The sequence below is a fragment of the Dyadobacter sp. OTU695 genome, from assembly GCF_038440355.1.
Taxonomy (GTDB): Bacteria; Bacteroidota; Bacteroidia; order Cytophagales; family Spirosomataceae; genus Dyadobacter.
This window is the reverse complement of the sequence record NZ_JASATN010000025.1, coordinates 1-57,671: the sequence shown is the minus strand read 5'-3', so window position 1 is coordinate 57,671 and position 57,671 is coordinate 1. Positions and strand designations below refer to the sequence as shown.

The 57,671-nt window shown below is 49.8% G+C and carries 50 protein-coding genes (1 of these 50 running past the window's edge); 24 read left to right on the top strand and 26 right to left on the bottom strand.

Going from position 1 to position 57,671, the window contains the following annotated elements; all coding sequences use genetic code 11:
• Positions 1–479: the 3' portion of an SDR family NAD(P)-dependent oxidoreductase gene (locus tag AAHB90_RS28750; protein WP_342088737.1), read on the top strand. It extends 271 nt beyond the left edge of the window; 479 of the gene's 750 nt are visible here — the last part of the coding sequence; its start codon lies off the left edge, out of view; it ends in the stop codon at positions 477–479.
• Positions 480–631: 152 nt separating this feature from the next.
• Here AAHB90_RS28750 and AAHB90_RS28745 read toward each other — a convergent pair whose 3' ends face one another.
• On the bottom strand, positions 632–1,474 hold the full coding sequence (locus AAHB90_RS28745; protein WP_342088736.1) for a universal stress protein: 843 nt from the start codon (positions 1,472–1,474) through the stop codon (positions 632–634).
• Positions 1,475–1,692: 218 nt separating this feature from the next.
• On the opposite strand from AAHB90_RS28745, the gene mgtA reads away from it, so the two are divergent.
• The 5 genes from mgtA (at position 1,693) to AAHB90_RS28720 (ending at position 6,566) form a co-directional block, all read left to right on the top strand.
• Complete coding sequence (gene mgtA / locus AAHB90_RS28740) at positions 1,693–4,260, top strand: magnesium-translocating P-type ATPase (RefSeq protein ID WP_342088735.1); 2,568 nt, start codon at positions 1,693–1,695, stop codon at positions 4,258–4,260.
• Between the two features lie 114 nt (positions 4,261–4,374).
• Complete coding sequence (locus AAHB90_RS28735; protein WP_342088734.1) at positions 4,375–5,220, top strand: universal stress protein; 846 nt, start codon at positions 4,375–4,377, stop codon at positions 5,218–5,220.
• Between the two features lie 29 nt (positions 5,221–5,249).
• Positions 5,250–5,486 (top strand): BON domain-containing protein, encoded by a 237-nt coding sequence (locus AAHB90_RS28730; RefSeq protein WP_342088733.1) that lies wholly within the window; start codon positions 5,250–5,252, stop codon positions 5,484–5,486.
• A 4-nt stretch (positions 5,487–5,490) separates the two neighbouring features.
• A complete protein-coding gene (locus AAHB90_RS28725) occupies positions 5,491–6,312 on the top strand; it encodes a universal stress protein (RefSeq protein WP_342088732.1) in 822 nt (273 codons plus the stop codon).
• A gap of 11 nt (positions 6,313–6,323) precedes the next feature.
• Positions 6,324–6,566, top strand: a complete 243-nt coding sequence (locus tag AAHB90_RS28720; RefSeq protein ID WP_342088731.1) for a hypothetical protein — start codon at positions 6,324–6,326, stop codon at positions 6,564–6,566.
• A gap of 34 nt (positions 6,567–6,600) precedes the next feature.
• On the opposite strand, the gene AAHB90_RS28715 is transcribed toward AAHB90_RS28720, so the two are convergent.
• From AAHB90_RS28715 to AAHB90_RS28705, 3 genes are all read right to left on the bottom strand, one after another.
• Positions 6,601–7,095 (bottom strand): hypothetical protein, encoded by a 495-nt coding sequence (locus AAHB90_RS28715; protein WP_342088729.1) that lies wholly within the window; start codon positions 7,093–7,095, stop codon positions 6,601–6,603.
• Positions 7,096–7,174: 79 nt separating this feature from the next.
• Entirely contained in the window at positions 7,175–9,727 is a 2,553-nt protein-coding gene (locus AAHB90_RS28710) for a cation-translocating P-type ATPase (RefSeq protein ID WP_342088728.1), read from the bottom strand.
• Between the two features lie 107 nt (positions 9,728–9,834).
• Positions 9,835–10,680, bottom strand: a complete 846-nt coding sequence (locus AAHB90_RS28705; protein ID WP_342088727.1) for a universal stress protein — start codon at positions 10,678–10,680, stop codon at positions 9,835–9,837.
• Positions 10,681–10,851: 171 nt separating this feature from the next.
• Here AAHB90_RS28705 and AAHB90_RS28700 point away from each other — a divergent pair, with 171 nt between their 5' ends.
• Positions 10,852–11,427, top strand: coding sequence for a DUF4136 domain-containing protein (locus AAHB90_RS28700; RefSeq protein ID WP_342088726.1), 576 nt, complete (start codon positions 10,852–10,854; stop codon positions 11,425–11,427).
• Positions 11,428–11,572: 145 nt separating this feature from the next.
• Here AAHB90_RS28700 and AAHB90_RS28695 read toward each other — a convergent pair whose 3' ends face one another.
• From AAHB90_RS28695 to AAHB90_RS28625, 15 genes are all read right to left on the bottom strand, one after another.
• Complete coding sequence (locus tag AAHB90_RS28695; protein ID WP_342088725.1) at positions 11,573–12,706, bottom strand: efflux RND transporter periplasmic adaptor subunit; 1,134 nt, start codon at positions 12,704–12,706, stop codon at positions 11,573–11,575.
• Positions 12,707–12,713: 7 nt separating this feature from the next.
• Positions 12,714–17,057, bottom strand: coding sequence for a CusA/CzcA family heavy metal efflux RND transporter (locus tag AAHB90_RS28690; RefSeq protein ID WP_342088724.1), 4,344 nt, complete (start codon positions 17,055–17,057; stop codon positions 12,714–12,716).
• Positions 17,058–17,064: 7 nt separating this feature from the next.
• Complete coding sequence (locus AAHB90_RS28685; RefSeq protein ID WP_342088723.1) at positions 17,065–17,634, bottom strand: YceI family protein; 570 nt, start codon at positions 17,632–17,634, stop codon at positions 17,065–17,067.
• On the bottom strand, positions 17,618–18,538 hold the full coding sequence (locus AAHB90_RS28680; RefSeq protein ID WP_342088722.1) for a DUF5777 family beta-barrel protein: 921 nt from the start codon (positions 18,536–18,538) through the stop codon (positions 17,618–17,620). The genes AAHB90_RS28685 and AAHB90_RS28680 overlap by 17 nt, the downstream gene beginning before the upstream one ends.
• Positions 18,539–18,541: 3 nt before the next feature.
• Positions 18,542–18,982, bottom strand: a complete 441-nt coding sequence (locus AAHB90_RS28675; RefSeq protein ID WP_342088721.1) for a Rieske 2Fe-2S domain-containing protein — start codon at positions 18,980–18,982, stop codon at positions 18,542–18,544.
• Between the two features lie 83 nt (positions 18,983–19,065).
• Positions 19,066–20,460 (bottom strand): sensor histidine kinase, encoded by a 1,395-nt coding sequence (locus AAHB90_RS28670; RefSeq protein ID WP_342088720.1) that lies wholly within the window; start codon positions 20,458–20,460, stop codon positions 19,066–19,068.
• The gene (locus AAHB90_RS28665; RefSeq protein ID WP_342088719.1) at positions 20,457–21,137 is read right to left on the bottom strand and encodes a response regulator transcription factor; all 681 of its coding nucleotides are present in this window, start codon (positions 21,135–21,137) and stop codon (positions 20,457–20,459) included. Before AAHB90_RS28665 ends, AAHB90_RS28670 begins: the two co-directional genes overlap by 4 nt.
• A 156-nt stretch (positions 21,138–21,293) precedes the next feature.
• Positions 21,294–21,980 (bottom strand): hypothetical protein, encoded by a 687-nt coding sequence (locus tag AAHB90_RS28660; protein WP_342088718.1) that lies wholly within the window; start codon positions 21,978–21,980, stop codon positions 21,294–21,296.
• Between the two features lie 252 nt (positions 21,981–22,232).
• A complete protein-coding gene (locus AAHB90_RS28655; RefSeq protein ID WP_342088717.1) occupies positions 22,233–23,354 on the bottom strand; it encodes a sensor histidine kinase in 1,122 nt (373 codons plus the stop codon).
• Between the two features lie 274 nt (positions 23,355–23,628).
• Complete coding sequence (locus tag AAHB90_RS28650; protein WP_342088716.1) at positions 23,629–24,438, bottom strand: sulfite exporter TauE/SafE family protein; 810 nt, start codon at positions 24,436–24,438, stop codon at positions 23,629–23,631.
• A gap of 151 nt (positions 24,439–24,589) precedes the next feature.
• Entirely contained in the window at positions 24,590–25,036 is a 447-nt protein-coding gene (locus tag AAHB90_RS28645) for a DUF6691 family protein (RefSeq protein ID WP_342088780.1), read from the bottom strand.
• A gap of 169 nt (positions 25,037–25,205) precedes the next feature.
• On the bottom strand, positions 25,206–25,769 hold the full coding sequence (locus AAHB90_RS28640) for a YeeE/YedE family protein (RefSeq protein ID WP_342088715.1): 564 nt from the start codon (positions 25,767–25,769) through the stop codon (positions 25,206–25,208).
• A gap of 77 nt (positions 25,770–25,846) precedes the next feature.
• On the bottom strand, positions 25,847–27,268 hold the full coding sequence (locus AAHB90_RS28635; protein ID WP_342088714.1) for an MBL fold metallo-hydrolase: 1,422 nt from the start codon (positions 27,266–27,268) through the stop codon (positions 25,847–25,849).
• A gap of 80 nt (positions 27,269–27,348) precedes the next feature.
• The gene (locus AAHB90_RS28630; protein WP_342088713.1) at positions 27,349–28,011 is read right to left on the bottom strand and encodes a Crp/Fnr family transcriptional regulator; all 663 of its coding nucleotides are present in this window, start codon (positions 28,009–28,011) and stop codon (positions 27,349–27,351) included.
• 388 nt (positions 28,012–28,399) lie between these two features.
• Positions 28,400–29,287: a PhzF family phenazine biosynthesis protein gene (locus AAHB90_RS28625; RefSeq protein WP_342088712.1), complete on the bottom strand. Its 888-nt coding sequence runs from the start codon at positions 29,285–29,287 to the stop codon at positions 28,400–28,402.
• Between the two features lie 203 nt (positions 29,288–29,490).
• Between AAHB90_RS28625 and AAHB90_RS28620 the strand changes: the two genes are divergently transcribed.
• Complete coding sequence (locus AAHB90_RS28620; protein ID WP_342088710.1) at positions 29,491–31,230, top strand: serine hydrolase domain-containing protein; 1,740 nt, start codon at positions 29,491–29,493, stop codon at positions 31,228–31,230.
• A 52-nt stretch (positions 31,231–31,282) separates the two neighbouring features.
• Here the strand turns inward: AAHB90_RS28620 and AAHB90_RS28615 are convergent, their stop codons facing one another.
• From AAHB90_RS28615 to AAHB90_RS28600, 4 genes are all read right to left on the bottom strand, one after another.
• Positions 31,283–32,281 carry an alpha/beta hydrolase gene (locus AAHB90_RS28615; protein WP_342088709.1) on the bottom strand — a complete coding sequence of 333 codons (999 nt, stop codon included), beginning with the start codon at positions 32,279–32,281 and terminating at the stop codon, positions 31,283–31,285.
• A 33-nt stretch (positions 32,282–32,314) separates the two neighbouring features.
• Positions 32,315–33,193 (bottom strand): AraC family transcriptional regulator, encoded by an 879-nt coding sequence (locus AAHB90_RS28610; RefSeq protein ID WP_342088708.1) that lies wholly within the window; start codon positions 33,191–33,193, stop codon positions 32,315–32,317.
• 78 nt (positions 33,194–33,271) lie between these two features.
• Positions 33,272–34,030 (bottom strand): SDR family NAD(P)-dependent oxidoreductase, encoded by a 759-nt coding sequence (locus AAHB90_RS28605; RefSeq protein ID WP_342088707.1) that lies wholly within the window; start codon positions 34,028–34,030, stop codon positions 33,272–33,274.
• Between the two features lie 7 nt (positions 34,031–34,037).
• A complete protein-coding gene (locus AAHB90_RS28600; RefSeq protein ID WP_342088706.1) occupies positions 34,038–34,925 on the bottom strand; it encodes a helix-turn-helix domain-containing protein in 888 nt (295 codons plus the stop codon).
• Between the two features lie 240 nt (positions 34,926–35,165).
• On the opposite strand from AAHB90_RS28600, the gene AAHB90_RS28595 reads away from it, so the two are divergent.
• The 15 genes from AAHB90_RS28595 (at position 35,166) to AAHB90_RS28525 (ending at position 54,140) form a co-directional block, all read left to right on the top strand.
• A complete protein-coding gene (locus AAHB90_RS28595) occupies positions 35,166–35,771 on the top strand; it encodes a TetR/AcrR family transcriptional regulator (RefSeq protein ID WP_342088705.1) in 606 nt (201 codons plus the stop codon).
• Between the two features lie 129 nt (positions 35,772–35,900).
• Positions 35,901–37,271, top strand: coding sequence for a TolC family protein (locus AAHB90_RS28590; RefSeq protein WP_342088704.1), 1,371 nt, complete (start codon positions 35,901–35,903; stop codon positions 37,269–37,271).
• A gap of 21 nt (positions 37,272–37,292) precedes the next feature.
• Complete coding sequence (locus tag AAHB90_RS28585) at positions 37,293–38,336, top strand: efflux RND transporter periplasmic adaptor subunit (RefSeq protein WP_342088703.1); 1,044 nt, start codon at positions 37,293–37,295, stop codon at positions 38,334–38,336.
• Positions 38,337–38,346: 10 nt separating this feature from the next.
• Positions 38,347–41,421, top strand: coding sequence for an efflux RND transporter permease subunit (locus tag AAHB90_RS28580; protein ID WP_342088701.1), 3,075 nt, complete (start codon positions 38,347–38,349; stop codon positions 41,419–41,421).
• A 259-nt stretch (positions 41,422–41,680) separates the two neighbouring features.
• Entirely contained in the window at positions 41,681–42,331 is a 651-nt protein-coding gene (locus AAHB90_RS28575) for an ester cyclase (RefSeq protein WP_342088699.1), read from the top strand.
• Between the two features lie 17 nt (positions 42,332–42,348).
• A complete protein-coding gene (locus AAHB90_RS28570) occupies positions 42,349–42,696 on the top strand; it encodes an Atu4866 domain-containing protein (RefSeq protein WP_342088698.1) in 348 nt (115 codons plus the stop codon).
• 17 nt (positions 42,697–42,713) lie between these two features.
• A complete protein-coding gene (locus AAHB90_RS28565; protein ID WP_342088697.1) occupies positions 42,714–43,151 on the top strand; it encodes a hypothetical protein in 438 nt (145 codons plus the stop codon).
• Positions 43,152–43,203: 52 nt separating this feature from the next.
• A complete protein-coding gene (locus AAHB90_RS28560) occupies positions 43,204–44,109 on the top strand; it encodes a helix-turn-helix domain-containing protein (protein ID WP_342088695.1) in 906 nt (301 codons plus the stop codon).
• A gap of 177 nt (positions 44,110–44,286) precedes the next feature.
• Positions 44,287–45,033 carry an SDR family oxidoreductase gene (locus AAHB90_RS28555; protein WP_342088694.1) on the top strand — a complete coding sequence of 249 codons (747 nt, stop codon included), beginning with the start codon at positions 44,287–44,289 and terminating at the stop codon, positions 45,031–45,033.
• Positions 45,034–45,391: 358 nt separating this feature from the next.
• Positions 45,392–46,006, top strand: coding sequence for an RNA polymerase sigma factor (locus AAHB90_RS28550; protein ID WP_342088693.1), 615 nt, complete (start codon positions 45,392–45,394; stop codon positions 46,004–46,006).
• Positions 46,007–46,129: 123 nt separating this feature from the next.
• Entirely contained in the window at positions 46,130–47,239 is a 1,110-nt protein-coding gene (locus AAHB90_RS28545) for a FecR family protein (RefSeq protein ID WP_342088691.1), read from the top strand.
• A gap of 242 nt (positions 47,240–47,481) precedes the next feature.
• Positions 47,482–50,748, top strand: a complete 3,267-nt coding sequence (locus AAHB90_RS28540) for a TonB-dependent receptor (RefSeq protein WP_342088690.1) — start codon at positions 47,482–47,484, stop codon at positions 50,746–50,748.
• A gap of 12 nt (positions 50,749–50,760) precedes the next feature.
• Entirely contained in the window at positions 50,761–52,263 is a 1,503-nt protein-coding gene (locus AAHB90_RS28535; protein ID WP_342088688.1) for a RagB/SusD family nutrient uptake outer membrane protein, read from the top strand.
• A gap of 37 nt (positions 52,264–52,300) precedes the next feature.
• Complete coding sequence (locus tag AAHB90_RS28530; protein WP_342088687.1) at positions 52,301–53,596, top strand: DUF3472 domain-containing protein; 1,296 nt, start codon at positions 52,301–52,303, stop codon at positions 53,594–53,596.
• Between the two features lie 13 nt (positions 53,597–53,609).
• Complete coding sequence (locus AAHB90_RS28525; protein ID WP_342088686.1) at positions 53,610–54,140, top strand: discoidin domain-containing protein; 531 nt, start codon at positions 53,610–53,612, stop codon at positions 54,138–54,140.
• 101 nt (positions 54,141–54,241) lie between these two features.
• Here AAHB90_RS28525 and AAHB90_RS28520 read toward each other — a convergent pair whose 3' ends face one another.
• Positions 54,242–55,186, bottom strand: a complete 945-nt coding sequence (locus AAHB90_RS28520) for an NmrA/HSCARG family protein (RefSeq protein ID WP_342088685.1) — start codon at positions 55,184–55,186, stop codon at positions 54,242–54,244.
• Positions 55,187–55,299: 113 nt separating this feature from the next.
• Here AAHB90_RS28520 and AAHB90_RS28515 point away from each other — a divergent pair, with 113 nt between their 5' ends.
• Positions 55,300–55,689: a winged helix-turn-helix transcriptional regulator gene (locus AAHB90_RS28515; RefSeq protein WP_342088684.1), complete on the top strand. Its 390-nt coding sequence runs from the start codon at positions 55,300–55,302 to the stop codon at positions 55,687–55,689.
• Between the two features lie 88 nt (positions 55,690–55,777).
• Here the strand turns inward: AAHB90_RS28515 and AAHB90_RS28510 are convergent, their stop codons facing one another.
• Together AAHB90_RS28510 and AAHB90_RS28505 are read right to left on the bottom strand one after the other, a co-directional pair.
• The gene (locus AAHB90_RS28510) at positions 55,778–57,019 is read right to left on the bottom strand and encodes a hypothetical protein (RefSeq protein WP_342088683.1); all 1,242 of its coding nucleotides are present in this window, start codon (positions 57,017–57,019) and stop codon (positions 55,778–55,780) included.
• Between the two features lies 1 nt (position 57,020).
• The coding region (locus AAHB90_RS28505) for an RNA polymerase sigma factor (RefSeq protein WP_342088682.1) at positions 57,021–57,671 on the bottom strand (651 nt) is incomplete at its 5' end.

The window sequence follows — 57,671 nt, the reverse complement described above, 5'->3', positions numbered from 1 at the left end:
CGGGAATTGGCGGCGCAATGGCTCCGACCGGCATGTACCCGGTCGAGGCGTGGGACAAAGTGATCGCGGTAAACCTTTCCGGCGCATTCTATGGGGCCCGCTACCAGATCCCGGCCATGCTTAACTCGGGTGGGGGAGTGATCATCAATATGGCTTCGATTCTCGGCAGTGTGGGGTTTGCCAATAGTCCGGCTTATGTAGCCGCTAAACACGGATTAATCGGGCTCACTAAAAACATCGCCCTTGAATACAGTAGTAAAGGAATACGGGCCAATGCGGTCGGTCCGGCATTTATCAAGACCCCGCTGCTGAAAGATCTGGATGAAGAAACAATGAACTGGCTGGTTGGCAGGCATCCGATCGGGCGCATGGGCGAGCCCAAGGAAGTGGCCGAACTGGTCCTTTGGCTAAGCAGCCCGAAAGCCTCATTTATCACGGGTTCATACTATCCGGTCGACGGAGGATATCTGGCTCAATAGAAAGGATGAATCCATGTGTCAGGTTTTTTACATAGGCCTTCGGTGGCGGAGGTGCAGGGCCAGACGCTACTGATAGTGGCCCACGATCAGGAATTCGCCCGCAAGACCGGCCGGATCATTCGTATGCAGGACGGCAGAACCCTTTGAGCGATCTATTGGCTGACTTCTTTTTTCAAATGACAGACCAGTAGCGGTGTATCAGTGACAAGCGACAGCTTGCGGGTAAGGCTCGCGCCATTCAGAAGCAGTTGTAGCAAATTCCTGTCACGCTTACACATGACCAGCATATCAGCATGTGCCTGGTGGCAATATGCTTGAAGGCCATCAATGACGCTATCGGCACTGCGGATAATGATATCTTCTGATGGAATGCCAAAGAATGACTTCATCTCCTGAATATACTGGGTGTCAGACTGAATGTTTAGCTGCTGATCGGAATTGATCTTCAAAAAAGTAATGCGTGCTTTCAGCTGACGTGCGAGCCCGATTGCCTGCGCCAACACCGGCTTTTCATCGAATTCCAGCTGGGTGGCGTACACGATATTTTTGAAATCGGCATCGACCGCCGTTGGTGGAATAACCAGCACGGCACAATCAGCATCTGTGGCAATGGCTGCGCTATTTGAACCAAGTAATTTATCCAGAAAGCCGCCTTGCCCGGTCCTGCCCATCACGATCAGGTCCACCTGATTCTTTTGAGCCTGATGAAGGATCGCCGGCTGCGTTCCGCCGGTTTCCCAAATACCCTCCGCACGGAGCCCCTTGTGCCGTGCGAGCGCGACAGCTTCGGCAAGCTTCTCGCGGTAGGAGTCTTCCAGCTCCTTGTATATCTCCAGCGAGCCGGTATATTCCGGCAATGCGATGTTATCGATATAGGGATGATATACATAAAGGACAAGCAGTCGCGCCCTGGTTTTATCAGCGATTCGAATGGCGAATGAGAGCGCCTTTTCTGCATTCTCCGAGAAATCGATTGGAACGAGAATTTTTCTCATGGGATACACCTTTTGTTTTCAACAGATCTTCGTGGTTTTACATCCCAAATTTCCAGCGCTGCACTGGATAGTTTTATGATTTGCATCATGCCGCAGCGTGACTAATGTTTTGGAATGTAATGGACCGACAGGGCTGGTGACGGTCAGATTTAAAACTGATGCCTATCATGATCGTGCGGAATTTTAATGGCCAATTTTACCGGCAAATTTCACCTGAAATGATCCAAAGTACGTTTAGCAGTATGCGGTTGGCCGATCCTCAACTGGAAATAGGGCTTGGCGAGGCGGCCCTGCCCGAACTATTCGAGCAACTCGCAACCGACGGCGGCGGGCTTGACGGCCGTCAGGCCGCCAGCAGGCTGCAAAGTCTACGAAGAAATGGGCACAGGCCTGCCGGTAGTCTGCGAAAGATATTGGCTATCCTGGTCAATCAGTTCCGAAGCCCGCTCGTATTACTGCTACTGGTTGCAGTGGTTTTGTCGGCATTTTTGGGCGAGGTTTCTGATACATTGATCATCGGATGTATCATTCTGGCAAGCGGGCTGCTGAGTTTCTGGCAAGAGTTCAAGGCGGGTAGGGCAGTTGAAAAACTGCAAAAACTGATCTCGCAAAAAAGCAGGGTGTTTCGCGATAACGCCGAGCTGATTGTCGATGCGGCAGATGTCGTGCCGGGGGATCTTGTCCTGCTTCGGGCAGGCGACATCATTCCCGCAGACTGCCGCATCATCGATAGCAACGAGCTGCATGTGAATGAAAGCAGTCTGACCGGTGAAAGCTTTCCGGCAGAAAAAATGGCGGGACAGCTCACCGGCCAGACAGCGCTTTCAGATAGCTTTAATTGCCTTTGGCAAGGCACCAGCGTGATCAGCGGGACGGGTAGGGCGCTGGTTGTCCGCACGGGGGTGCACACCGTCTTTGGCAAGTTGCGCGAAAGCCTGTCGGAGACATCTGAAACAGCTTTTGAGCACGGAATACGCGGTTTTGGCTATTTCCTTTTGCAGATTACTACTGTGCTGACCTTGGTGATCCTGGCAGTCAACGTTTATTTTGGGAAGCCGCTGATCGACTCTGTGCTTTTCTCGCTAGCGCTGGCAGTGGGAATGGCGCCAGAGCTGCTTCCGGCTATCATGACTGTGTCCATGTCCTCTGCCGCCGCGCGTATGATGCAGCGCAAAGTGATCGTCAAAAAGCTTTCTTCGATCTTTAACCTGGGGGAGGTGACCGTGCTTTGCACCGATAAAACCGGAACAGTCACAGAGGGCATTGTCCGGGTTTGCGACGCGGTGGACGCAGAGGGAAATTCCCGGAAGCAGCTGCATTTGTATGCCTACCTGAATGCCCTTATGCAGCAGGGTTTTGCCAACCCGATAGATCAGGCGCTCATACAGGTGCCTATGAACGTACAAGGGTATATGCGGCTGAACGAAGTTCCGTATGATTTTATCAGAAAACGGCTGACGGTACTTGCCGGCCATCAGGATGGAAACCTGATGATCAGCAAAGGTGCCTTTGAAAATATTCTTGAAGTCTGTTCGAAGGTGCTCGATGGTAAAGGCTGCGGCGTTGATCTGGACCAGGCACGCCGACTACTGCTCTTTCAACGGTATCAGGCCTATTCCGAGCAGGGATACCGTGTATTGGGCATCGCCATCAGACAGACCACGCTTGCCCACATTGCCCGCGGCGATGAAAGCGAAATGTCTTTTGCCGGTTATCTGCTGCTGGAAGACCCTTTGAAAGCTTCCAGCCTTGGCTCGATGCACAGACTGATGGGTCTGGGTGTATCGGTAAAAATTATTACGGGCGATAACCGCTTTGCCGCCATGCATATTGCCCAAAAACTCGGCATTGCATCCGACCGCGTGCTGACGGGCGCAGAGCTCGATGAGCTTTCGCCGGAGGCCTTTCAGCAGCGGGCTTTGGGCATCGCCGTTTATGCCCAGATCGAGCCCCACCAGAAAGTCCGCATTGTTAAAGCGCTCCGCCAGGCGGGGGCAGTAACTGCTTACATTGGTGATGGGATAAACGATGTGGCTGCGATCAATGCGGCCGATGCAGGGATCTCCACCCACAACGCGGTCGATGTGGCCAAGCAAGCTGCCGATTTTGTATTGATGGAAAAAGACCTTTCCGTGCTGGCAGACGGTATTCTGGAAGGCAGAAAGTCTTTTGCGAACTCGATGAAGTATATTTTCATCAGTACCGGCGCCACATTTGGCAATATGTTCAGCGTTGCGGGCGCGTCGTTGCTGCTGCCATTTCTTCCAATGCTCCCCAAACAGATATTGTTAACCAATTTCATTACCGACTTTCCGGCGCTTGCCATTGCTTCTGACGCGGTCGATCCTGGGCAGAGTGCCAGGCCAGGAAAATGGAGCATGGCCCTTATTCGGCGCTTTATGGTCGTTTTTGGACTTCACAGCTCCTTTTTTGACTTTGTGACCTTTTATGTGCTGTATTATAAACTGCACCTGACAGGGGCAGCTTTCCGTACAGGCTGGTTTCTGGAATCGGTTATCACAGAACTTCTCATCCTGCTTATCGTTCGGACGCAAGGGCCATTTCTGAATAGCAAACCCTCAAAAGTTCTGATTTGGCTCACGCTCGGTGCGCTGATTTTTACGCTGCTGCTCCCGATTTCCCCATTGGCCGGCGTGATGGGTCTTGCCTTCATGTCTGGGGAGGAATTGTCTTGGATCGGCGGCATTCTGATTGCTTACATCATCACAGCTGACTTTTTGAAAGTGAGCTTCTTCCGTCGCGGGAAAAAGCGCGCTCGGCAGTGAGCAATATCATGTTTCGTGCTGCGGACTGTCATCGCACTCACACAGGAGAAAGACTAATTTAGAGCAAGCGTATAGCCATCAAGGGCGGCGCTGTCACATCTTAACACCAAGCTTATGAGACGAATACTTGTTCCTTGTGATTTTTCGGCAGCGGCAAAGCATGCATTTGAGTTCGCCGTTGAAATGGCCGCGGCTACGGGCGGTCACGTTCTGGTATTAAGGGTAATGCAGGCGCCGACAATTTTTGGGAACGGCATGCCCGGACAACCTTATACGGCGGTCGATCCGATATCAAGGATCGACGAATGGATGGAATACAGCGAGAAGGAATTTGAGAAAATGAAAAACAAGAGCCTTCGTGGCCCCGCCCGCGCCGAGCTGCTGCTGGAAACCGGCTATGTAAACGATGTGATCGGTGATGTGATTAAAAGGGAGAAAATAGACCTGGTGATGATGGGTACCGACGGCGCCTCGGGTTTGAAGGCGTTTTTTATCGGATCTCATACCGAAAAAATCGTTCGTGCGTCAGCTGTACCCGTGATGGCGGTGCATGGCCCGTTCCATATGGAGCAGGTTAAAAATATCATTTTTCCCACGAACATGGAATTAGACCAGAAGCCATTGGTCAAGCAAATCAAAGAACTTCAGACCTTGTTCGGCGCAGTCATCCATTTGCTATATATCAACGGTTTCCCCTTTAGTCTCGAGTCCGATCAGGAGGCCCAGCAGAAACTGGAAGACTACGCCCTTTTTTATGATTTAAAAAATTACACCGTTCACGTGAGCCGCGGACTGAACATCGAGCAGGGTATTTTGAAATACGCACGCCGCATACCCAATTCAATCATCGCTATGGGCACCCACGGCCATAAAGGCCTGGCCCATATCACCGAAGGTAGTGTCGCCGAGGATGTGGTCAACCACCTCACAGAGCCCGTCTGGACATATGTAATGCAATAAGTTAGTGTAAACCAATAGCCCGATCTGTTATGACAACCTGTATCCCCGATCTTGCTATCGCTGAGCAGATCAGCAGTATTCTTGCGCGTGATGTCCGCATCAACGATCATGCTATTCATGTGAGCATTCATGACGGCTGGGTATTTCTGGATGGTCATGTCGACTTTGAGGCTGACCGGGACCTGGTTCAGTCCCGTGTTGAGAATGTGACTGGCGTTTACCGGATAACCAATAATCTTACTTACCCACGGCAGGCAAATCATTAGTTTTATGACAGATTCGGCCGCGATGTTCAGAATCCTGATTCCCAGTGATTATTCACAGGTTTGCAGGCAAGCGCTTCAAGCTTGCGCCACTTTCGATTGGAGGCGGCCCGTTGAGGTCTTTGTCCTTACCGTCCAGGATCCCATGCAGCCCCAGGTAATCACGCAGAAAGATCGGGACCAACTAGAGAAATGTTTTGCAACTTTTCCGGCTGATGCTAAAATCACCGTGCTTGAAGCGCAAGGACGGTTCGTAAACACGGTCCTGGAAGTGGTTGCCTCAATGCAAATAGACCTGATCGTAGTCGGCACCAGGGGTGCCAGAGGATGGGAAGGCGTATTTGTCGGTTCGCATGCCGAGAAGATCGTGCGGGTTTCGCCAGTCCCTGTGTTTGCCATTGGCCAACGCCCGCGCCTCGACGGATTAAGCACCATTGTCGTACCGGTCGACATTGATCGTAATCCTGATGAATTGCGAGACTGTTTGGCAATACTATCCGGATTTTTTAACGCGCGGTTTCATCTTTTATATGTGAAAACCGACCAGACCCGGGGGCAGCAGGCAACCGTGGATTTGCTTGCTGAATGTAACCGGAAGTTGGGGCTTGCCCATTGTGTAAGCGCTGTTGTAAATGCGGAGGAGGTCGCCAACGGTGTTATCGCATATGCAGGGCAGATCGGCGCCGATATGATTGCAATCCCTACAATGACAAATCCCGACCCCGCCCATATGTTCCGGCCGAGCATCGCCGCGGATGTTGTCAATCACGCCCAAATACCTGTTTTTACTTGTCCGCTCGGGCACAGGCAGCAATTAATACCACATTAAACCTTACTACTATGACTTACCAGGCAGAACAAGAAAAAGTGACATTCGTGCTTCCCCTTTACTTTATTAAGGCGGAAGTGACCTTTACTCGTCAATCGACCGACGAGGGGCTTACCCTGCCGCTTGCGCCGGAAAACGGCCCGAGGGTAAGTATTTCAACCCGCCAATTTGCCAAAGGCTTCTGGCTGGCCCGGCTTACCTGGTCGGTCGGACGCGAACGCTTTTGCAGTGAGGGCTGGTTTGAGATCGCCTGACAGTATTGGTAATGTCCTGAGGGCGGCGCAGTTTTTATTGTAAATTCTGCGCATGGGTTGAAAGGCGCGACCGAGCACCATCGGCCCTGATCACACGGAAAATCGCCCATGCAAGCAGCAAAGGCATCGGGAAGGCTGCATATAGCCCTAGCGGGGCGATAGCGATGCAGAAGATGATTCCCGCCCAGCCGCCTGTTTGAAATACCTGGCCGGTTTGGGTCATGGCAAGAGCGATCAGGAGTTGGCAGGCGGCTATTGTGAGTACCATCGGTGTGATAATAGGAACAAAGGCGCCCAAAATGAACTGTTTGTAGACTGGCATGGCACTGTCCGCAAAGTCCTGGTAGCTCCAGGGTGCATCCAGGGCGATATATGCATTGACGCCCGCAGCAAAAAGAAATATCAGGAAAAGAACGATACGCGCCACCGACGGCCGGGTTTTGCCGATCCAGATCAGGAATATAGCCAGCCCATTGCAGGTCAGATAAAAGGCCCAGGAGGCCATGTCAAGGAATTTGAGCGAATCCATAGCACCGACTTTGAGGTTGTCTGATTATTTTAACTTCCTTAAAATAAGCGCTATGTGGGGTAAAAAAGGTTGACGAGGCTTACCGTGGAATATGATCTGTATCAGGATTTCGATCGCCCGGGTTAATCCGTTTTTTTGAGTCAGGCTGAAACAGTTTGTAAATTTCAAACCATACAACAGATACCACGCCGAAGCCAATGCTCAAAAGTATGCTGTTAGCGTCAGGTATGGAGAGCCGAAATAGCGCCGAGACGGCTGGGATCAGAAATAGCAGGAAAGTGAGCGTAATGGTGGCGGCCGGGACATAGAACATCAGGTTGTTGGGGTCTTTGAAAATCCCTGCAAGGCCTTTTTTAGTGGGACGGTTGGTAATGGTCAGTGCAATGTTAGCTGAAATCATTCCGATAAAGATCATTGCACGGGTGGCTGACTCCTGCTGCCCGCTGTTCAATGCGATCCGGTAGATAAGCAACAGCGCCGCTGCGATGGAAAGTCCTTGCAAAAGGCTCAGCGTCAGTTCGCGCAAGCCAAAAAGTCTGGCCGTGACGGGTCGGGGTTTTTCCTGTAAAAGCCCATTTCGCGCCGGCTCATTCTCATAGACAATCGAGCAGGTCGGCCCCATAATCAGCTCAAAAAATATGATGTGCACCGGATCGAAGATGACCGGGTAGGTCCAGTTGAATGCCAGCGGCAGAAATACAAGCAGAATCAGTGGCGTATGGACCGCAACAATGTACCGGATCGCATTTCGGAGATTGATATAAATGCGCCTTCCGCCTTCGATGGCGCTGACCATACCGGCCAGATCATCGTTGAGCAGGATCAGGCTCGAAGCCTGCCGGGCAATTTCCGTTCCTTTTCGCCCCATCGCGATTCCAATATCGGCCGCTTTCAGGGCAGGCCCGTCGTTGACCCCATCTCCGGTCATCGCAACGATTTCACCCTGCGCTTTTAATGCCCGGATCACGCGGAGTTTGGCTTGGGGAAACATCCGCGCAAATATGGTCGTGGATCCTACTGTTTCTGATAAGCCGTGATCGTCCAGGGCCATGATCTGCTCGCCGGTCATGATGCGCTCGGGGTGTTGGAGCCCGATTTGCCGGGCAATGTAGCTTGTCGTTAATGGATTGTCCCCGGTCAGGATCTTGACTTGCACGCCGGCTTGATAGAAAGCCTGCATAACGTTTTTCATCCCGGCTTTGGCAGGATCGTAAAATGCTACCAGGCCAAGGATTTGAAACGGCAGCCTTTGCTGGCTTTCGGGTAGGTCGGTACCTTGAAAATCGGATTTTCCTACGGCCAATACCCTGAATCCGTTCGAAGCAAAAACATCGATGGCAGTTAACAAACCGGTCTTGTCTTCAACAGAAAGGGCAGCCGCATTGATCAACGCTTCCGGCGCGCCCTTCACGGCGATAATGCGCTGGCCATCCTTGCTCTCCCAGACGTGGGTCATCATGGGTGGCTTACCTTCCAGCGGATATCCCCGTAGCATAGTTAGCCCTGTGTATGCAGGCATATGAGTAGGGGACCAGGTTTCGAACTTGCGGTGCAGCTCGGCCTCCATCGGATCAAACGGCTTTATTTCGCTTGCCAGCGCGGCGTGATAAAGCAACTCTATCGCATCAGCCGGCAAGACGGAAAAGTCGGTGATCAAATGCCGCCCGTTAAGCAAAAAAATCCCTGAAAGCGACATGGTATTTTCCGTCAAAGTACCGGTTTTGTCCGTACAGATAACGGTAGCACTGCCAAGGGCTTCGACAGTTTGCATTCGCTTGACGATAATCCCCTTTTTCATGAGCCGGTAGGCGCCAAGAGCCATGAATGTGGTGAAAGCAACCGGGATTTCTTCCGGAAGAATGCTCATCGCCAGCGTCAGCGCCCCTAAAAAACTTGCCGGCAGGTCCCCCGAGCGGACGAACCGAATGACCCATATAGCCACAAAAATGATTCCACCGACCGTCGCCATATCTCTGACCAGTCGCTTGATCTGAATCTGCAATGCTGACTTTTCAGGGGCTATCGTCTCGATGCTTTTGCCGATTTGCCCAAGCCGGGTAGCGTTGCCAACGGCGGTAATACGGCAGATTGCCTGGCCCGAACTGACCTGCGTGCCTGCAAATATTTGCCCGGAAAGCTCATCGGGTACTTTGTAAACCGGTACCGATTCTCCGGTCAGAATCGACTCATTGACGGTGAAGTCGTCCGTCGAAACTAGGGCGGCGTCCGCCGGCACCATCGTTCCTTCTTCTAATTCCACTATGTCGTTCACCACCAATTCTTCACTTTTCAGAGACGCCCATTCACTGCCGCGCAAGACTCGGTAGGCCGGACTGGTGAAGTTTTCGAGACTGACCAATGCCTTTCGCGTCCTGGTGTCCTGCACGATCGAAATAGCAGCGACCAGTAGGATTGCCACCAACATAATGATCCCTTCGCGCGTGGATCCCATGATAAAATAAATGACTGCCGCACCTACCAGCAGTAATAGCATGGGTTCGGCTGCCGCAGCCTGCAAAACAGACAGCAGCCGGGATGAATGTTGCTTTTTGAGCAGATTCTGCCCATGCTGCTTACGGGAGGCTTCAACTTGCTCCAAGGTAAGCCCGGTGTATTTTGGTTGATCGTTCACGCGTGCGGGCAAGTGGAAATTAAGTAATGCATTCGGGGCAAATGTAAGTGCCGCAGGGTTATCTGCGGCACTTATTGATTTAGCTTAGGTTGGTTATGCATTTGGTTTTAGATATGCTCGGAAAGTCTGCAAGTCCACACAGGTTCATGGGTATGGTTGATGACATTTTCCGCGATGCTTCCCAGCATCAGGTGGGTCAGCCCGGTATAGCCGTGGGTGGCCATCGCGACCATTGAGCCCGGTATGCGGGAAGCGAATCTGAGCACCCCTTTTTCTTCTGAGGCGGCGTGGGTAACATGTACCGTAAAATCTTTGAGATCATAGTATGCCGCCAGCTGTTCGAGCTTGGCTGTCAGCGCTTTATCCGTTTCCTTGCAATCGGGCGTCTTCACATAAAGCAGGTGCAGTTGCGCTTTAAAAAATATTTGTAACGCCCTGATCTGCCATATGAACCGGTGCTGGTCCAGATCGATCGTTGTCGGGAAGATGATATTGCGGATTTGATTGATCTTTTGGCCCTTATGTATTGAAATGACCGGTATGGGCGCCATCCTGACTACCTTTTCGGTATTAGAACCCAGCATCAGCTCCGTAATGCCGCTGCTTCCGTTTGTTCCCATCACGATCAGATCAGCCTGGGTTTCGTGAACGGTTTTGATCACGATCTGATGCAGCAATCCCTGTTCTACGCGAAAACCAGGTTCAAGCTGCGTTTTCAGCTCGCCCCTTACCCGCGCGAAATCCAAAGTTGCCTGCCGGCCCAATTCTGATAGTATTGAGGCCGAGCCGATAGGGTACCCATTCGGGTCCAGGCTCTCCAGATAAGCCGGGGTCATATTCACCACATGAAGGGCTGTTACCTCGCCTTGGGCGGCCTCGGCCAGATCGAGCGCGAACCGGAGTGCGGACACAGAAAGGGCAGAGAAGTCAAAAGGGATAAGGATCTTTTTCATATGCTGCTCGCTTAAAATGATGTGGTTAGCTGAATTGTCTGCAAGTTATTGACAAACAGTACCGTAAAGGATGACCGATAGAGGTATGGTATACTGATTTTGCTCATGTTTGGGCTGGGCCCTGATCTTTAATTTTATGTTCATATCAGTTTTTCTTTTGATGCTATGAGGATGACGCTGGCAATACTTGGAATTTTTTTCATCGGATGCAGTCCGCAAATTCGGGTTTATCACGATGTTGACAGAAGCTTGCCTGTCAGCCAGTACCACACCTTCCGGTGGGCGAAAGCTGACAGCACGGCCTGGAATATGAATCCGGTTTATTTCAACCAGTTAAACGACTGCCGCATCAAGCAGGCTGTTAACGATCTTCTGACCGCAAAGGGCTATTTACTTGGAGCGGACACATCCGATTTGACATTACGCTATGATATACGCATTGATGAACAGTCCATGCTGCTTCCCGACCCATATGGCTATCTGTATGGCGACTATTGGATGACGCCGCGTGATAACCTGTTTCGATACCGGGAGGCGACACTGATCCTCGATGTGTGGCAGGCGCAGGCCAGCAGGCTGATCTGGCGTGGATGGGCGGTGGCGGTCATAGAAGTAGTATTTGATGATGGGAAGAACCCAGATGTTGTCATCCGGTCAGCGGTAGCAAAGATCCTGGATGCGTTTCCTGCTTATCGGGCCCCGGATGACGTGATCACACCGGTGGCAACACAGGGCCAACTTAGATGATCAGGGAGGCAGGAGCGTAAAGTCGTTGAAAATAAAATCACGAGGGCTGACAACAACTGCGCTGTCCTGAGTCAGGCTGGTAAGCGTCTGGGCGGCAACGAATGTGGAAAGGCAAGACAAAAATAGAAAAGCACGCATGAGAGGGTTACTGATCAGATTTGTTTTTGAGAAACATCAGTAATGAATAAGCACCTTTCGTAACGCAGAGCGTTTCTTCCAGACCGGTAGGGCTTAGGATTTCGGTCACGCCGTTTTCACTAGTGCCCGTCTGAACGGCTGTCATCGCAAATCCTTCTTTTCCGGGAATAAAAATGTATTCTTTCCCTTCAAAGGTGACGATGGCGTCGTCGGGCAGAATGGTGGCATTTCGTGAGTCCATTGCAAGTTCCGCGTTCATGAATGTGCCAGGCATCAGATCAGGCTCATATTTCTGAAAATGACAATGAATTTCGGCTGTGCGCTCGGCGGATAGATCTTTGCTGACCAGTATCACCTCGCAGGGAACCTTCCTTTCTGGCCTGGAATTGGTAAATGCGAGCACCTGTTGGCCCTTGTGGATTTTGTCCAGATCCTTTTCAAAAACCTTGAGGGCCAGGTGGATGTCCTGTGGGTTGATCAATTCGAAAAGTACCTCGGCGGGCGTTAGGTACTTGCCGATGTTGACATTGACCCGCGACACATAACCGGAGATGGGGGAGCAAACCTTGACGCTGCGCGAGATCCGGTCCGCGCTTGTCTGGCGCGGGTTGATTCCCACCAGCCGGAGCTTTTCCGCCAGAGCGCTGACCGCCGCCTGTTGGGCCCGGAAATCGGCTTCGGCTTGCTGGAAGTTTTTGTCGCTCACAGACTTAGAGGTGTTAAGGCTCTTTTGTCGCTCGTATTCGGTCTCCAGATATTTAATCCGGGCGCAGCCCACCAAATAATCCTCTTGCAGCTGAATGTACTGCTGGTCTTCCAATACAGCCAGTACCTGCCCTTTCTGCACGGGCATTCCGGGCAACAGATTGGTTGATTTCAGATATCCGCCCAGTGGCGCGCTGACCGAGATCATATTTTGTGGTGGCACATCGATCTTACCGTTAAGGCGTAATACGGAAGAAACCGGCCAAACTTTGGGAAGGGCGGTCACGATGCCCGCGTTGCGAATTTGTTCAGGGGTCAGTTTCGCAACATTTTCTGTCGTTGGCACTTGGGAGGAAGATTCTTCAACCGCCGTTTTCGCTGTGCATGAGCCCAGCATGATGCCCAGGGTAGTGTAAAGCAGAAATTTGATATCCATCGTTTACTTATTGGATAAGGAAATAGTCCAGTTCAATGGCATTTTGGTTCAGATTGGCGATTGTATCGAGGTATTCGCTTTTGACGGAAGTGGCCTGGGCAATCAGCTGGCTCCATTCCAGGTAATTGATCTGACCTTCTTGAAGTTGGCGGGTGGCCGTCAGGGCAACCAACTCGGCATTGGGCACGGCCGAATTCCGATAGTAGCCCACGCGTTCCAGCAGCTGGCGGTAGCTTGTTAATGCTGCCATATACCGGGCCGCAAACTGCCGGTACTGGCTCTGATATTGTTGCCGGGCCGCCTGCCCGGCGATCTTCGCTGCGGCGATACGTGCCTTTTGTGCACCCGCGAAAACAGGAATGCCTATTCCAACCTGCGCAGCCTGGAAGCGAGGCCAGCCATTGTAGACCTTGTTGTCAGCACCGGTTCCGCGCATGCTCATATTATTGTAGGTTAAACTTAATTCCGGGAGAAGCCGCGCTTTCTCTACTGCAACAGCTGCTCCGGCAATGTTTTGTTGCCGGTCGGTCAGCTGCATGTAAGGGTGCGATAATAATTTGGAAGTATCTGCATACCCGGCGGTAGGAAAAATAAGCGGGCCGTCTTGCGGTTCATATGTTTCTGCCCCGTTTATCAGCAGATTGAATGCTATTAGCGCCAGTGTGTGATCAGCTTCCAGCTGCCAGCGCTGTTGCCGGATTTGACCTAGCTGCATTTCAATGCTTGTTTTTTCCAGCACGTTAGCCTCTCCCCGCGACAGGCGCTCGGCAGCGCGCGCGGATACCGTAGTGAATAGGCTATCAAGCGAACCCAGAAGCCGGGCTTTTTGTCTGAGATAAAGCAATCTGTAAAATTGCTGTGTGACATTGCGCCGGAGATCCAGCGCGGTAGCTGACGCGTGCAGCACGCCCGCCTCAAATTCCTGTTCCAGAAGGGAGCGCTGCCGCTGATAAACTACGGGCAGAAACACGGATTGGGATAATGCAAAACGTGTATCGGTGTAAGCACTGTTGATTTGGCCTGCCTCTATGCTGACAACGGTTTGGGGCAGGTTTACGGCCGTTTTTAGAAGCATCTTATGATAATCAGTCCTTAACTTTTCGCTTTTCAGCTGGCTATTGTCTCTAACGGCCAGGTCAATGGCTGTTCCCAAACCGATCTGCTTCTGAGCCCGGGCCTGGCTGGGTGCAAGTAACCAACCCAGAATCAACAGGATTGCTGTCCCGGCTTTGAGGTGAAACCGGTTTTCGAAGACCATATAAAGAACCGGCAAAACAAATAATGTCAACGCCGTGGCGACCAGCAGGCCGCCAATCACAACCGTAGCCAGGGGCCGTTGTACCTCGGCTCCCGCGCCATTGCTGACCGCCATTGGTAAAAAGCCCAGGGAGGCAACAAATGCGGTCATCAGAACCGGGCGGAGCCTATGGCTGGCACCCTCCAGTATGGCCTTTTGAATGTGGCCTTCACCGGCTTTGCGAATGCGGTTGAATTCGGCTACCAGTACAATCCCGTTAAGTACCGCTACGCCGAACAACGCAATGAAGCCTATTCCCGCACTGATACTGAACGGCATTCCGCGCAAAGCAAGCAGGAAGATGCCTCCGATCGCCGATAATGGAATGGCCGAGAAAATCAGCAGCCCGTCGCGCACGGAATTGAATGCAAAATAAAGGAGCACAAAAATCAGCACCAGCGATACGGGAACCGCGATCATCAACCGTCCTTTGGCTGCGTTCAGGTTTTCGAAGGCCCCGCCATAGGCAATATAATAACCGGCCGGTAAGTGCAGGCTTTTGCCGACTTTGGTCTGGAGCTCGTTTACAATGCCTTGTACGTCGCGGCCCGCGACATTGAAGCCAACTACGATGCGTCGCTTGGCGTCCTCCCGCTGGATTTGGTTGGGGCCGGTGACGATGCGGATGTCGGCAAGCTGGGAAAGTGGGACCTGACTGCCGCCCGGAGTAGGCACGAGCAAATCGCGGATCTGGGCCAGGTTTCTTTTTTGAGATGGGCTGAGCCTGACGACCAGGTCGAAGCGCTTTTCTCCCTCGAAAACCATTCCTGCACTTTGCCCGGCCAGCGCTGTGTTTACGATGCGGTTCACCGCCCCGATCGTCAGGCCGAACTGGGCAATGGTGTTGCGGTTGTAGCGGATTACCACCTGCGGCAGGCCCGAGACGGCTTCGATGTATAGGTTCCGCGTCCCTTCGACCTGGTTGACAAGCCTGCCAAGTCGGGCTGCGTACAGTGCCAACGTGTCCAGGTCTTCCCCGAATATTTTACAAACCACATCCTGCCGCGCGCCGGTCATCAGCTCATTGAAACGCATTTGCACCGGATATTGAAACCCAGCCGTCAACCCGGGCACTTCCCGCAATGCCCGGCCCATTTTTTCCGAAAGTTCAGGGAAGCTGCTTGCCGAGCTCCACTGGCTTTTATCTTTCAGGATCACCATCATATCGCTGGCTTCCATCGGCATCGGGTCGGTAGGGACTTCACCACTGCCGATTTTAGTAACCACTTTTTCGACCTCCGGGAAGCGGGTTTTAAGAATATGTGCTGCTTTGGTCGTATTTGCGATAGTGGTCGTAAGGCTGCTGCCTGTGAGCACACGCGTGTCGACGGCAAAATCCCCCTCTTCCAATGCAGGTATAAATTCGCCTCCAAGAGTGGTGAGCGTAAAGATCGCCGCCGCGAAAAGCAGTGACGCTGAAGTCATGACAAGTCTGGGCAAACGCAGCAGCTTTTCAAGCATAACCAGGTAGCCTTCAGAGATGCTGTCCATCATCCTGTCCGACCAGTTGCGCCTTTGGCCGACTTTTTTGCTCAAAAACACTGCGCTCATCATGGGAATATAGGTTATTGAAAGCAGGAATGCCCCTAGCAATGCAAAAGCCACCGTTTGCGCCATCGGTTTAAACATCTTTCCCTCTATTCCCTGCAAGGTGAATATGGGTAGGTATACAATTAAAATAATCATCTGCCCGAATACAGCGCTATTCATCATACGGTCTGCCGAATCCTTGACCTGCTCGTCCATTTGGGCTTGGGTGAGCCGGTCGGTACCTGAGAAATGGCCTCTTTGCGCGATTTGATGCATCACTGCTTCGACAATGATAACGGCGCCGTCGACAATCAGACCAAAATCCAATGCACCAAGGCTCATTAAGTTGCCGCTGACTCCGAAGCTGTTCATCATGATGACGGCAAAAAGCATTGCGAGCGGAATCACCGAGGCGACCAGCAGACCTGCCCTGAGGTTTCCCAGAAATAGCACAAGCACGAAGACAACGATCAAAGCGCCTTCCAACAAGTTTTTTTCAACAGTTCCGATCGCATTGTTGACCATTTTGCTCCGATCCAGAAAGGGCTCGATCACCACCCCTTCGGGAAGCGTCTTCTGGATCTGAGCTACACGCTGCTTCACCGCACGGATTACCTCGCTGCTGTTAGCTCCTTTGAGCATCATTACGACGGCACCTGAGACTTCGCCCTGATCATTGTAACAGATAGCCCCGTAGCGCGTCGCAAAGCCGGGCTTTACTTCTGCAACATCACGGATGAAAACCGGCTGTCCGTCTGCCAGATTTCTCACAGCGATGCTTCCTATATCTTGCAGGCTTTCTACAAGCCCTTCGCTGCGGATATAGAGCACCGAAGAACCCTTTTCAATATAAGCTCCGCCGGTATTGGCATTATTTTCCTGTAAGGCAGCAAATACGTCATTGATGTTCAGGCCCATCGAAAGGAGTTTGGCCGGATCCACCTCAATCGAATACTGTTTGAGTTTGCCACCAAAGCTGCTTACCTCGGCGACCCCCTTCACGCCAAGTAGTTGCCTTCTGACGATCCAGTCCTGAATCGTGCGAAGCTGGGTTTCGTCGTAGCGGTGCTCATAACCCTGCCGGGCGCGCACCACATACTGGTAAATCTCGCCCAGCCCCGTGCTGATTGGGCCTAACTCCGGGCTGCCGATCCCCTGGGGAATCTGCGATTGTATCTTGCCGATGCGCTCGGAGACCTGCTGGCGTGCCCAGTACACATCTACGTCGTCCTCAAAGACGATCGTGACCAGGGAAAGACCGAAACGGGAGAAACTGCGGATTTCTTTCAGACCGGCAATATTGCTGTTGGCCTGCTCGATGGGAAACGTGACGAGCCTTTCAATATCGGTCGCTCCGAAAGAAGGCGCGATGGTGATCACCTGTACCTGGTTGTTGGTAATGTCGGGCACCGCGTCGACCGGCAGGCGGGTGAGCTCGTAGCTGCCGTAGCCAATGAGCACAAGCACCAGCAGCCCTACAATGAGCTTATTGGCAACCGAGAAAGCGATGATCCTGTCGAGCATTGGATATCTATGCGCTTTTTTTCAATGTGAGAACAAACTTGTTTTTGACTGAAATGGACTCGGCGATTTTGGTGATCACCAGGCTAGGGACCTGTATGTTGTGATCAGAGAGCTTTACCTCGAATTCGCAGTTTAGCGTGCATTGCCCATGATCTATGATGAGCTCTCCTTTCAATGTCCGCTTTTGCTTGACGCCGTGCAGATCCAGTATGCCTTCTGCGGTCACTGTGTAAATGCCGTCTTTGTTGTAATCGATATGTTCAGTTAGTTTTCCGGTGAAGCTGGCAGCCGGATACTTTTCTGTCTCCATGTAGTTCTCATTGTAATGCTCTTGCATGAGCTTGTTTGGAAAATGGAATGCCCGATGTTGCATCCGCACGGCGATTTCTCCGTTGGCGCTGTTCAGCAGTACCGCCACCTGCCTATTTACAGCCGAGATATTTTCCAGGGGTGTTTCCGAGAAAAAACTGGTCTGTCCGGCTTTGGTCATGTAGATCTGCCCGTTGGCGCAGATTGCCAGCAATTGACTGGCCATCAGCAGCAATGTCAATCTGAAAAGCTTAGTATCCGTTGCCATTGCTACGTTTTTTGTTTTTATCGAAACTGAACGTTCTTGCCACATTGAATCCATAGAAGATGTCGCCATTTCCCCACTTGCCGGTAGTCTGGCCCAGGAACTGCTTTTCGATCATGCCACGGGAGTTGGTCAGATGAAGCTGGAAAACGTGCCCGCCGGTTTCAATGTCAAAACCTACCGAAAGCGTATTGGTGTATTGCGGGTCGCGTTGCGTAGTGCCGCAGATGGTCCTTGGCGTGTACCAGTACTCGGCATTGAACGAGGTCCTTTTGGTAAGCTTGTAACGGCCGCCAATGCCCAGTGCATAGACATTGTTGGCATCCAGTGGCTTTTCCGCCAGATTGCGGTGCATCACCGTCGGGGTGAGCTGCAAGGACAGGTTCTCATTGAACTTTCGAGCGATCAGCGCCTGGAATGTGTAGGTCTGCCGCTGAGTGATGGTGTAAAACGGAAGGTCGGGCGTGGATGTACTTGCATTGTGTGCGTCGCTTGCAAAAAGGGTAACCGATACGGGCATGTTGCGCAGGCCGCCTGACTGGCGAAGCAAACGATATTTGATGAAAAGGTCGATCGTCTTTTGATAGCTGCTGCGACCCAAACCCACCATCAGGCGGTCGGTAAGGCCGTATTCGAGCGCCAGGCGTATTTGCGATTCGTCAAGGCCAAAAAAGTTGCCGGCCCCGGAATTGATTGCCCCGAACCGGTGTGAGATAATAAAATCCATATTGTTCTTGCCAACGGTTTCGATCGAGTGACCGTTGATAATACGGGTGCCTTTGAAAGTTGCCGAGGCGTATTGTACGGTAGAATCGTCGGCCTGTTCGAGCTCTTTCATCAGGTCGGTCTGGGCAAAGGCTGTAAAAGCCAGCAGGTAAAACAGTAAACTGAATGTTGTTTTGCGCATGGCTCAGGCAGTTATGGTCAGGATCTGGTCGGTGAGGCTGGTCGTGTAGACGGCTATACCTTTTCTGCCTTCGCTATTAAGGCCCTTGCCGGCGTTGTCGTATTTGGCCCCGTGAGCAGTGCAATAGAAATGGTCGGTCTGATAGATCACCTCGTTTCTGCCCTCGTGGCTGCATGTACGGGTTGCGGCTATGTAGGCGCCGGTATTGCTTCGGGCGATGACGACGCCATCTTTAACCACGTACCCGCCATTGGATTTCAGGGCCGCATAAGACGGATCGTTCAAATCCAGGCTCATATTGGTAGGAGCGGGGTTAACACGGTCGTTGGTGCAGGATTGCAGGTGGCTGCCAAAATAGAAGGCGGCAAGCGCGGCCCCGCCGAATCCCAGTTGGCGCAGAAATGCATGACGGCTCAGATTCTCGGCTTTTGCGGTGGAGTTCATAGATATTGCGAAGGATTAACTCTGATTATATGATGTTTAATCAAAGGTATCCCTGCCTTTCTTAAGGCATTCTCAAGAGATTCTTAAGATTCACTTAAGATCGGAAATGAAAGGCTCACCTGTGTGCCTTTCCCAAGCTCGCTATTGATTTTAAAACCGACGCCCAGCATTTCGCACATCCGGTTGACGATGGACAGGCCGAGTCCGCTTCCTTTCACTTCGGGATGGGATAAGGGGGCCGAACGGTAGAATGCATCTCGTATCCGCCCAACGTCTTTTGCATCGATTCCAATCCCCTCATCAGTTACCGTATAATTGGTTCTTTGCCCGGAGGTAGCGATGCTGATAGCAATGCCGGCCGGGCCTGATGAATACTTGACGGCATTAGAAATAATGTTGTCCAGCATGATGTCGGCCATGTACGGATCACTATATACGACATGTGTGCCATCTGTGTTCAAATCGATAGAGAGATTCTTATCGAGGATCTGCTGCTGGTGCCGCACCAGAATGTTACCTGTAAGTTCAGATAGGTCAACGGCTCCCATGGTCATGGCTTTTTGCTGGCTCTCAAAGCGCGCCAGCAACAGCAGCTGGTCAACCAGGTGATTGATGCGGTCCATTTCTTGGATGCAAAACGAGATTTTCTCGACATATTCGTTGGCCGACCGCGGTTTGCGGATCAACACTTCCAGAGTGCCTTTAATGACTGCCAACGGTGTCCTGAGCTCATGGGAAGCGTCAGAAGTGAACCGCTTTTCCCGCTCGATGGCGTGCTCTACGCGGGTCATTAGTTCGTTCAGGGTGGTGACAAGCAAATGCAGCTCATCTCTGACGGCGGGCACCGGAATGCGGCTGCCCATGTTGCCGTTGGATACCTTGCTAGCCGTTTCGATCACCGTTAATACCGGTTGAATGCTCCGGCCGGCCAGATAGCGCGTAAAAATAAAGAGAATTGCCAGTACGGCCGGAAAGGTGATCAAAAGCACCACTTTAAGATTAAGAAGAACCCGTTCCGACTCATCGATAGGCATTGCGACAACGATATAGCCGGACGGCCGGCCATTTTCTTTGATCACCTGCTGTACCTGTTCAATGGCTTGTCCATGCAGAGTAGTTTTGAAAACGGCGTGATCTGCCAATGAGAAATGGAGCTTTAACGAATCGTTTTTCAGGTTGGGTGATTTGTCGATTACCTTACCGGAAAGACTGGTTAATGCAACGAATACCGGATTAATTTCCAGTTCGCTATGCTCGCGCTCGAGCCATTCGGCTTTGTCGGCAAAATAGGGTTGGCCGCCCTGGACGCCCACTTCATAGAAGTGCTTTTCCAGCTCGTAGGTAAGATCTTTTTCCAGACGGTTGAAAACAGTAGCACTGACGATATAATAGATCAACAGGAAAATCACAGCCACCAATAGCGCCGTACCAAGCGTAAAATTAAGGGCGATGCGATTTTGGTAGGAGGCTGCCATCATTGCAATGTTTCTAATTCCTTTGCAATGTAGCCCACGCCACGGACGGTCTGGATGTAGTCTTCCTCCCTTGTTAAGCCCAATTTTTTGCGCAGTGAATTGATATATACATCAATAACTCCCGTGTTGTATTCGAAATGAATATCCCAGACGCTCTCGATGATCCGGGTCCTTCGGCACACTTTTCCTTTATTGCGCAACAAAAATTCCAGCAGGCCAAATTCTTTCTGGGTCAGCTTGATCTGCTGTGATCCCTTGAAGACCTGGTGGGATTGAGTATCGACCACGATGGGTCCCAACCGAAATTCGAGTTGTTCACCCGATTTTGGCCTTAATTGCACTTTAATGCGCTCCAACAGCTCTTCGAAGCTAAATGGTTTTTTAATGTAATCGTTAGCCCCCGCCTGTAAGCCGAACACCGTATCTTGTACGGTGTCACGGGCGGTCAAAAATATGATGGGCGTCTTAACGGCTGCCTTCCGGATGTCACGGCAAACTTCGACTCCGCTTTTTCCTGGTAGCATCCAATCCAGCAAAATGATGTCATATGCCTCAGTGAGCGCCATTTTAAGGCCATTCAGGCCAGTTGTGGCTGTATCAACCGAGTAGGATTCTTCTTCTAGTCCCTGTCGGAGAAAGTTTAAGATGCCGGGCTCGTCTTCGATAATCAGGATTCGCATGATATTTGTCGTGACATTAAAATCACTGCATACGAAGTAAACAAGAAGCGGTGAAATAATTATCCGCCTGACTCTTAAGATATTCTTAAAATCTCACAGGCGGCGTTGATCAGGCTGTGTTAAGCGGGGTGAGTTGCGCGGATGCCACGGAATATATTATTCGACAAAAGCCGGCTCCACTATCAGGTGACCTTCCGCCAGATCCAGAATGTTTTGGTAATTGTGAGGCGCCGCTGCCAGTGTGTTTGCCGCCTGCATGTTGTAGACCAGGTAAGCTACCACACCAGATGGATTGGTGTAAACGGCCTTGCCACCTGGCTGCCCGAAATCCTCCTTTACCCGGTAGGAGGCATCTTTCGCCATCACAAAAGTCTGGCCGACCGGAATTGAGATCAGCGTTGACAGCGGTGGAAAAAGTGGCGGGAACCTGTTGGCCGATATGGCAGCATCCAGATCCGAGACCACTGCGCTGACGTGCGGTATCACATACTGGTCACTACTGGAAACAGAAGGGCTGGATATTCGTTTTATATATAATTTAACCTTATAAGTAACATCGGCATAACCGCTTACCGGGCGGATGTTGACAAAAGCCGCGCTAACCGGTAAGGTGATTTTTCGGTTTTCGGGTGTGGCCGTTGCAATTACCTCTCCCAGGTATCCCCTGGTAAATTCGGCTTTCACGATCTGAAACTCGCAGAGGTAATAGCGTGGCGAGCCGTCCACCCGAGCGCAGCCGGTATCAGGCGGGTCGATCTGATGATCGGTGCAGGACAAGACAGCCGCTGCCAGTATTACCGCGGAGCAAGCTGTCATTAGCAGAAAGGGTTGTAGCTTTTTCATTTTTTCTTCGGGTTAGGATTAACTTTCTACGATGGGTTTGCGCTAGCGTAATTAAAGGCGCTACGGTTCTTGATAATCGGGTTAGGTAATGACTCTGGCAAAGTTACTACGCCGATCAGGCTGATTTTATGACTGGGATTAACCCGCCATATGACCCCGGTCATTCCGGGTAGGGTGCTGCAAGCAGTGACGACTTTCTTGTTGAGGTCTATGAGGCAGACTTGGGGGTTTAACAGCGAGTACCGGCAGACTTTACAGGTCGGTCGGCTTGCTGGGGAATACGATGCTAAAAGTTGAGCCGTCGTTCACACGACTCTCCACATGAATTCGGCCACCGAGAGATTCTATCTGGGTTTTGGTAATAAAAAGGCCCAGGCCCTTCGCGTCAGAATTTCCGTGGAAGGTGTTATTCATTCTAAACAGGCGGTGCCCATCGCGATCTAAATCCATGCCGAGCCCATTGTCTTTGACGCTCAGATACACTTCATCCTGCTCTGCAAATGCGCTTATCTCAATGAGTGGGAGACGGTCGGCACGCCGGTATTTTAATGCGTTGGTTAACAGATTTAACACGATACTTTCAAAGTAGGCCGGGTTAGTAACCAGTCTGAGGTCTGGATCGACAGCCACGCTGACCTGAGCCTTACAAGACCGGATCTGCATAGCAATGCTACTGATCGCATTTTCAACTGTTTTAAGCAAGTCGACCTGCTCTAAGTTTCGTTTTCCAAGGTTTGGGACTGCGACCAGTTCAGTCAGGTTAGCTACCGTATCCGAAAATGCTTTTGAGAGTCCCTGAAGGTATTTGAATATCTCGTCTTTTTCTTCCTGATCACCTGCTAGCTGAAAGAAGTCAAGTAAGGAGGCCAGATTACCGGAGTAGGATCTTAAATTGTGCGTGACGATGTTGGCAAAGTTAACCAGTTGTTCATTCTGAGCATAAATCAGCTCTGTCGATTGCATTAATCTGTATTCAACTTGTTTCTGAACGCTTATGTCAGCAACATGCACAAAAAAACCTCTGGTTTCTCCTTCCACGATGTCTGGAAAATAATTGGCCAGTGAATGCCGAATTGTACCATCAGGGAGCGGGATGTCGCGCTCGAAGGTCTGAGGGCTTCCTGCCAGCACTGCGGTTATATAGGGGAGGTTTTTATCATAGAGCGGTCCAAGCAGTTCGGGTAGAGTGATCTTATCAATCATTTCATCGCTTGTTTTGCCAAACCATTCCAGATAGGAGGAGTTCGCAAACCGGCAGATAAGGTCACTATCCCAGTAGGCAATCATCGCGCTAACTCGATCAGTAACCCTTCGGGCAAGATGCGAAGTGTTGTCCAAATGATGCTCGGCGACTGTCATAGATTCGTTCTGCAAACTTGTTTTTTGATCGTCTCCGGCATATTTGCCGGCGCACTCGCGCAGCTGGATTCATCGCTGACTTTCAAAGCAAGTGGAAAATATCACAGAAAAATATGACAAAAGTCTGTTTTAGGGGTGGCTGAAATCAATTTTGTAAAATAAAACGGAATGTAATTAATGACGACAGTATATATACGTCCTCACTTGGATTTGAGCTTTCCATGTCTTCACATTTGCTATTACGGAACGTCCCGTACGGTAGTGAAGCTAGCACCATCCATGGTACCGGTTACGATTTGAAGAAAATTTCTTTTGAAATGATATAGATACCCATCACAAGCACAAACCAGCCAAAGGACTTTTTGAGCTTTTCACCGGATATGAATCTGGAAAGAAAGGATCCAAGAAAGATGCCTGAAATGGATAGCGACGTAAACTCGATCAGGAAAGTCCAGTCAATGGTTGTATTTGAGAATCCACTCGCAAAACCAATCAGTGAGTTAGCGGCAATGACCAGTAGTGAGGTCCCAACTGCCATCTTCATGGGCAGTTTTGCTAATAATACCAGTGCCGGGATGATCAAAAATCCGCCTCCCGCGCCTACAACACCGGTGAGCATACCCACCGCCCCTCCTTCGAGTGCGATCAGCGGATAGTTGAATTTGGGCCGGCGGCTCACTTCTTGCGGCCCGGATTTGTCTTCTTTGATCATCGAATAAGAGGCAGCCAGCATCACCAGAGCGAAAAAGAGCATGATCGCGACATTTTTTGTTACTTCAAAGCCGCCCAGTATGAACAGCGAATCCGGTACCATCGGAACGAAATATTTTCGTGTCAAAAATACGGCAACAAAGGATGGAATGGCGAACATAAGCGCTGCTTTGTAGTTAACAAGCCCTTTGCGCATAAAGTTGAAGGAGCCTGCCAGTGAAGTCGTACCTACGACAAAAAGGGAATATGCCGTTGAAAGCACAGGATTAATGCCCATCACATATACGAGCACGGGCAATGTAAGTATACTGCCCCCGCCGCCGATTAGCCCCAGGCTTATCCCGATTAATATGGAGGCCGAAAATCCCAAAACTTCTGTGGAGTTCATGTTTTGATGAGATTATTGAATTAATTACCCTGTTGTCGGTTCGAAGAAATCGGCAATAGCGCTTTCGGAGGGCACGGCGAGGTCTGCCAGTTTTAAAGCACACCAATGTAAGATCATGAAGTGCACAGTGACAATCTCATGGTTTTTGATCTCAGTGGGGTAACTGCTGTCGGAAACGTCCGTATACCCAAGTCCCCGCGATGGCGCTCAGCAAGGTCACGGTTACGACCGTAGCTCCCAGGCCAATCTGTGCGAATAAAGGGCCCGGGCAAGCGCCGGTAAGTCCCCAGCCCAATCCAAATATGAGCCCGCCGTAAACTTGTCCCTTGTTGAATTTTTTATCGGAGAAAGTGATTTCCTCTCCATGTATGGTATTGATTTTTAGGGCCTTGATAATCCATACTGAGAGCATGCCTACGAGCACTGCGCTGCCTATAATCCCATACATGTGGAAAGACTGAAGGCGGAACATTTCCTGTATCCTGAACCAACTGATTACTTCGGCTTTAACAAATACAATACCGAACAATACACCTGTAACCAGATATTTTAAGTTGTAATACCATCTATGGTCCTGTTGGCTTTCATTGATGCACATCGCATCAGTCGCGCGGATCTCATGTTCTTTCTCTCTGCTTATTTCAGATGTGAAGTTGCTCATCTATTACAGCATTAGTTTTTTTAAATTCGAAAGCATACTTTCCCCACCACTAATGTCGATGATGGGGTCATTTTTTTTGAGGTGTCTCAATGTGTCATCCATGGTGTTACAAGCTGAGTATAAAGGGTAAAATCCAGTTGGCCATCACAAATCCTCCAATCATAAAAAAGATGGTAGCGACCAGAGAAGGCCATTGTAATGTGGAGAGCCCCATGATGGCGTGCCCGCTCGTGCACCCACCTGCGTAACGTGCCCCAAATCCTACCAGAAACCCTCCGCCGACCATCATGATCAGGCCGGAAACAGTAAGCAGCTTTTCCCAACTCACAATGTCCAGGGGTACCATTGCCGAAAAGTCCGTTATACCGTAGGCCGCCAGTTCTCTTGCCAGGTTTTCATTTACTTTGATGGGAGCAGGGTTGGGCAGAAAGTGGGATGCGACCATCCCTCCCAGAAAAATTCCCAGCACAAATACCAGGTTCCAGGTTTCTTTTTTCCATTCATATTGGAAAAATGGAATTCTGGCCGGCAGGCACGCCGCGCAGGCATGCCGCAATGAAGAAGATATCCCAAACGACTTGTTGCCAAGAATGAGCAGGGCGGGCACGGTGAGCCCGATAAGCGGCCCTGTGATGTACCAGGGCCACGGCTGTTTGATTACTTCCAGCATGTAAGCGCTTATATTTAGATTTTCTGTTTGAGACTCCCCAGGGCTCCGCCGTGGGAGACGTCCACCCCGTCAGGTGTTTATAACATGGTACTCGGGCACACGTAGTTGCTTACCGGAACAAGCCCCGATTCTTTAATGGCTTTAAAGCCTCCCTGAACGTCAATCAGCTTATCGTATCCTCTTGATCTGAGAATGGAATTGAAAATCATCGAACGGTACCCTCCCGCGCAGTGTACCAGGTAGGTTTTATCTTTGCTGATCTCTGCTAGGTGGTCGTTTAAATAATCCAGCGGCATATTTTCGGAGCCGATCACGTGCTCGGAAAAGTGCTCACTTGCCTTGCGCACATCAAGCACCGACAGGGAAGGGTCCTTTTTGAGAAGCCCTGCCATCTCGATGGCCGTTACCGATTCTATGTGGTCTGTTTCCTTCCCGGCCTTTTTCCAGGCCTGAAAACCGCCCTTCAGGTAGCCGATGGTGTAATCATAGCCGACCCTTGCCAGTCTGGTGACGACCTCTTCTTCTCTGCCCTGGTCGGCAATCACCAATATTTTCTGTTTGATATCGGGAATCATGGCGCCAACCCAGGGGGCAAAACTTCCGTCAATCCCGATATTGATCGAATTGGGGATGAACCCGCGGGCAAAAATCCGGGCATCGCGGGTATCAAGCATTACCGCATCGGTTTCATTGGCGGCGGCTTCAAAGGCGTCGGGGTCGAGTGCGGCATTTCCGCGTTCAAGCACTGTATCGATACTTTCGTACCCCTTGATATTCATCATCACGTTTTCGGGGAAGTATGCGGGGGGCGGCATTAATCCATCGGTTACTTCTTTTACAAATTCCTCTTCCGTCATATCCGCGCGTAGCGCATAATTGAACCGCTTCTGATTGCCCAGTGTATCGGTGGTCTCCTTGCTCATATTTTTACCACAGGCACTGCCAGCACCGTGGGCCGGATATACAATGATATCATCGGAAAGTGGCATGATCTTGTTGCGCAGCGAATGGAACAAATGCCGGGCTAATTTATCCTGGGTAAGGTCTGCCACGACCTTTTGCGCCAGATCGGGACGGCCGACATCTCCGATAAATAGTGTATCGCCCGTAAAAATGCCTGTTTGTTTTCCACTTTCATCGGCCAGCAGAAAGCAGGTACTCTCCATCGTATGCCCTGGCGTATGCAGTACTGTGATCGTAGCATTACCTACTTTCAAAACTTCACCGTCTTGTGCAACATGAGCGGGAAATCCCGGCTTGGCAGTGGGTCCAAATACGATTTGGGCTCCTGTTTTTTCGGCCAAATCAATGTGACCAGAGACAAAATCAGCGTGGAAGTGCGTTTCGAGCACGTACTTGATTTTTGCTCCGTCTTTTTCAGCCCGGTTGATATAGGGTTCCACCTCGCGAAGCGGGTCGATAACCACTGCTTCGCCGTTACTCTCAATGTAATAGGCGCCCTGGGCCAGGCAGCCGGTATAGATTTGTTCGATTCGCATAGCCTTCCTTGTTTTTATTCTTCTTAATGAACAATACAAAGTTCGGAAGGGGAGGCGAGCCCGTCAGTGATATTTGTCACTCAGGGAAATTTTCTCAGAACTTTGATCGTGTTTCTGCCTAAGCGGACCATTCCCCTCTGTTCCATCTTTTTTAAAAGCCGTGAGATAACCTCCCTGGATGAATTCAGATCACTGGCTATTTGCTGGTGGGTGATGGGTATTTCATCATTTTGCAGCAGTTTTTGCTGGTTTTTCAGATAAAATTCCAGCCTCTCGTCCATGCTCCTGAAAGCAATGCCGTCGACGACCTGCAAAAGTTCTTCAAACCGTGAGCGGTAAGTTTCCAGCACGAAATAGTACCAGCTTTTGTAGCTTGTCATCAATTCGTCCATCAGCGCTATCGGGATGAGGATAGCCCTTGCGGGCTCCACCGCCCTGGCCGAGATCTGGCTTTGTTCTTTTTTTGTCGCGCAGATCATCGAAAGTGCGCATGCATCGCCAGGGCCCAGCTGGTAAATAAAGAACTCGTTGCCGTCCTGGCCTTCCCGGTATAGCTTCACACCGCCTTCCACAATCAGCATGGTGGATTTGAAATACTGACCTGGCCGCATCAATTGCTCCTCACTCTCAAAGTCCCGCAGGATGCTGTTTTCAGCGAGTTTCCTGATCAGCTCCGGCTCGAATTGACTGAAATAGGTTTCCAGATATTGTCTTATCGCGGCTTGCTCTGTATGCATGTTCATTTTATGACGTGATTGGAAATCACGCAAATTTACAAAATCACTATGGCCGGTCTGTGACCAGAGTCACATTGCGATGAGAGCATTGACACTGCCTTCGAAAGAACTAGCTACACTTTTTTTGGGTCTTCGGCTTTCGGGAAGGTTTTGGAATATCGTTACCCATTTTGTCGTAATCTATTACCATTCTTATGGTTAAGGTGTCATTAACAATTTGACCAGAGCCGTCGTATGAGACATTTTGAGCATTGGCCAAGACGCGAGAAGATTTAATTATGTCAGCCCTGTGGAATTAAGTTTCCGTTTAATGGGGATGGACACCGGTATAAGGAGAGGATATCATGATCGCCTGAAGGGAATACCTGATCGTTTCGGCGGTCATCCCACGGCATCAAATATGGATTTTTCCTTCCATGACAATAACAGCGGATCCGCTTATCCATATGCCCTCATCCCCGGCATTAAAATGTATGACCGACGGTCGCCCCATTTCTGCTCCTTGCAGCAGTCGATAATCGGTTTCAGGCTTTACATAGCCTTTTTGTAAAAGATAACCCGCCAGTGGTCCGGCAGCGCTGCCAGTAGCCGGGTCCTCATCGATACCGATTCCCGGATTGAAAAAACGGGCCTGAGCCAGGTATTGTGGGTCATTTTTCACAATGGTAAAGCAGTAAAATCCCTCGAAACCGTATTGTTCGGCGATCTTGATCAGGAGCTTTTTTTCCACTACGGCAGCACCAAGCGCAGCAATATCTTTCAATGGCACCATTAAATGTGTGGCCTCTGTCGAAACCACGGCTGGAGACAGGTCTTCTGATAATACCTGCTGCGTCTTCAATGAAAGCGCCCGGGCAACATCTTCGTTGGAAACTTTTGCTAAAATGCGGGCTGTATTCTGGCGCATACCAATTATCGGAGCACCGGGTATGGATTGATCGACCGAAAGGCCGATGATATCATCCTTCATGATCACAAACTTTCCTCCCTGCTGTCCGGCGAAAATATCCCATCCGATGAGAATTGCAGCAGCCACCGCGCCCAGCAGGTTGTGCCCCGCACCACCGACCTCGAATCCGGTAGGTGTAAATGAACGGACTTTTAAAGCCTTTTCTTCCGGGGAATAGTAAATGAAGGAGGTTTCCGAATAGCCAAACTCACGGGCGATGTCCGCGTAGCTTTTAATATCCAGGTCTGAGCCCGTTAGCACAACTGCCAATGGATTACCCTTATATCGGACGCCGGAAAATACGTCGAGCACATAGTAGGAATAGCTTCTCATATGTGCAATTTAAATATTCCAACGAAAGTACGCCAGTGTTCCTAAGCAAAAGACAGTTTCACCTCTTAGGAGCGAAAATCCATAAAAGCAGCATTTACATTTCATTAACCTTCTTTTACAGGTCATTAACAGACGACAGGATAGAAACTTTTAGCTTTGCGGCTGAAATTCTTGAAAACCAAACCATTCCGACCAAACTATCCATGAAAAACCAACGCCTGTTTCTGATTCTTTCCTTTCTATTAGGTCTATTTAACGCTCAGGCGGATGATCTGGACGATTTTATCCGGAGCCAAATGCAGAAGCGGCGTATTCCCGGTTTGTCCCTGGCTATCATTCAGGATGGAAAAATTGTGAAGGCTCAGTCCTATGGATTTATTGATAAGGATGGAAAGGTGCCTGTCACGACAAACACCTTGTTTCAGGCAGGTTCGGTGAGTAAATCGGTTGCTGCCATGGGCGCTCTGTATCTGGTTGAACATAACAAACTTTCTCTGGATGAGAATGTGAACGAAAAACTTAAAAGCTGGAAAGTCCCTGATAATGAATTTACAAACGATAAAAAGGTTACACTGCGCGGGATACTCAGTCATACCACCGGTCTTACCGTGCACGGATTTCCGGGATACGCTGTGGGCACAAAGCTCCCTTCGGTCGTTCAGATTCTGGATGGGACAGCCCCGGCCAATACACCACCGGTTCGGGTAGACTTTGTTCCGGGCTCCCGTTGGAGGTATTCAGGTGGCGGTTATACCGTCATGCAACAACTGATGGTGGATGTGACCGGCGCTGGTTTTCCGGAATTCATGAAAAACAATGTGCTTTCACCGCTGGGCATGAAAAATAGTACCTACCAACAACCTTTAACTCCGGAACTGGCAAAATTGACGGCAACCGGTCACTATAACAATCGAAAGTTAGTGGAAGGTCGCTGGCACATTTATCCTGAGATGGCAGCAGCGGGCTTGTGGACTACGCCGTCCGATCTGGCCCGGTTCGCGATTAGCATTCAGAATGCTTATGCCGGAAAATCAGGAAGTGTATTATCCCAGTCCATGACCCGCCAAATGCTGACAGACCAGAAAAACAGGGATGGACTTGGTGTTTTTTTGCAGGGTGACAGTACTACGCTCCGCTTCGGTCACAATGGGCGCGACGAGGGTTTTGATGCGTTACTGACTGCTAGTGCGGACAAAGGACAAGGCATTGTGATCATGATCAATGCGAACGATAACTCGCATATGATGGGCAGGATTGTTGATTTTATCGCTGACTATTACCACTGGGATGGATTTCCTGCAAAGAAAAAACCGGCCGCGGTGGATGTGGATTCCAAAAGTTTAATGGCTTTCGAAGGACGATATGAGTTATTTAACAATCGAATTGTCACTTTTGATGCTGATAATCAACGACTTTTTACCATTGAAGATGGTTTTGTCGATGAAGAATTTGTGCCCGTCGCTAACAATAAGTTTACATCAACTGACCGGAATGTTTCAGTGATCTTCAATCCCGACGCAAATGGAAATGTGACTGGCTTCACACTTCAAGACGATGATCAAAGGTATGAGCGAAAAGTGCCACGTATCGGGCCGCTTGCCGGTGTCCATCAAACCAATGCCGATCCAGATCCGTCACGCACACCCAAAATCATGGCGGCTTTGCAGGCCATGGTAAAAGGTGGTAAAGTACTAGAAGAAGCATCAGGCCTCACTTTGGGAGCTAAACGCGATTTTGCAGGTGGAATGCGGGAGCCGGAAACTTTGAAATCATTGACTTTTATTCATTCTGAAAACGTCGCAGGCCGGGGAATTCAACGCCATGGTAGCGACGTGAGCGAAATCGTAACTTACCAATTGAAGTCCAATCAGCCGGACACCTATATACTCGTCCATCTGACCTCCGACGGCCTGGTTACGGATTGTGATCTCGTTGAAAGATAATCGCTGTTTGCTAGCGGTGGCAATAAGGTAAAAAAATTGCCTCCGGGCAGGCTTACCTGTTCAATACTGTTCGCATGGCTGTCAGCAGCAATTTGTCTGCGAGCTTTTGCTCATCAGAGTCGGGTGGCAGGCCGAGCAGGCAATGAATTTGTCCTGAAAAGCAGTGATCCCAAACTCGCACACGGGCATTCTGCAGTCGCCTGGCATATTGCTGACCTTCATCCCGAAGTGGGTCGAATTCGGCGGTGAGCACCAGTGCTGGAGGTAAATTGCTTAGATCCTGACGGTTGATGGGCCCGACTTCCGGGTTTTCAAGACTTACCTGCGGTGCGTAGGCCTGCATGGTGTATTCGCAGAATGCTTTATTGAGGAAGTACCCGGAGGCAAATCGCTGATAGGATGCATATCGGCTATTGTTGCGAGCATTATCGGTGGATGGGCAATTGAGCACTTGTAACTTGATGCGGTTCTGGATACCGTCCAGCTTCGCTTTCTGGCAAACGACCGCTGCCAGGTTTCCCCCCGCGCTCAGGCCTTCAACGATGATTCGCGAAGTGTCGCCACCAAATGTTAGTCCATGCGTGCTTATCCAGCGAAAAGCATGGTAAGCATCATCAACTGCGGCGGGGTAGGGATGCTCCGGCGCGATCCGGTAGTCTACTGCGACCACGATCGCGGCGAAGGCTTTTGCCTGCCGCCAGCATTCATATTGCATGAAAGGCAAAAACGGGGTTACAAATCCGCCTGGGTGGTAATATATGATGATGGGCAAGCCGTTGGTGTGGGATGGATTATAGATTTGGATACCAACGCTGTCAGTGGTTACTTTCATCGTTTGCCGGTCACCGGCAGGAAACGGCAGGGATGGAACCCTTACGTCGCGGATCTGTTCGACGGACATATTCGGAGACGCCGGCAGGTCGCGAAGCACTGTTTTAAGCGCGGTGGAAACGCGCGGGTCGAGCTTACCCGTATCGCATGGCTGAGCCTGAACGTAGTAATAGCCGAAAGCCATCACCAGTATAGAGATAGAAGTGACCAATGTTTTCATTGTTGCCTGTTTTTAATGTAAAAATCAGGCACTTTAAATGATTGCAGGTGGTAAAAACGCGACAATGTTGCTGCTTATTGAGGAGTCTTGCAAACCGAAGCTGCGTTCGGGCGCGCCTTTTTCTTCTGTGTAATATTCTGCAGGCGTCACACCGGCCAGGTCTTTAAAGTCTCTGGCAAGGTGCTGGTAGTCGTGATAGTTGCACAGTAAGGCGATACTGAGCCAATCAAGATCAGGACGATTGTATTTGAGGGCAAATGCTTTTGTCATGCGGGCTATTCTGGCGAACAGCTTAGGGCTGATCCCCATTCGCTGCTTAAACAGCCGCTCGAACTGCCTCGCGCTGAAACAGCTTGATTCGGCCATCTCAATAACAGACGTGTTCTCCGGTTTCAATAGCAAATGCCGGGTCATTAAATCAACCGCATGCTGATCCTTTTTTAGGTTGCGAGCAAGGCCAAGCAAGAGATTTTCTACAATATCAATCATTTCCTGGGGCGATGCGGCATCTCCCAACCTTTCATTAACCCGAACCATTATTTTAGGCAGAACCGCTTCGGCATCGATAAAAGTGTTCGTTAGTTCCGTCAACGGTACCCCTAGCATCCGATAAAGGACGCCCGGATGAAAATTGACAATTAATACACAAAATTCTGGACCCATCAGGTGGCGGTTGGTCCGCTCTGTATGTTGCCCTATGATCACAGAGCGAGGGCGTGGTACAATCTGTCCGTTCGCAAGATATTCAACTTGCTCACTGCCGCGAGGGAAAAAAGCCAGGGTTTGCTCCGGTCGGGGCGCGTAGGGCTTGTAGGGTAAGGTAGTGCCATTGGGGGCCACGAAATACCGGAGCTGGTAACACTGTACGAAGCAGCGTAATTGCGGGTCGGGCGTGAATTCCTGGCAGATCATGCTGGACTGGGCTTAAAGACGACTTACTGGCTCGACTAGCAAAGTACGAAAAAGGTAAAGAAGTCGCCAGTGACAATCCTACTTCATCCCCGGACTTATTTTTCCCATGATGTTGACTGCCGCTGCCCGGCTCAGCAACCTGAACCCAAACAGCATCATTCGGTTCTTCCAGCCCGACAATACTCTTGGCTTGCTGCGGCTTTCGAGGGCTGCTACCAGGTCCCGGGCAACGTCCGGAACGTTCGAGAGAACAAATTCGGGATACGAGGAAGTTTTTCCGCCGGCATTGGAATGGAAATCCGATCTCGTCGCGCCGGGATTGAAGCTGAGAATGTAGATGTTCCTGTTTTTAAATTCATACCACAAAGATTCCGAAAAGTTAGCCACGAAGCTTTTGGTTGCCGCATATACTGATGCGCCTGGAAAAGACGAATGTCCCAGCAGGGAGGCTAGATTCACCAGCGCGTCGCCGGATTTCGCATTTTTCAAAAACGCATAGGACAAGGTAACGAGCGTGTCCATATTCAGGCGCATACTGGCCAGCTGCTCGTCCAGCGGCATTTGAATGAACTGTCCGTACATGCCCACGCCTGCATTGTTGATGAGCACGTCATATGAACTGGCTTCAATGTGCGCAGCCAGTTCCTGCACATCCTCCTGTTTGGTCAGGTCACTTACATGAATGGAATGACCGGTACCGGCAAGACTGCTTTTGGCCTTGTTGAGCGCGTCTTCACGCCGTGCAACCAGCGTGATCTGGTAATTTTTAGCTGCCAAAAGTTTAGCGACTTCCAGTCCGATGCCACCGCTGGCACCGGTTATCAATACTTTTTTCATGATTCAATTAGTTCAAATGTTGGTGTTTATAATGGGTAGGCGACAAGCCGGTTTCTTTTTTAAATAGCCGCGAGAAATAGGACATGTTCTCAAAACCGAGCGAGTAGGCGATCTCGGAGACCGATTTGTCACCTGCTATGAGTCGGTTTTTGGCCTCGCCGATCAACGCAATGTGGATCAGGTCCTGAGCTGTTTTGCCGGTTTCTATTTTTAAAAGGTCAGTCAGATAGCGGCGGGATAAATTTAGCTGGCTAGCCAGGTCTGCCACACTGGGCAGCCCGTGTTCCATGGAACCGTCCCGGAAATAATTTTGAAGGATTCTGTTGAATTCGGTTACGGTCTTGCCTGATAACGGTTTGCGGTTAATAAACTGCCGCTTATAGAACCGCTCGGCATAGGTAAGCAGCGAATTGATCCCGGCCAGAATGATCTCGCGGCTGAACTCGTCCTCGGTATTATTGTATTCCTGCTCAATAGAAGCGAAAATGTTCCAGATGATTTTTTCCTCCTTGGGTGCCAGGTGCAGCGCTTCATTGGTTTCATATTCAAAAAACGAATACTTCCCTATCTGTTGGTGCAGCGGGTGCGCATGGAGCAGATCTTCGTGGAAGAACAGGATGTAGCCGTCTTCCTCGAATTCCACGTGTTTCAATTCAATAATTTGCCTGGGTTTGGCAAACATCATTGAGCCGGTCTGGTGGTCGAACCGGGTGCGCCCGTAAAGCATGTGCCCCGCCCTGATTTTCTTAAACCCTGTTTTATAAAAGTCGGTGGTAAATGCTTCATGATGGATCACCGTCCGGTCTGTGACGCGTATCAGCCCGATCAATGGATGTTCAGGGGGTGCAACACCTGTGGCCACGGCCAGTTCGTGAAGGGATTTGAAATGTTGCATAGCATTGCTTTCTACCGGTGAAATAATGACGACCAGCTAAAATGCTTGATCGTTAACTTGTTACAAAAGTACGCAGCTTGAACAGCAGCCTTTTAACACGAAAGTCGGATTGTCTGACACGAAAAAACAATACATAAGTTCGGAATCCTTCACCGATTTTGAACACTGTTCAAAATATTTCTTAAAAAGTTTTTTTTATTGAACAGTGTTTAATAGGTTTGCATATCAAATGAAATTGATATGTCGATCGCAAAGAGAAAAGAGCTTGAAAAGATAGAAATGCACAAGCGGATCCTGGACGGTGCCCGTAAGATATTTCTTGAAAAAGGCTATGAGCAGACCTCCATACGCAATATTGCCAGCGAAATCAGTTACAGTCCTGGCTCGATTTATTTCTATTTCAAAGACAAGAACGAGATTTTTCACGAGTTGCATAAGGAAGGATTCCGGTTGCTACTCAAACAGATGAAGGCCGCAGATGTAATTGAAGATCCCTATGAGCGGTACAAAGAACTGGGCCTGGTCTTCATACGGTTTGCGCAGCACCATACGGACTATTACAACCTGATGTTCCTGGTCAGTGAAACGGGGAAAGCGCGGGGCGAGGGATTTGAAACTGCCAAGGAAGCGATCGAACATCTGTCGGGTGTGATCCAGCAGTGCCAGGATCAGGGCCGGTTCCAGGGATTGGACAATAAGTATCTGACATTTATGACGATGTCGTCCGTTCATGGAATTTGCTCGTTGTATTGCAAAGACCGGATGTCTGGTTTTTTTCAAAAATCAGGTGAAGAATTGATGCTTCATGGCTATGAGACTTTCCTCGGCATGATCGATAAGAGTTAAGGTTACTCTTTTTCTTTTCAATAATAAACTATACGGTCATTCTCAACGAATGCCTCAGGTGCCCTGCATGCTGAGCGTACCACCTTATATTTTTTTGTATTTTATTGAACATTGTTTAAAATTATTACAGTGGCTAAACTATCGAACAAATCACGCACCTGGAAGGCGGCGCTATCACTTCCGGTGCTTACCATGCTGGCCTGTCCGTCGAGCGGGCAGGACCGGTTGCAAGCGTACATTGCGGAAGGGCTTGCTTCCAACCAGAGCATTAAGCAGCAAAATTTTCTGCTGGAAAGAAATGTACTGGCTTTGGCAGAGGCTAAAACCATGTTCCTGCCCAGCGTCTCTTTCTCGACAACCTACACCAAAGCGAGCGGTGGCCGGACGATCGATTTTCCGACGGGAGATCTGTTGAATGGCGTCTACTCCACGCTCAACCAGATCACGGGGGCCGGCGCTTTTCCGACGCTGCAAAACGAAAGTATTCAGCTGTTTCCCAATAACTTCTACGATGCCAAATTCCGGACGACCATGCCGCTGATCAATGCGGAACTGGTCTACAACAAACGGGTCAAAGCGCAGCAGGTCGATTTGCAGAAAGCGGAGGTGCTGATCTATAAACGTGAGCTGGTTAAAGAAATCAAAACAGCCTATTACCAATATGCAAAAGCGATCAATGCGGTGAAAATCTATGAATCCTCGCTCGGGTTGGTGCAGGAAGGGAGGCGGATCAACCAGGTTTTGTTTGACAATGAAAAGCTAAACCGCACGGGCGTCATCCGCAGCACCAATGAAGTTGCCAGGATCAATGCCTCGCTGATCTCGGCCCGGCAAACGAAGGAATCGGCCCGGAATTATTTCAACTTTTTGCTTAACCGCCCGCTTACCGACAGTGTCGAAATTGATTCGATCGGCAAATTGCCTGAGCTGGATTTGCTCCTGACCAGTGATGTAGCTGGCCGGGAGGAACTTGCCAAACTGACCACAGCGCAGGACATCAACACCAATCTAACTAGTTTGGCCAAATCCTACATCATTCCGAAAGTAGGAACGTTTATAGACCTGGGTTCGCAGAGTTTTGACTGGAAATTCAATAATAAAAGCCGCTACTATTTCTGGGGCGTGTCGCTGGACTGGGACCTTTTCGCCTTTGGAAAAAACAATTACAGGGTAAAAAAAGCTGTCGCCGAACAGAAAAGCATCGCAGCGCAAACCGACTATGTTTCACATCAATTACTGACAGAGTTGAAAGTGCGCCAGAATCAGATGCAAAGCGCTGTTGCCCAGTACCAATCCGCCCAATCTCAGCTTAAAACAGCCCAGACCTATTATAACGACCAGCTCAAACTTTACCGGGAAGGGGTAGCCATTTACATTGAGCTGCTCGACGCGCAAAATCAACTCATCAATGCCCGCCTGGATGCGAATATCGCCTTGTTCGACACCTGGATCACCCAAGCCTCGATCGAACGTGCCAATGCCAGTTTTACATTTCAATAACTTAAATCAACTTATTATTATATGAAAACGATTCCATTCATTTTTTGGACAGCTATACTATTGACCGGTTGCAAGGAGAAACCCAGGGAGAAAGCCCGGCTCGAAGACAACAATGTGATCCCCGTGAAGGTCTTGCCTGTCAGTTCTTTAAATCTATCTGGCAATATCACTGCCACGGGACTTGTGAGTACAGAACATGAAGCCAAATACGGGTTTAAGATAGGCGGTGTGATCAGCCGTGTCCTGGTCGAAGAAGGGCAATCGTTCAGGAAAGGCCAGCTGCTTGCCGTGCTGAATGCAACAGAAATTGCGGCGGGTTTAAGCCAATCCAATCTGAATGTGGAGAAAGCCCAGCGTGATTATGACCGGGCGGTGAACCTTTACCGGGACAGTGTGTATACCGAAGAACAGCTGCAAAACACTAAAACGGTGCTGGATATCGCCAAAAAGGGGGAGGAAACGGTGTCGTTCAATGAGCAATATTCCAAAATCTACGCGGCTTCCGACGGTTTTGTGGCCCGTCGGCTAGCTTCTGAGGGCGAGGTCATAGGGGCTGGCAGCCCGGTCCTGGTGATCAATGAAACTAGAAATGAAAACAGTTACCTGCTGCGGGTGGGGCTTACTGATAAGGAATGGGCGACGGTGTCGGTGGGCCAGAAAGCCACAGTGACCCTGGATGGCTATCCCGACAAACAGATCGGCGCAGTAGTGCTCCGCAAATCCCAGACTTCCGATGCCGCCGCAGCATCTTTTCAGGTAGAGCTGAAATTAAAACTCACCGACATTAAACCTGCCGTGGGGATGTTTGGCAAGGCACAAATTGCCACGGGAAAAGCGCAGGACGTGATCAGCATTCCTTATGATGCTTTGGTTGAGGCGGACGGAAACACCGGATACGCATTCATTATCAAAGGCCCCGGCAAAGTCAGCAAAGTCCCTGTCAATATTTTGAGCTTCGATAACAAAACGGTGTATCTCAAAGACGGGCTCGCCGCATCCGACCAGGTGGTAGTTTCCAACAGCGCGTATCTGAACGAAGCATCTAAGATCAAAGTCATTCAATAATCACAAAGCAATGAAAATCACGAATTTTGCTGTCAAAAATTATCAGTTTACCCTGATCATTTTCCTTCTCGTTGCGGTGGTCGGCCTGCTGACTTTGTTTACTATGCCCCGCTCGGAAGACCCCACGACACATCCGCCACAATACCTGATTACCGTCATCTATCCGGGCACCAGTCCGAAAGACATGGAAGAACAGGTTGTAAAGCCCATTGAGAATAAAATTTACGGACTCGAAAACATTGACAAAATACTGACCACCATCGAAGACGGCGTTGCGGCGATACAGGTCAAATTCAAGTATGGCGTAGATGTAGATAACAAGTACCAGGAGATCTCCACGGAAATCAATGCATTGAAAAACAGCGAGCTTCCCAAAGAAATTTATCAGATCAAGACGGAAAAAATCGCCTCGTCGGATGTGAAGATCATCCAGGTCGCGCTGGTATCCAATACAGCATCGGCCAAGGCATTGCGCGACAATGCGGATGTCCTCAAAACCAGGCTGGAAAAGATCACCAATCTCAGGGAGGTGAAATACGCAGGAATGCCCGAGCAGGAAATCAGGATTGACCTGCAACTGGATAAGCTGGCGCAACTGAAAATACCCCTGAACCTGGTCGTGGGCAGCTTGCAAAGCGAAGCCGCAGACATTCCGGGCGGGAGTATTCATTTGGACAGCAAGGTATTCAACGTCAAAACCAGCGGGAAGTTTCAGAATGCGGAAGATGTTGCAAATACGGTGATCTACAATGCGAACGGAAAAATCGTTTATCTCAAAGATGTGGCGCGGGTAAGCTATAAAGACGGCACGGTCAACCACATTACCCGTATCAACGGACAGCGCTGTGTGCTGGTTACGGCCGCCATGAAAAACGATGTGGATATCAGCCAGGTCAAAAAGGCGTACGAGCCTGAACTGGAAGCTTTTAGTGAAACACTACCTGACAACATTAAAATGGTCAAAAACTTCGACCAGGCGGACATGGTTTCTAAGCGCCTTGGCCACCTTGGCTTTGATTTCGGACTAGCCATCGTGCTGGTGATTGTGACGCTGCTGCCGCTCGGGTTCAGGCCCTCGCTGATCGTAATGATCTCCATTCCCCTTTCTCTGGCGCTCGGCCTGATTGCCATGAATCTGCTGGGTTATTCACTTAATCAGCTCAGCATTGTAGGTCTGGTGGTCGCCCTGGGGCTGTTGGTAGATGACAGTATCGTCGTGGTTGAAAACATCGAAAGGTGGCTGCGGGAAGGGCATTCCCGGCAGGATGCCATTTTGAAAGGGACCAAACAGATCGGTGCCGCGGTAGTCGGCTGTACGGCTACGCTTATCATCGCATTCCTGCCACTGGCATTCTTGCCGGATATGGCCGGCGAATTCATCCGCAGTTTGCCTATGGCCATTATTACCAGTGTTCTGGCTTCGATGATCGTAGCGCTTACGCTGGTACCCTTCATCGGAAGCAAGATCCTGAAAACCCACACGCATGCAGGAGGCAACTTCTTCCTTCGGAAATTACAAGGCTTTTTGACCTACGCTTACCGGGGCATCATGCCCGCGGCCCTGAAATGGCCTAAGGTTACGATAGGCATATCGCTGGCGTTAAGTGTATTTGCTTTTATGCTGTTCCCGCTTGCCGGTTTCAAGCTTTTTCCTACTTCGGAAAAGCCGATGTTCCTGATTAACATCAAAATGCCTTTGCAAGCCAATATACCCGAAAGCGACCGCGCCGCAAGACTCGTGGAAACGGAATTGAAGAAACATGAAGAGATTGTTTATTACACCTCCAATGTGGGCAAGGGCAATCCTCAGATCTATTACAATGTACACCAGCAGGACGTCAAACCGGATTTTGCCCAGATTTTTGTCCAGTTGGAAGAGGAGACATCGCCGGACGCGAAAACAGATTTGATCAAAAGACTCAGAATCAGGTTTAGCGATTTCCCTTATGCCAAAATCGAAGTGAAGGACTTTGACCAGGGCACCCCGATTGAAGCCAATATCGTAGTCAGGGTTTTCGGAGATAATCAGGATACGCTTCGTGCGCTTTCATTTAAAGTCGAAGAAATATTGCGCAAACATCCGGGCACTTTCTTTATCAACAACGAGCTGAATGCTTACAAATCGGATGTGAAAATCAGGATCGATAAAGAAAAGGCGAGGACCCTGGGCGTGATGACCAGCGATATCGACAAGGTGATCCGGATGGCTGTTGCCGGACTGAATGTGGGAGACTACATTGATGACCGGGGCGATGCAAGAAATGTGGTGATTACCATTCCTCGGGATAAATTTTCAAATATGGATGCGATTAAAAACCTTTATGTGAGCAATATACACGGTGCTCCCGTTCAGGTTGATCAGATTGCGACCATCGGTTTTGAGACCTCGCCTACTGCAATCAACCATTTCAACAAATCGCGGTTCGCCAAGGTTACTTCGCTTACCCGGGACAATGTGCTGGCCAATGATATTTTGAAAGCTGTGGTGCCGGAGCTGGACAAACTGAAAATGCCCAAAGGGTATTACTACAAATTATCAGGCGAGGCCGAGTCGGAAGGGGATGCGCTGGGCGGCAATTTCTTGTCGGTCATCATTTTAAGCACATTTTTGTTCATTGGCGTGCTGCTTTTACAATTCAAGACCTTCAAGGGGATTATTATCGTGCTGTCGATCATTCCATTAGGTGTTTTGGGCGGAGTTCTGTTTTTGCTGATGACCGGCAATCCAATGTCTTTGGTATCCATTATCGGTTTTATCGGACTGTCGGGCATACAGGTCAAGAACTCGCTCCTGCTTGTCGACTTCACCAACCAACTCCGGGAAGAGGGGAAAAGTATCGATGAAGCCATCCACATTGCCGGAGAGACCCGCTTCCTGCCTGTTGTCCTCACATCGATTACCGCCATATGTGGTCTGGTTCCCATTGCGATGAACCCGAATCCGCAGATCGCACCCCTGGCTATCGTACTGATCGGAGGGCTGATCAGTTCGACAATCCTGTCCAGGGTGGTGACCCCGGTCATGTACAAGCTGATACCGCCGAGCATTGACCTGGATGAACCTGGCAAGAACGATGCCCGGTAACGAAGGACTTCCATGAGGTAATGAACATTGCCTGGTGGATGAGGTACTAATCAGTATTAATCTCACATCAGATCAATGTTTGATTTACGCAAGAAGCTGTTTCTTTTCTGCTAACCTGGCCTTCTTAGCCCAATATACCTTTGCTATATCAAAAGTTTAACCACTTAAACGATAGCAAAGATGAAAACTGCATGGATTACACTAAACGCAAAAAACGCCGAATCTGCACAGAATTTGAAGGAATCGCTTTTGAACCTGCTTGCGCTCTCCGGCTCGGGAACCTGGCAAAGTTGCCTATGAGGTGTTCACGGCCGAGTCCGACGAAACCCAGTTTCATGTCAGAGAGTCTTGGAGCGACAGCAAGGCTTTTGAAGATCATTTGAATACACCCCAACTTAAAGCGTTCACTGCCAGTACCAATGATTGGCTATCCCTGCCGATGCAGGCAACAATGCTGAAAAAAGTAGAGCGGTTTGATAATAAGCAGGTTATAGAAAAGCTCTATCAGGCCGTCAACGCGAAGGATCTGGAATATATTCAAAGCCTTGGGGCGGATTTCAGTGAATGGCTTGACGTGCCTTTCGATTACACCACAACAGGCGAGAATGCGATCATTGATCCTTGGGTGAGCTGGTTTGGCATTTTTCCGGATGCTACCTGTGAAGTTAAAAGCCTCGTTGCATTTGGCGATTATGTGATCGCACAGGGGATAGGCAAGGGAACTCACAAGGGCATATTCCATTCACCGGCAGGAACCTTGCAACCAACTGGCGTTAGTATGCAGGTAAACTTCTGTGACGTCTACAAACTTCGCCAGGGCAAGATCGAGCGCGCTGATTCCTACTTTGATTTTTATGGACTGCTCCGCCAACTGGCTCCTGAGAAAATCAATGCTCGGGAAATGGTTTAGCAACGATGGCTAAGCTTATGAAAACCTTTCAGCTTGTCAGGGCAGGCGTATCGGCCGCCCTGACGATCTGGCTCATTCAATGTAAATCCAACCAACCTGTCGCTATGGACACCAAACAAACAATGCAGGAAAGTAAAGACTATATCGGCATGTGGATAACTGCCGATGGATACATACGCCATAACCTGTTGCCTGGAAACCGTTATGATGAGGCCAGGGGGAAGCGCGAAAGCGCCTACCGGGGTTCTTACAAAGTCACCGGAAACCATATTGACTACAAGGACGATACGGGGTTCACCGCCGATGGCGACTTCAGGGACGGTATTTTGTACCACGCCGGAATGGTACTCTATAAACAGCAATAACATGCCGTCATACTGATATGGAAGCGTCCGCCACCAACATTCTGGCCGGAAGGCTCGACAGCCGTGCCGGCAGCAGCCCGATCACAGCAGGGCTGCTGCCGGGCTATTGGGTGATCCAATATTTAACAGCGCCCGATCAGCTATTATTTTCGGGTGGGGAAGCTCTGCCGGCAGAAAGTGTAGCATTGGCAGGCCGGAAGGGGTACTACTGTGCATTCAGTCCCCTGTTCATGCCGGAAAGATTAAGGAGCCGGATTAAACGTCTTCCTGTATTTGCTCATCCGGATGAAGGCCTGGTCATCTTAAACGCGGCCGGGGCAGCTGCTGTGAGCCAGGTTTTTGAACTGCTGCTGGCGGAGGCGGGGTCCCAATACGATCATAAGCTCGACCTGATGCGTATTTATGTGATCCAAATTATCCATTTTGGGCTAAAAAACGCCGGTAGGAGCTTCTGAGGCGTCATTTCAGTTGTGTATCTTTACATATTCCCAAAGGTATTCAAACATCATGGCCAATACAGAAACACTTGAAGAGTTTTATCAGCACAAATTTTCGGGGACGCCGGCCAACATTCAGCGTGAGATCGGTGATTTCAATGTGTTTGTGGTTGAAGACAGTGTTAACCCTCAAGGGCAGGTAACGGTCCCATATGCACGCAGGGATTTTTACAAGATCAGCCTCATTACCGGCGACAACCTTTTCCATTATGCCGACAAGACCCTGCATGTAAAAGGAACCTCCCTGATTTTTTTCAACCCGAATGTCCCATACCGGTGGGAGATGCTTGCCGAGGGCAACACGGGGTATTTCTGCATCTTCAAGGAAGCATTTTTCATGGAAAAGCTCAGGAGCAACCTAGGAGAGCTGCCCATGTTTGCGATCGGTGGAAAACCTTCCTATATCCTTGATGAGCAAAAGAAGGATTTTGTAGGCGGCATATTTCGGAAAATGCTTGATGAAATAGGCTCTGATTACCGTTTCAAACAGGATTTGCTGGTGAGCTATGTGACCGAACTGATCCATTATGCATTGAAAATGGATGCCACTGAAACACTTCACCACCAGGTCAATGCGAATGCCCGGATCACCTCGATCTTTTCCGAACTGCTCGAAAGGCAATTTCCGATCGATTCGACCGATCAGCGTTTTACGATGCGCTCGCCGAAAGATTTCGCCGACCGGCTTTACGTGCATATTAACCATCTGAACCGCGCCGTAAAGGAAACGACCGGCAAGACGACATCAGCCCTGATCGCCACCAGGCTGGTCAGCGAGGCAAAGGCCCTGCTCAAACATACCAATTGGAGCATTGCTGAAATCGGTTATTCGCTGGGTTTTGAGGAACCGGCCCATTTCAACAACTTCTTTCGGAAGCATACAGAAGTGTCGCCTTCCGCATTCCGGTCCTTGTGACCGCATTCTTCTAACTTCGGTAGGGCTACTCTGACAGTAGCCCTTTTTTATTGTTTGTTTTTTGCAATTATCGGTTTGAAGCTTGCATCCGCAGGGCATAGGCGGCAGGCTACCTTTGTAACATCAGATCTGATCAAACAAATCAATATTCAATTGCATGTTTTAACAATTAAGACAATGGAAACGCAATCAAAAATCGCCCTGATAACTGGTGCTTCCAGTGGAATCGGCGCTGGCACTGCCAAAGTGCTGGCCGCAAACGGATTCAAAGTCGGCATCGCCGCCCGTAGAATTGATAAATTAAACGAACTGAAAAATGAAATCACAGCATCCGGCGGAGAAGCCTTACCTATTCAAATGGACGTTACTGATCCTGAATCCGTTAAGCGCGGCGTTGAAGAGCTTGTTGCTGCTTTTGGCACTATTGATATTCTGGTCAATAATGCGGGACTGATGCCGCTCTCAGACATTGAAAGCTTGAAAGTCGAGGAATGGAACCAGATGATCGACGTCAACATTAAGGGTGTGCTCAACTCGACGGCCGCCGTGCTGCCTTATCTGAAAAAGCAGAACTCGGGACACATCATCAATATGTCGTCGATCGCGGGCCGGAAGGTATTCAAAGGGCTCTCGATCTATTGCGCTACCAAATTCGCCATCGCCGCCTTTTCTGACGGTCTGAGAATGGAGCTCGCGCCAAAATTCAAAATCCGGGTAACCAACATTCAGCCTGGTGCCGTGGCAACAGAGCTGTACGATCACATTTCCGATCCGAAATACCGTAACGATATGGAAGAGTTGGCTAAGCAGATGACCTTTTTAACGGGTGAAGATATCGGTAACAGCATTCTATATGCGGTTTCGCAACCTGGCCATGTGAATGTTTCAGAGGTATTTGTGCTACCTACCGAACAGGGATGGTAACCTGGGCAAATTGGCAAAGGGCCGTAGTCCTGATTGGGGCTACGGCCTTTTGTTTGTTGTAGCTTTGCCCTCGGACCAACCTGTGGCTATGGACTGCTTAAATGGTACAAGCCGGGAAGTACTGCGCTCTGGCCTGTAAATCCGGTTTAACGATATTGCGCACACAGGCCATGCAATACGCCCCGGCCCGACAGCGCACGGAATGATTTAGCCGTAGCCGCGGACAGCCTCAAAAGAATTTGTTAATTTACATCGAGAAACACCGGAAACACTGCGCTCGACCGTCTGTGGCCCCGGGAATGGCTCAGAAAAGGAAATTCGACACCAAAGGACTGTCCTGGATACGGGGCACTTACAAATGGATTTTATCTACGCCACACAGGAACGGGAGATTAGCGATGAGCTTTGGAGTCAATTCAAAGCCGGTAATCCTGATGCTTTGGGCCGGCTGGCAGATATCCATCACCGGAGCCTGCTCAATTACGGGACCAAATTCTCCCGGGACCTGGAATTTATCCGTGATTGTATCCAGGACGTTTATCTTCAGCTATGGGAAAGAAAGCTTTTCCTCGCGGAGGACACGATGGTTAAACCTTACCTGTTCAAATCGTTACGTAATAAGATCTTCAAAGAAAGTGTTCGCCTGAAACGCCTTGGTGAATCATCAGAACTGCTGTTCGAACCTGAGGATTCTTCGGGGACCATCGAGAGCAGCCTGATTGAAGACGAGGTGCAAAATCAGGAATTGCATCGGCTTAATCAGATCATTTCCGGGCTTTCCAAACGGCAGCGCGAGATCGTTTATCTTCGTTATTACCAGGGACTCAGCAACGATGAGATTGCTGAAATTATGGATATCGGTAAACCCGGTGTGGCTAATCTCCTGTCCAAAACCCTGCGCGAAATGCGCGAACAATGGGGTGCTTACCTCTTGGCTTTTTGCAGCTATTTTCTTTGGCTAAAAGGGCATTAGGTAGCATTTAAATGGCCTTTTTAATTTTTTTTTGAAAAATAATGATGATAAACCGGTGATTCGCGGATAATCATACCAAAAGAGTGTGTTCGTGCACATCGGAATTCTGTCCAGCCACCATTTATGAGTAACCAAAGCAAAATAGGATTTGAAGAGTTGGTGGGTAACCACGCATTTCGCAAGTGGATTTTAAACCCGGCGGACCCTTCTGCGTCTTTTTGGGAAGGCTGGGTGAAAGAGGACGAAAGCAGGCGCGAAGCAGTGGAAAAGGCCAGGTTGTTTGTCCTGGCGCTGGAAGAACAGTTTGGGGAAATCACCGATGAAAAAATAGTGCAGGAAGATATCCGGAAGTTGATCGATAGTGTGAAAAAAATCAACGTCCGGACTTCCGTTATCCCGGGTTCGCGTCGCATTTGGAGCAAAGGTTATTTCTGGCGGATCGCTGCCTCACTGATTCTACTGGGAAGCCTGGGGCTATGGTATTCGCAAATGAAAAAGACCGAAGTGCCGGTTATCGTGCAGACTTATACGGGTTCGAAAAATACGGAATGGCTTACAAAAGTAAATAGCGACGATCAGACATTGACGGTTTTGCTGGGTGACGGCTCTGTCGTTATGCTGGAAAAGGGCGGAGAATTGATCTATCCTGCTGATTTTTCAGGAAGTAACCGGGCGGTGCATCTAAAAGGCGACGCATTTTTTGATGTAACAAAGGATGCACGAAAGCCTTTTTTAGTCTTCGCAGGACAAACAGTAACCAAAGTTTTGGGCACGAGCTTTCGGGTTAGGACCAACAAGGAGGACGGCGGTGTGCTGGTGGCGGTGAAAACCGGAAGGGTGTCGGTATACAACCAAAATGAGTTCACGATGGATGGCGCCGACTCGGCCACAAGCGTTGTGTTGACCCCCAACGAAGGAGTTGTTTTCAGCACAAAGGTCAAAAAGAATGAAAAGGAGGTTATCCGCGACCTGACGTTACTCGAAAGCTTACCGGATGATTCGGACGTAGTTTTTGAAGAACGGCCGGTTTCCGAGGTTTTTGACAGTATTGAAAAGAAATATGGGATCGAAATTGTCTATGATCAGGCTCGTCTGTCTACTTGTGTCGTATCGACAGTTTTCAGGGAAGAAGGATTGAAACAAAGGTTACATGCAACCTGCACGGCCATCGGAGCAACGTATAGCATAAAGGGTGAGAAAGTTACCGTGCATTTAGCCAAGGGTTGCAAATAAGAATGTGAATGAACTACCTAACTATATCGTAACCTCTAAACCGCATTCCTGCCTATGGATGAGTAGTATTCACAAAAAAAGCCAGCAGTGTTTGCCCCACTACTGACTTCCATTTTTCCCGGAGCTGTGCAAGCGTCCTTCGCAAAAAGGACACGGGAGCAATTTGTCCGATTCTGAAAAGAACAAATCATTTCAAAAGTATGAAAAAACGTCGACAAAGACCTCAGTTGTTACTGATAGCAATGAGAATTTCATTTTACCAACTTTTACTGGCTGGTTTGTTCGCGGGGATTTCGTTCGCGAACAATGCGGATGCGCAGGAGCTTTTAAAGCAAAAGGTGTCCATTCATGTTAAAAATCAGGAGATTAAAAGTGTTCTGAAAGAACTTGATAAAATTTGCGATGTACATTTTACCTATGCGCCGTCGATCTTTCCTGCCCGACATCGGGTAAATATTCAGGTAAGCAACAAGTCGCTGGCGGAGGTTTTGGATGAACTGCTTGTGCCACTGGAAGTAAGCTATCAGGTGGACGGCCAGCAGGTGATCCTCAAAAAGGAAGAAGCCGATCCCGACCCGATGTCCGGCGAAGCAAACAATGGTACCTCTCTGGACAAGCAGATCAAGGGGACCGTGAAAGACGAAAAAGGCGAGCTGTTGGCCGGCGTTACGGTCATGGTAAAAGGGTCGAATCAGGGAACCGTTTCGGATGCGGCGGGGAGTTTTTCGCTTAATGTGTCGGATACCGATGTGAGTACTGCCGTACTGGTTTTCAGTTTCGTGGGATACCAGTCCACCGAAGTTCCGGCCAATGGGCAAACGATTTTTGACATTACCCTGCAACCGTCCGTAAACCTGTTGGAGCAGGTGGTCGTAACCGGTTATGGGTCAAAAAAGGCGAAATACCTTTCCAGTTCTGTCGCGGTGATACCCAATGAAAAATTGCGGGATGTCACTTCGAATGAGCTATCGAGCCTATTACAAGGTAAGGCGCCTGGGGTAGTGGTATCCACCAGTTCGGGAGATCCAACCAGCGGGTCGAATATTCTGATCCGCGGGGCAGGTACCATTTCGGCGAGCACAGCCCCTCTGATCATTGTGGACGGAAATATCGGTGGTTCGTATAATCCTACTGATATCGAGTCTGTTACTGTATTGAAAGATGCCGCTGCTACCGGCCTTTACGGATCCCGGGCTGCGAATGGGGTTATCATCATTACGACCAAGATGGGAAAAGCCGGTAAGACAAAAATTGATTTCAGTACCACTTTGGGCTTTGCCAATGCGACAACGGGAAATTTCAAACTGATGAATTCCCAGCAGTTGTATGATTATCAGAAAACATTTTACGACCGCGATCCGTCCATCGTGAATACCAATACCGACTGGTGGGACCTGGCATTCAGAAGAGGTTTCGTGAATAGCTACACCTTGTCGGCGTCGGGAGGTTCGGAAAAGACCCAGTTTTATGTTTCGGGTAACTATTACAAGGAGCAGGGAACCGTTTTGGAAAATGATAAAACGGGGTATAATTTCCGGTCAAACATTACTTCTCAATTGACTAAAAAGTTGAAATTGAGCGTATTGTTTAATGGTATTTTCACGCAGGACAATTACGAAAACAGTGGTACGCTTTATGATGCCTATGTAAACATGCCTTTCGACGCGGCATATGATGCGGCTGGAAGCCCTATCGACGGCCGGATAGCAACCAACTGGCAAGGAAGGGACCGCGAAAACTTTTTACACTCCCTTCCATACAACTACTCCAAAGCAAGAAGTCTGAATGTCAATACAGACGTGAACCTGGATTATGCCATCACGCCCAAGCTGACATTTTCGACTTATAACCGCGTTCGTTTTTTTGATTATAAAGACGCTAGTTATTACGATAAAAGAACAAAGCAGGGTGGTGCGAATGGGGGCGAACTGTACAATTCCCGGTCTTATACAAGCCGTATACTGACTTCGAACCGATTACGGTACGAGGAGAGTTTCGGATTGCATAACCTGGCAGTTCTCGCAGTGGGCGAAGCGGAGCGCAATTATTATGACGATGCCTCCATTTCTGGAAAGGGACTTCCCCCGGGAAGAGATGTAATGTCGGTGGCCACCGATATCATCAATAACCCGACGGGTGGCAATGACCAATACAGTTTCAGCAAATACCTTGCGCAGGCCGACTACAATTTTGACAACCGGTATTTCGCGATCGCGTCTTTTGTTCATGAATATTCTTCCAAATTCGGAAGCAATAATCCGGCAGGTAACTTTTATCAGCTGGGCGGCTCGTGGATCATCAGCAATGAAAACTTCATGAAGCAATGGAAAACCATCAGCTTTTTGAAACTCCGCGCCAGCTATGGAACGGTGGGTAATGCCGATGGAATATCCAATTACGCGGCACTAGGGCTATATAGTATCTCACAGGACGCCAGTTATGCCGGACTTCCCGGAGCGGCCCCCTCGCAGAAGGGCAACCCTGATTTATCATGGGAAAAAATGAAAACCGCCAATATTGGGGCGGAAATTGGGTTGTTCAACAACAGGCTCGATCTGACCGTCGACGCATATGAAAAAAAATCAAGTGCACTTTTGTACAAACAACCCTTGCAGGCTACAACCGGTTACAGCTATCGCTGGGTAAATGCGGGGGCTGTCAGAAACCGTGGTATGGAGTTCAGCGCAACTTCGAAGAATATCGTCGGCACCTTTAATTGGGAAACGAACCTGAATGTATCATTTAACCGTAACAAGGTTTTGGAGCTCAGCGACGGAGCGACGGTGTTTAACTCCGGTGCACGTCAGCCGATCGCAGTCGGACATAATATGGATGAATGGAACCTGCCCATCTGGGCTGGTGTGGATCCCGACAACGGAGATCCGTTGTGGGAAAAAATCGTGACCGATGCAGACGGCGCGAAATACAAAGTGTTGACCAACTCTTACAGTTCGGTAGCCACGGCGCAATCGCGGCAGTTTACCGGAACCTCGGCAGCTCCGAAATTTACGGGCGGGTTGAGTAACACCTTTTCTTACAAAGGCATATCCCTGAGCACGTTTTTCAATTTCGTATACGGCAATGAGATTTACAACAACAGCCGGGCGTATTTCGATAACGACGGTTTATACGAAAGCTACAATGCGATGGTTCTGGCCAAAGGGTGGAGCAGATGGGAAAAGCCTGGCGATATCGCCACGCATCCCAAACCGATCGTGGGTGGAAATCATGACTCCAATCAATCGTCGTCGAGATACCTGGAAGATGGAAGCTACATCCGTTTGAGAAACATCAAACTGAGTTATGCCTTGCCGGCAGTCTGGCTTGGAAAAAGCGGAATCTCTAATCTGAATATATTCCTGAGCGGAGATAACCTCTGGACGGCAACCAAATTCTCAGGCCCTGATCCGGAAGTGTCATTTACCCAAACCGATCTCAGCTCCGGGGTTTCCAGTTTCAAATATCCGATCAGCAAGAAATTTCTGTGCGGAGTAAATATTTCATTCTAAATCAGATAGGCGATGAAAGTGAACGATTTTTATAAATATATCCTGTCAGGCGTGTTGATATTAGGAGCGTCGGCCTGCGAGGAAACTTTTGCTCCTTCCACGGCAATCGAAGAAACCTCGGCGCTGACCAACGCGGGTGATGTTGAAACGGCAACCATCGGTACCTATGCGGTTCTGCGAAACCCGTCCTATGTGCGGAGCGTCCATTTTCTGACTGAGTTCCCAAGCGACGAGGTGGCTCAGGGACAGTCCTCTTCCGACGACCTCACCCGTGCTTATCGGTATACCCATATTAATACCTCCTCACACTGTACCAATTTCTGGGGGCAGGCGTACAAGGTAATAGCCGCAGCGAACAAGATCATTGCCTATGTGGCAGACGACGCATCTGCGGACCTGAAACAGCTTAAAGGGGAAAATTTGTACCTGCGCGCGATGATGCATTACAATTTGGTGCGCGTTTTCGGGCGGCCGTACCCGCAGGGCAGCGGCGCGGGCCCGGGTGTACCTATATTGCGGGACGGTCTTTCGGACGAAGAAACAACGGGCCTTTCCAGAAGCTCAGTGAAAGAGGTATATGACTTTGTGATCGCGGATCTTTTGAAAGCGGCTGATCTCATGTCGGTTGACAAGGGTAATTCCTTCGCTTCCAAAGAGGTGGCATATGCGCTCTTGTCACGGGTATACCTGTACAAGGAGGATAATGAGAATGCGGTTAAATATGCAGATCTGGTGATCAACTCCGGACGGTATTCGCTGCTCGACGGCGCCAATTATCAGGGATATTTCAAGATGGACCCTGAAACAAATCCTGAAACGATCATGTGCATCCGTCACACCAAAGTCCAAAACCAGGACTTCTCGGCGATTGGATCGATGTATTTCAGCGGTGATGTGGCTGGTAATCCGGCCGGACAGGGCGTCAGTGGTTGGGGCGAAATATATGCTTCCGAAAAGCTGGTTAACCAATATGCGCTACATCCCAAGGACTTGCGGAAAAGTTTTATCACGCCTTATCTATTAAATGGCGTGCTGCAAAAGAACCTGAAACTGACACCGCAGACGCCCATGTATTATGTCAACAAATACAATCTTCAGGAGAGCATTATCAATCTCAGCTCGCCGGTGTATTTGCGTCTTGCGGAAATGTATCTGAACCGTGCCGAAGCCAATGCCAAACTGGGTAAAACAAGCGCGGCGCTTGCGGACGTGAACATTATCAGAACAAGGGCAGGGCTGGGCGATGCACTTTATACGTCGCTCCCTACGGGTAAAACGGCGCTCGATATTGTATTGGAAGAGCGTTGGATGGAGTTGGCATTTGAAGGGCATCGTTCCTATGATCTTTTCCGCAACAATCGTTCCATGACACGGAATTATCCGGGAACGCATTCGCTGAATAACACTCCGACGACGAATGTCAATCAGACAGTGCCGGCTACCGATGCCCGCGTGATATTTTTTATACCGCAGGCGGAAATAGACAAGAACAGCAAACTAACCCAGAACCCGTAACTGTCATGCCTCATTTTAAACGGACGACAACATCTATATGAATAAATTGTGGTTGATTACTGGGCTATTTATATGCGCGCTGACGTGCGGCTATGGTTGCACCAACGGTGCTAAAATTGCCCCAAAGGAAGAGGCACAACCTGAGCCGACACCCAAAGTGAGCATTTCCTTAGCCGGGAATGCCTATATCACCAAAGGTGCTGCCGGGCAATCTGAAAAGATCACCAGCAAGGGACTTGTTAACTGGGCCACGCCTGGCGTTGTGACAAGCATCTGGTTCCGTTCGGCGCAGCCGGGAGAGCTTACGGTGTTTCTAAAGGCCGGCATTACCGACGGCGGGACAAGCAAGGTGAAAGTGAGTGTGAACGGAGCTTCTTTTGAGGTTAGTTTAGCGGGAGCGGATGCAAAAACCTACTATGCCGGGAAAGTGAATATCGCGGCAGCAGGGTATGTGAAAGTGGATCTGGAAGGCGTTAGTAAGTCCGGCTCCTCGTTTGCTGATGTGTCCGATATTCAGATTGGTGGGACTGCGGCCAACGGCGCGATTTACGCCAACGACCCAGAGAACTTCTACTGGTCAAGACGCGGGCCGTCGACGCATGTCAATTACACCGTTCCTGCTGGTGATATCGAATACTTTTACAATGAATTGGTAGTACCCGAAAAGCTGGATCAGATTGGTTCCTTTTTCATGTGCAATGGATTCAGTCACGGCTATTTCGGTGTACAGGTGAAATCCGAAACAGAGCGCTGGGTTTTGTTTTCTGTCTGGGACCCGGACGGCGGAACAACCGTGCCCGTTAAATCGGGAGAAGGCGTGGTGACAAAACGTTTCGGCGGCGAAGGGGAAGGTGGACAGAGCTATTTTGTCTATAACTGGAAAGCGGGTAATACCTATAAATTCCTGACGAAGGGCAAGCCGGATGGTAATGGAAACACGCTTTATTCTGCATGGTTTCGTGGACCAGAGCACGATAAGTGGCAATTTATGGCCACCTGGAAGCGGCCGTTGACGGCGACTTATCTGGCCGGAATTCATTCGTTCCTGGAAAACTTCATTCCTGAACAAGGCTATCTGGAACGCAAGGGAACCTGGGGCAATCAGTGGGTGAGGGACGTAAATGGAAAATGGACGGAGGTAACCGCCTTCAAGATGGGTGTTGATGCCACAGGTAAAAACAAACAAAGGATGGATTTCGCAGGAGGTGTAGAAAACGGCTGGTTCTTCCTCAGGAACGGCGGGTTCTTTAATACCTATGTGGATGCGGGAACACCTTTTACACGTCCGCCAGGGGGACAGCTGCCGCAAGTTGATATCGAAAGTTTACCTTAAAAATGGAGAAAAAATGAAAAAGAATATATTTCAACTAATGACGGTGTTGGCGGTAACCGCTTTGTTTATAGGCTGTTCTGATGAAAAAATGGATTATCCCCTGGCTGCCAAAGCAGACCGTTCGAGCTGGACCGTTACCGCGGTGTCCAGCGAACAGGGGGATGGCTCGGAGAATACGGGTTTAGCTTCGGCAGTGCTGGATGGGGATGTGAACACCATTTGGCACACACAATATGACCCCGAACATCCGGGGTATCCACATTGGTTTGTCGTGGATATGAAAAAGACCAACAAGATGATTTCAGTAGACTTGACGGCCCGCCAGAACAACAAGAATGGTTTCACCAAATTCAAACTGGAAGGAAGCGCCAATGGCGAATCATGGACAAATCTGGGCGAATTTAAATTCGTTCCGGCAACCATCACGCCCCAGAGTTTTCCGGTTTCCTCAGCCGCCGGATACCAGTATCTGAAATTCACAGCATTGGAAGGGCTCGCGGTGCATACGTTCCTGGCCGAAATGGAAGTATTTGTGAAGGAGTAAAGAGGGGCTGTAACTGAATTAGTCAATTGTAAATGAGGGTAACGAGCAGCATACTTTTCTGCTTGTTACCCTCATTTTTATTTTAACACATGATTATGCAATCAAAACGCCAGCTTTTCACCGTTCCAGTTGGTGCTTTGCAGGAATTGTTCCCAGCTGAGCGCGTGCGGGTCGATTTGCCGGCTCCACAACAGGTCACGATCCTTGCCGAAGTATCCATAATCAACGGCGTACGCTACCATTCCTGAAATCTCGCGTACCAACGTCTGGTTAGCGCCGAATTCCGGGAAATGGTACAGCAATTCCTCCGGTAAAAATGCCGGACTGTATGCTGCTTTCCTGCCCGTGACCTGCACGAATGTGTCGACCATCTCGCGGGGAGAAATGACGTCGCCGATAACCGGCAAGGACTTGCCTGCGTATTCGTCGGGCTTCGAAAATATTTCTAAAACAGCAGGTCCGGTGGCGGTAAGCGGGTCGACAAACGGTGCGCGGAAATCTTCGGGCAAGTAAATGGGGAAGATCAGCGTATCGCCTTTCATCACAGGGGTATAAAACTCGATCAGGTTCGTGTAAAAGAAAGCCATGTATATGAAGGAGCTCACGACCGGCAGCGTCCGGATGTATGCTTCGATGTTGGCCTTGTCGGTAAAATGAGGTGCAAACAGCTTTCCTCCGCTTATCTCATCCACATTTTCGAGGCTGCTGAAAACGATGTGAGATACGCCTGCATCCACCGCGGCATCGGCTAACTCCATCCCTAATGCCAGTTCATGGCTGGCGGGTGGAGTAATGTTGGGCGTCATCAGGAAAACGCCGTTGGAGCCCTGGAAGGCCTTGGTGAATTCGCTTTTGTACCCGGGTGCAAGCGGGATGCTCACCAGTTCCAACCCTAGTTTAGCCAGGTTGCGGGCTTCCACTGAATCAGCCCGGCGGGTAATGCCCCGGACGCGGTAACGCCCGCTTGCGAGCAAGGTGCGTGCTGCGCTGCGGCCTTGTTTGCCTAAAACGCCAACGATGGTTATGAGTGGTTTGTCAGAGTTCATACTTTTATTTTTTAGTAGTTTTTTAACTATAAATTTTATAGTTGCAAAACTATTTATAGCTCAATACCTTTGCAATAACTATCCTTTTGGATAGGTGGTTTAAAGGAAATGTTATGGGAATAGAATGTCAGGGTGATTTTGTAAAGATTGACAACAAGCTGTACCCCTGCACGGTAAGCGTAGCAATGGATTTGGTCGGCGGAAAGTGGAAAGTGGTTATCCTCTACCATTTGAGGGATGCCCCCAAGCGGTACAGTGAGCTCCGGAAGGAACTTCGCGGCGTAACAGAACGAACACTGAGCCTGCAATTGAAGCAATTGGAGGAGGATGGCCTGGTATCGCGACAAGTCTATGGTGAAAAGCCACCCATTAAAGTGGTATACAGTCTCACCGACTTCGGCAAATCTTTCGCACCTGTGCTCGATGCTATTCTTGGCTGGGGAAACCAGATCGCCTCACAAAAAGGAGAATTTGTCAGTGCATCGATGGTGGGTCAACATTAGTACAGCCGCTGAATGCCTTTTTTCCATTGCTTTAATGCGTTACGCCATCAGAGTTCTGATGAACGAATTGAATAGCGACCCGACTATTTTACAGTGAATTACCTGTTTGCGGGAAAATTTTCCTGAGCGGGCTTGTCAGTCGCAGTTGAACACCTACTGTGGTAAGTTGTAGTCGCTCGGCGGTGCTTGCGCCGAGCGGATATTTGATGAAGGGCTCTATTTCTACGGTCGTGTTCCGCCATTGATAGCTGACTCCCAGCCCGAAATACAGCGGGCTGCCGACAGCCAGCGTATGTTTTTTGTCATTCTCGGTGACCGAGCTTAGCTCTTCGGTGGTTTGGGTGGAGAGCAGTACCGGCCCGCCAGCGGTTTCCGCAAAAGTTTCTATTGTCCGCCGGGTCTTATAAAGGTAGTCGGCCTGTTGGCCAACACTACCTTGCAAGGCAATCCCTGCTGCGGCAGTGAATCCAAAGTTTTTGAAAGTCCTTAGTTCGTACCGGACTTGTAAAGGGATTTCCAGATTGACCCATTGATAACGAACGTGCTGTAATTGTGCAAACCCTTCGGCGGCAGTCAGGCGTGTGGGCTCCTCCACATTCAATGACTGCTTACTTCCGGAAACACCGGATATCAATGCGATTTTGGCGGACAAAGGCAGTAGCAGCACGCCGCCAACGCCGAAGTTAAGCTCCGTGTCCGTATGCGTAGCCCGGTTCGATTGCTGCGATAAGGCGGCACCCCAGCGAATGATCCGGGCAGGTTGTGGCTTTGGATGAATTGGTCTGTCGGGCGGAGAGATGTACAATTTGCTGAATCGGGCGGGAAGCGTACTGAAAGGCCGCGAGCGTAACAAGTCGGGACGAGCCTGGTCGCGCGTCCGCTCATTACTTATTACCGGAGACGGATATGCTGTCAGTTGGTTGCGCGCCGCATTTTCAATGTCGGACGGGCTGGCAAACCGTTTTCCTGGTTTTGAATGTATTTTCTCTGATTTGACTGGCTGATGAGGCTCTGTTGTGGGTATCGACCCGAACGTGGCTTCATCCGGCGGCACGGTTTTCGCCTTACCTGGATGCCCGCCATTCATGTGCTTTCGTGCAACGGGGTATTTCACCGGCTTGCCCCGGTCTGCGATGCGGGTTGTAAGCAAGGCCGTTCCAAGGATTATCAAAAAGGCCGCCGCGCTGAGCCAATAAAGCATTCTCCGTTTTCTGCGGTTCCTGGCAGCACGGAACAACTCAAAATGCTCCCAGGCCTCCGGCCGATAGGGTTCGGAATGGTTGCGAAGCTGACCAAGCATTCGCTTGCCTATGGGTTCTTGATCGGACATTTTAATGGCTGCCGTTTTGTATGGTGATCATTTTTCGCAGGCACTCTTTGCCCCTGGCCAGGTACACCCTCGAAGACGAGGTCGAGATATCCAGCATTTTCCCGATTTCCTCGTGGCTGTAACCTTCCACCTCGTACAAATTGAATACGACTTTCCATACCGGCGGGAGTTTATCGAGCAAACGCAGGATTTCTTCCACTGAATGGCTATCGCCGACCTCGTCTGCGGCCATGTAGCTGTCATGATAAGCGTCCAGGCTGGTCGCCAGGTAGTTTTTTCTTTCTTTTCTGAAATAGTCAATAGCTGTACGAACGACGAGCGCCCGCATCCATGCTTTGAAGGAATGCAAGCCCGCCAGCTGCCGGGGCAACTGTTCGAATATTTTGAGAAAAGAATCGTTGACGGCCTCCTGAGCGATTGCCTGACTGGGCAGGTACCGGATGCTTATTCCCATTGCCAAACCAAAAAATTGCCTGAACACCCATTGCTGTGCTTTGGGCTCCCGGTTGGCGCAGCGCTCGATCCAATGTTTTTCATTTGTTGTACAATCAGATAGCCATTCCACAATAAGAGATAACGTTGCCGGCCCCCGGCGCCCCGGGGGCGGGGGGGGTGGTGTGTTTTTAAAGGGGCGGGTGGTTTTTTTGTTTTG

Bases quoted from the DNA above. Each gene is read 5' to 3' on its own strand.
- AAHB90_RS28745 (WP_342088736.1), bottom strand. From the start codon at position 1,474: ATGAGAAAAATTCTCGTTCCAATCGATTTCTCGGAGAATGCAGAAAAG.
- mgtA (WP_342088735.1), top strand. From the start codon at position 1,693: ATGATCCAAAGTACGTTTAGCAGTATGCGGTTGGCCGATCCTCAACTG.
- AAHB90_RS28735 (WP_342088734.1), top strand. From the start codon at position 4,375: ATGAGACGAATACTTGTTCCTTGTGATTTTTCGGCAGCGGCAAAGCAT.
- AAHB90_RS28730 (WP_342088733.1), top strand. From the start codon at position 5,250: ATGACAACCTGTATCCCCGATCTTGCTATCGCTGAGCAGATCAGCAGT.
- AAHB90_RS28725 (WP_342088732.1), top strand. From the start codon at position 5,491: ATGACAGATTCGGCCGCGATGTTCAGAATCCTGATTCCCAGTGATTAT.
- AAHB90_RS28720 (WP_342088731.1), top strand. From the start codon at position 6,324: ATGACTTACCAGGCAGAACAAGAAAAAGTGACATTCGTGCTTCCCCTT.
- AAHB90_RS28715 (WP_342088729.1), bottom strand. From the start codon at position 7,095: ATGGATTCGCTCAAATTCCTTGACATGGCCTCCTGGGCCTTTTATCTG.
- AAHB90_RS28705 (WP_342088727.1), bottom strand. From the start codon at position 10,680: ATGAAAAAGATCCTTATCCCTTTTGACTTCTCTGCCCTTTCTGTGTCC.
- AAHB90_RS28700 (WP_342088726.1), top strand. From the start codon at position 10,852: ATGACGCTGGCAATACTTGGAATTTTTTTCATCGGATGCAGTCCGCAA.
- AAHB90_RS28695 (WP_342088725.1), bottom strand. From the start codon at position 12,706: ATGGATATCAAATTTCTGCTTTACACTACCCTGGGCATCATGCTGGGC.
- AAHB90_RS28690 (WP_342088724.1), bottom strand. From the start codon at position 17,057: ATGCTCGACAGGATCATCGCTTTCTCGGTTGCCAATAAGCTCATTGTA.
- AAHB90_RS28685 (WP_342088723.1), bottom strand. From the start codon at position 17,634: ATGGCAACGGATACTAAGCTTTTCAGATTGACATTGCTGCTGATGGCC.
- AAHB90_RS28680 (WP_342088722.1), bottom strand. From the start codon at position 18,538: ATGCGCAAAACAACATTCAGTTTACTGTTTTACCTGCTGGCTTTTACA.
- AAHB90_RS28675 (WP_342088721.1), bottom strand. From the start codon at position 18,982: ATGAACTCCACCGCAAAAGCCGAGAATCTGAGCCGTCATGCATTTCTG.
- AAHB90_RS28670 (WP_342088720.1), bottom strand. From the start codon at position 20,460: ATGATGGCAGCCTCCTACCAAAATCGCATCGCCCTTAATTTTACGCTT.
- AAHB90_RS28665 (WP_342088719.1), bottom strand. From the start codon at position 21,137: ATGCGAATCCTGATTATCGAAGACGAGCCCGGCATCTTAAACTTTCTC.
- AAHB90_RS28660 (WP_342088718.1), bottom strand. From the start codon at position 21,980: ATGAAAAAGCTACAACCCTTTCTGCTAATGACAGCTTGCTCCGCGGTA.
- AAHB90_RS28650 (WP_342088716.1), bottom strand. From the start codon at position 24,438: ATGAACTCCACAGAAGTTTTGGGATTTTCGGCCTCCATATTAATCGGG.
- AAHB90_RS28645 (WP_342088780.1), bottom strand. From the start codon at position 25,036: ATGTGCATCAATGAAAGCCAACAGGACCATAGATGGTATTACAACTTA.
- AAHB90_RS28640 (WP_342088715.1), bottom strand. From the start codon at position 25,769: ATGCTGGAAGTAATCAAACAGCCGTGGCCCTGGTACATCACAGGGCCG.
- AAHB90_RS28635 (WP_342088714.1), bottom strand. From the start codon at position 27,268: ATGCGAATCGAACAAATCTATACCGGCTGCCTGGCCCAGGGCGCCTAT.
- AAHB90_RS28630 (WP_342088713.1), bottom strand. From the start codon at position 28,011: ATGAACATGCATACAGAGCAAGCCGCGATAAGACAATATCTGGAAACC.
- AAHB90_RS28625 (WP_342088712.1), bottom strand. From the start codon at position 29,287: ATGAGAAGCTATTCCTACTATGTGCTCGACGTATTTTCCGGCGTCCGA.
- AAHB90_RS28620 (WP_342088710.1), top strand. From the start codon at position 29,491: ATGAAAAACCAACGCCTGTTTCTGATTCTTTCCTTTCTATTAGGTCTA.
- AAHB90_RS28615 (WP_342088709.1), bottom strand. From the start codon at position 32,281: ATGAAAACATTGGTCACTTCTATCTCTATACTGGTGATGGCTTTCGGC.
- AAHB90_RS28610 (WP_342088708.1), bottom strand. From the start codon at position 33,193: ATGATCTGCCAGGAATTCACGCCCGACCCGCAATTACGCTGCTTCGTA.
- AAHB90_RS28605 (WP_342088707.1), bottom strand. From the start codon at position 34,030: ATGAAAAAAGTATTGATAACCGGTGCCAGCGGTGGCATCGGACTGGAA.
- AAHB90_RS28600 (WP_342088706.1), bottom strand. From the start codon at position 34,925: ATGCAACATTTCAAATCCCTTCACGAACTGGCCGTGGCCACAGGTGTT.
- AAHB90_RS28595 (WP_342088705.1), top strand. From the start codon at position 35,166: ATGTCGATCGCAAAGAGAAAAGAGCTTGAAAAGATAGAAATGCACAAG.
- AAHB90_RS28585 (WP_342088703.1), top strand. From the start codon at position 37,293: ATGAAAACGATTCCATTCATTTTTTGGACAGCTATACTATTGACCGGT.
- AAHB90_RS28580 (WP_342088701.1), top strand. From the start codon at position 38,347: ATGAAAATCACGAATTTTGCTGTCAAAAATTATCAGTTTACCCTGATC.
- AAHB90_RS28570 (WP_342088698.1), top strand. From the start codon at position 42,349: ATGAAAACCTTTCAGCTTGTCAGGGCAGGCGTATCGGCCGCCCTGACG.
- AAHB90_RS28565 (WP_342088697.1), top strand. From the start codon at position 42,714: ATGGAAGCGTCCGCCACCAACATTCTGGCCGGAAGGCTCGACAGCCGT.
- AAHB90_RS28560 (WP_342088695.1), top strand. From the start codon at position 43,204: ATGGCCAATACAGAAACACTTGAAGAGTTTTATCAGCACAAATTTTCG.
- AAHB90_RS28555 (WP_342088694.1), top strand. From the start codon at position 44,287: ATGGAAACGCAATCAAAAATCGCCCTGATAACTGGTGCTTCCAGTGGA.
- AAHB90_RS28550 (WP_342088693.1), top strand. From the start codon at position 45,392: ATGGATTTTATCTACGCCACACAGGAACGGGAGATTAGCGATGAGCTT.
- AAHB90_RS28545 (WP_342088691.1), top strand. From the start codon at position 46,130: ATGAGTAACCAAAGCAAAATAGGATTTGAAGAGTTGGTGGGTAACCAC.
- AAHB90_RS28540 (WP_342088690.1), top strand. From the start codon at position 47,482: ATGAGAATTTCATTTTACCAACTTTTACTGGCTGGTTTGTTCGCGGGG.
- AAHB90_RS28535 (WP_342088688.1), top strand. From the start codon at position 50,761: ATGAAAGTGAACGATTTTTATAAATATATCCTGTCAGGCGTGTTGATA.
- AAHB90_RS28530 (WP_342088687.1), top strand. From the start codon at position 52,301: ATGAATAAATTGTGGTTGATTACTGGGCTATTTATATGCGCGCTGACG.
- AAHB90_RS28525 (WP_342088686.1), top strand. From the start codon at position 53,610: ATGAAAAAGAATATATTTCAACTAATGACGGTGTTGGCGGTAACCGCT.
- AAHB90_RS28520 (WP_342088685.1), bottom strand. From the start codon at position 55,186: ATGAACTCTGACAAACCACTCATAACCATCGTTGGCGTTTTAGGCAAA.
- AAHB90_RS28515 (WP_342088684.1), top strand. From the start codon at position 55,300: ATGGGAATAGAATGTCAGGGTGATTTTGTAAAGATTGACAACAAGCTG.
- AAHB90_RS28510 (WP_342088683.1), bottom strand. From the start codon at position 57,019: ATGTCCGATCAAGAACCCATAGGCAAGCGAATGCTTGGTCAGCTTCGC.